57 protein-coding genes and 1 tRNA gene (2 of these 58 only partly in view) are annotated in these 56,042 nt (G+C 72.1%); 35 read left to right on the top strand and 23 right to left on the bottom strand.

Features of this window, described 5'->3' with window-relative positions:
• Together ACZ6NZ_RS15815 and ACZ6NZ_RS15810 are read left to right on the top strand one after the other, a co-directional pair.
• Positions 1–296, top strand: the end of a protein-coding gene (locus ACZ6NZ_RS15815) for an AfsR/SARP family transcriptional regulator (RefSeq protein WP_465858738.1). The gene continues 2,686 nt to the left of window position 1, outside the view; only the last 296 of its 2,982 coding nucleotides appear in the window; the start codon falls outside the window, past its left edge; it ends in the stop codon at positions 294–296.
• Positions 297–331: 35 nt separating this feature from the next.
• A complete protein-coding gene (locus tag ACZ6NZ_RS15810; RefSeq protein ID WP_465858737.1) occupies positions 332–1,741 on the top strand; it encodes a class II fumarate hydratase in 1,410 nt (469 codons plus the stop codon).
• Positions 1,742–1,761: 20 nt separating this feature from the next.
• Here ACZ6NZ_RS15810 and ACZ6NZ_RS15805 read toward each other — a convergent pair whose 3' ends face one another.
• The gene (locus tag ACZ6NZ_RS15805) at positions 1,762–2,052 is read right to left on the bottom strand and encodes a hypothetical protein (RefSeq protein WP_465858736.1); all 291 of its coding nucleotides are present in this window, start codon (positions 2,050–2,052) and stop codon (positions 1,762–1,764) included.
• Between the two features lie 31 nt (positions 2,053–2,083).
• On the opposite strand from ACZ6NZ_RS15805, the gene ACZ6NZ_RS15800 reads away from it, so the two are divergent.
• From ACZ6NZ_RS15800 to ACZ6NZ_RS15785, 4 genes are all read left to right on the top strand, one after another.
• A complete protein-coding gene (locus ACZ6NZ_RS15800) occupies positions 2,084–2,314 on the top strand; it encodes a hypothetical protein (RefSeq protein ID WP_465858735.1) in 231 nt (76 codons plus the stop codon).
• Between the two features lie 339 nt (positions 2,315–2,653).
• Positions 2,654–3,466: a helix-turn-helix domain-containing protein gene (locus ACZ6NZ_RS15795; protein WP_465858881.1), complete on the top strand. Its 813-nt coding sequence runs from the start codon at positions 2,654–2,656 to the stop codon at positions 3,464–3,466.
• Positions 3,457–3,639: a DUF397 domain-containing protein gene (locus tag ACZ6NZ_RS15790; protein WP_465858734.1), complete on the top strand. Its 183-nt coding sequence runs from the start codon at positions 3,457–3,459 to the stop codon at positions 3,637–3,639. Before ACZ6NZ_RS15795 ends, ACZ6NZ_RS15790 begins: the two co-directional genes overlap by 10 nt.
• Before the next feature lie 99 nt (positions 3,640–3,738).
• Positions 3,739–4,338 (top strand): GNAT family N-acetyltransferase, encoded by a 600-nt coding sequence (locus ACZ6NZ_RS15785; RefSeq protein WP_465858733.1) that lies wholly within the window; start codon positions 3,739–3,741, stop codon positions 4,336–4,338.
• Here ACZ6NZ_RS15785 and ACZ6NZ_RS15780 read toward each other — a convergent pair.
• Positions 4,305–4,850, bottom strand: a complete 546-nt coding sequence (locus ACZ6NZ_RS15780; protein WP_112732758.1) for a CGNR zinc finger domain-containing protein — start codon at positions 4,848–4,850, stop codon at positions 4,305–4,307. The two genes, ACZ6NZ_RS15785 and ACZ6NZ_RS15780, sit on opposite strands and share 34 nt — an antisense overlap.
• Positions 4,851–4,936: 86 nt before the next feature.
• Here ACZ6NZ_RS15780 and ACZ6NZ_RS15775 point away from each other — a divergent pair, with 86 nt between their 5' ends.
• The 3 genes from ACZ6NZ_RS15775 to ACZ6NZ_RS15765 all read left to right on the top strand — a co-directional run bounded on the left by ACZ6NZ_RS15775 (position 4,937) and on the right by ACZ6NZ_RS15765 (position 8,686).
• Complete coding sequence (locus ACZ6NZ_RS15775) at positions 4,937–5,902, top strand: EamA family transporter (protein WP_366610893.1); 966 nt, start codon at positions 4,937–4,939, stop codon at positions 5,900–5,902.
• Positions 5,903–6,082: 180 nt separating this feature from the next.
• A complete protein-coding gene (locus tag ACZ6NZ_RS15770; RefSeq protein WP_465858732.1) occupies positions 6,083–6,778 on the top strand; it encodes an HAD family hydrolase in 696 nt (231 codons plus the stop codon).
• A gap of 213 nt (positions 6,779–6,991) precedes the next feature.
• Complete coding sequence (locus ACZ6NZ_RS15765) at positions 6,992–8,686, top strand: S8 family serine peptidase (protein WP_465858731.1); 1,695 nt, start codon at positions 6,992–6,994, stop codon at positions 8,684–8,686.
• A gap of 198 nt (positions 8,687–8,884) precedes the next feature.
• Here the strand turns inward: ACZ6NZ_RS15765 and ACZ6NZ_RS15760 are convergent, their stop codons facing one another.
• Together ACZ6NZ_RS15760 and ACZ6NZ_RS15755 are read right to left on the bottom strand one after the other, a co-directional pair.
• Positions 8,885–9,355 carry an endonuclease domain-containing protein gene (locus tag ACZ6NZ_RS15760; protein ID WP_465858730.1) on the bottom strand — a complete coding sequence of 157 codons (471 nt, stop codon included), beginning with the start codon at positions 9,353–9,355 and terminating at the stop codon, positions 8,885–8,887.
• Between the two features lie 1,170 nt (positions 9,356–10,525).
• Positions 10,526–11,185, bottom strand: a complete 660-nt coding sequence (locus ACZ6NZ_RS15755; RefSeq protein ID WP_366610988.1) for an IclR family transcriptional regulator — start codon at positions 11,183–11,185, stop codon at positions 10,526–10,528.
• Positions 11,186–11,416: 231 nt separating this feature from the next.
• On the opposite strand from ACZ6NZ_RS15755, the gene cysS reads away from it, so the two are divergent.
• Together cysS and rlmB are read left to right on the top strand one after the other, a co-directional pair.
• Positions 11,417–12,832 (top strand): cysteine--tRNA ligase, encoded by a 1,416-nt coding sequence (cysS, locus tag ACZ6NZ_RS15750; RefSeq protein ID WP_366610886.1) that lies wholly within the window; start codon positions 11,417–11,419, stop codon positions 12,830–12,832.
• The gene (gene rlmB / locus ACZ6NZ_RS15745; RefSeq protein ID WP_465858729.1) at positions 12,832–13,965 is read left to right on the top strand and encodes a 23S rRNA (guanosine(2251)-2'-O)-methyltransferase RlmB; all 1,134 of its coding nucleotides are present in this window, start codon (positions 12,832–12,834) and stop codon (positions 13,963–13,965) included. The genes cysS and rlmB overlap by 1 nt, the downstream gene beginning before the upstream one ends.
• A 143-nt stretch (positions 13,966–14,108) precedes the next feature.
• Here the strand turns inward: rlmB and ACZ6NZ_RS15740 are convergent, their stop codons facing one another.
• Positions 14,109–15,200, bottom strand: a complete 1,092-nt coding sequence (locus ACZ6NZ_RS15740; RefSeq protein ID WP_366610883.1) for an ABC transporter ATP-binding protein — start codon at positions 15,198–15,200, stop codon at positions 14,109–14,111.
• Positions 15,201–15,537: 337 nt separating this feature from the next.
• On the opposite strand from ACZ6NZ_RS15740, the gene ACZ6NZ_RS15735 reads away from it, so the two are divergent.
• From ACZ6NZ_RS15735 to ACZ6NZ_RS15715, 5 genes are all read left to right on the top strand, one after another.
• Positions 15,538–15,614, top strand: a tRNA-Thr gene (locus tag ACZ6NZ_RS15735).
• A 371-nt stretch (positions 15,615–15,985) separates the two neighbouring features.
• On the top strand, positions 15,986–16,468 hold the full coding sequence (locus ACZ6NZ_RS15730) for a hypothetical protein (protein ID WP_465858728.1): 483 nt from the start codon (positions 15,986–15,988) through the stop codon (positions 16,466–16,468).
• Between the two features lie 113 nt (positions 16,469–16,581).
• Positions 16,582–16,983, top strand: a complete 402-nt coding sequence (locus tag ACZ6NZ_RS15725; protein ID WP_366610882.1) for an AraC family transcriptional regulator — start codon at positions 16,582–16,584, stop codon at positions 16,981–16,983.
• Between the two features lie 35 nt (positions 16,984–17,018).
• On the top strand, positions 17,019–17,438 hold the full coding sequence (locus ACZ6NZ_RS15720) for a VOC family protein (protein ID WP_088952055.1): 420 nt from the start codon (positions 17,019–17,021) through the stop codon (positions 17,436–17,438).
• 86 nt (positions 17,439–17,524) lie between these two features.
• A complete protein-coding gene (locus ACZ6NZ_RS15715) occupies positions 17,525–18,169 on the top strand; it encodes a histidine phosphatase family protein (protein WP_465858727.1) in 645 nt (214 codons plus the stop codon).
• Here the strand turns inward: ACZ6NZ_RS15715 and ACZ6NZ_RS15710 are convergent.
• Positions 18,157–18,711: a hypothetical protein gene (locus tag ACZ6NZ_RS15710; RefSeq protein WP_465858726.1), complete on the bottom strand. Its 555-nt coding sequence runs from the start codon at positions 18,709–18,711 to the stop codon at positions 18,157–18,159. The two genes, ACZ6NZ_RS15715 and ACZ6NZ_RS15710, sit on opposite strands and share 13 nt — an antisense overlap.
• Positions 18,712–18,855: 144 nt before the next feature.
• Here ACZ6NZ_RS15710 and ACZ6NZ_RS15705 point away from each other — a divergent pair, with 144 nt between their 5' ends.
• The 3 genes from ACZ6NZ_RS15705 (at position 18,856) to ACZ6NZ_RS15695 (ending at position 22,007) form a co-directional block, all read left to right on the top strand.
• Positions 18,856–19,629: an enoyl-CoA hydratase/isomerase family protein gene (locus tag ACZ6NZ_RS15705; RefSeq protein ID WP_465858880.1), complete on the top strand. Its 774-nt coding sequence runs from the start codon at positions 18,856–18,858 to the stop codon at positions 19,627–19,629.
• Between the two features lie 128 nt (positions 19,630–19,757).
• The gene (locus ACZ6NZ_RS15700) at positions 19,758–20,273 is read left to right on the top strand and encodes a hypothetical protein (protein WP_465858725.1); all 516 of its coding nucleotides are present in this window, start codon (positions 19,758–19,760) and stop codon (positions 20,271–20,273) included.
• A gap of 78 nt (positions 20,274–20,351) precedes the next feature.
• A complete protein-coding gene (locus tag ACZ6NZ_RS15695) occupies positions 20,352–22,007 on the top strand; it encodes a serine/threonine-protein kinase (RefSeq protein ID WP_465858724.1) in 1,656 nt (551 codons plus the stop codon).
• A 70-nt stretch (positions 22,008–22,077) separates the two neighbouring features.
• On the opposite strand, the gene ACZ6NZ_RS15690 is transcribed toward ACZ6NZ_RS15695, so the two are convergent.
• The 4 genes from ACZ6NZ_RS15690 to ACZ6NZ_RS15675 form a co-directional block, all read right to left on the bottom strand.
• Complete coding sequence (locus ACZ6NZ_RS15690) at positions 22,078–22,521, bottom strand: HNH endonuclease (protein WP_091403053.1); 444 nt, start codon at positions 22,519–22,521, stop codon at positions 22,078–22,080.
• Positions 22,522–22,734: 213 nt separating this feature from the next.
• Complete coding sequence (locus ACZ6NZ_RS15685) at positions 22,735–23,943, bottom strand: hypothetical protein (RefSeq protein ID WP_465858723.1); 1,209 nt, start codon at positions 23,941–23,943, stop codon at positions 22,735–22,737.
• 67 nt (positions 23,944–24,010) lie between these two features.
• Positions 24,011–25,564, bottom strand: a complete 1,554-nt coding sequence (locus tag ACZ6NZ_RS15680; protein WP_465858722.1) for an FAD-dependent oxidoreductase — start codon at positions 25,562–25,564, stop codon at positions 24,011–24,013.
• A gap of 24 nt (positions 25,565–25,588) precedes the next feature.
• Positions 25,589–26,077 carry an MSMEG_6728 family protein gene (locus ACZ6NZ_RS15675; RefSeq protein WP_465858721.1) on the bottom strand — a complete coding sequence of 163 codons (489 nt, stop codon included), beginning with the start codon at positions 26,075–26,077 and terminating at the stop codon, positions 25,589–25,591.
• 95 nt (positions 26,078–26,172) lie between these two features.
• On the opposite strand from ACZ6NZ_RS15675, the gene ACZ6NZ_RS15670 reads away from it, so the two are divergent.
• The 6 genes from ACZ6NZ_RS15670 to ACZ6NZ_RS15645 all read left to right on the top strand — a co-directional run bounded on the left by ACZ6NZ_RS15670 (position 26,173) and on the right by ACZ6NZ_RS15645 (position 33,760).
• The gene (locus tag ACZ6NZ_RS15670; protein WP_465858720.1) at positions 26,173–28,143 is read left to right on the top strand and encodes a potassium channel family protein; all 1,971 of its coding nucleotides are present in this window, start codon (positions 26,173–26,175) and stop codon (positions 28,141–28,143) included.
• Between the two features lie 110 nt (positions 28,144–28,253).
• Positions 28,254–28,544 (top strand): type II toxin-antitoxin system TacA family antitoxin, encoded by a 291-nt coding sequence (locus ACZ6NZ_RS15665; RefSeq protein ID WP_465858719.1) that lies wholly within the window; start codon positions 28,254–28,256, stop codon positions 28,542–28,544.
• Positions 28,541–29,062, top strand: a complete 522-nt coding sequence (locus tag ACZ6NZ_RS15660) for an N-acetyltransferase (protein WP_465858718.1) — start codon at positions 28,541–28,543, stop codon at positions 29,060–29,062. Before ACZ6NZ_RS15665 ends, ACZ6NZ_RS15660 begins: the two co-directional genes overlap by 4 nt.
• Before the next feature lie 43 nt (positions 29,063–29,105).
• Entirely contained in the window at positions 29,106–31,958 is a 2,853-nt protein-coding gene (locus ACZ6NZ_RS15655) for an AfsR/SARP family transcriptional regulator (protein WP_465858717.1), read from the top strand.
• A 30-nt stretch (positions 31,959–31,988) separates the two neighbouring features.
• Entirely contained in the window at positions 31,989–32,978 is a 990-nt protein-coding gene (locus ACZ6NZ_RS15650; protein WP_465858716.1) for an ATP-binding cassette domain-containing protein, read from the top strand.
• Complete coding sequence (locus tag ACZ6NZ_RS15645; RefSeq protein WP_366610859.1) at positions 32,975–33,760, top strand: ABC transporter permease; 786 nt, start codon at positions 32,975–32,977, stop codon at positions 33,758–33,760. Before ACZ6NZ_RS15650 ends, ACZ6NZ_RS15645 begins: the two co-directional genes overlap by 4 nt.
• Before the next feature lie 19 nt (positions 33,761–33,779).
• On the opposite strand, the gene ACZ6NZ_RS15640 is transcribed toward ACZ6NZ_RS15645, so the two are convergent.
• Both ACZ6NZ_RS15640 and ACZ6NZ_RS15635 read right to left on the bottom strand, forming a co-directional pair.
• A complete protein-coding gene (locus tag ACZ6NZ_RS15640; RefSeq protein ID WP_465858715.1) occupies positions 33,780–35,015 on the bottom strand; it encodes an APC family permease in 1,236 nt (411 codons plus the stop codon).
• A 10-nt stretch (positions 35,016–35,025) separates the two neighbouring features.
• Complete coding sequence (locus tag ACZ6NZ_RS15635; protein ID WP_465858879.1) at positions 35,026–35,763, bottom strand: phosphatase PAP2 family protein; 738 nt, start codon at positions 35,761–35,763, stop codon at positions 35,026–35,028.
• Between the two features lie 101 nt (positions 35,764–35,864).
• Here ACZ6NZ_RS15635 and ACZ6NZ_RS15630 point away from each other — a divergent pair, with 101 nt between their 5' ends.
• A complete protein-coding gene (locus tag ACZ6NZ_RS15630) occupies positions 35,865–37,106 on the top strand; it encodes a DUF4032 domain-containing protein (RefSeq protein WP_465858714.1) in 1,242 nt (413 codons plus the stop codon).
• Between the two features lie 612 nt (positions 37,107–37,718).
• On the opposite strand, the gene nagA is transcribed toward ACZ6NZ_RS15630, so the two are convergent.
• From nagA to ACZ6NZ_RS15615, 3 genes are read right to left on the bottom strand one after another with little or no spacing between them, the layout of a single operon-like run.
• Complete coding sequence (gene nagA, locus ACZ6NZ_RS15625; protein ID WP_465858713.1) at positions 37,719–38,828, bottom strand: N-acetylglucosamine-6-phosphate deacetylase; 1,110 nt, start codon at positions 38,826–38,828, stop codon at positions 37,719–37,721.
• Positions 38,825–39,808 carry an ROK family protein gene (locus ACZ6NZ_RS15620; protein WP_465858712.1) on the bottom strand — a complete coding sequence of 328 codons (984 nt, stop codon included), beginning with the start codon at positions 39,806–39,808 and terminating at the stop codon, positions 38,825–38,827. Before ACZ6NZ_RS15620 ends, nagA begins: the two co-directional genes overlap by 4 nt.
• A complete protein-coding gene (locus tag ACZ6NZ_RS15615) occupies positions 39,805–40,734 on the bottom strand; it encodes an SIS domain-containing protein (RefSeq protein WP_465858711.1) in 930 nt (309 codons plus the stop codon). The genes ACZ6NZ_RS15620 and ACZ6NZ_RS15615 overlap by 4 nt, the downstream gene beginning before the upstream one ends.
• Positions 40,735–40,934: 200 nt before the next feature.
• Here ACZ6NZ_RS15615 and ACZ6NZ_RS15610 point away from each other — a divergent pair, with 200 nt between their 5' ends.
• The 9 genes from ACZ6NZ_RS15610 to ACZ6NZ_RS15570 all read left to right on the top strand — a co-directional run bounded on the left by ACZ6NZ_RS15610 (position 40,935) and on the right by ACZ6NZ_RS15570 (position 47,848).
• Positions 40,935–41,720 (top strand): DeoR/GlpR family DNA-binding transcription regulator, encoded by a 786-nt coding sequence (locus ACZ6NZ_RS15610; RefSeq protein ID WP_112605171.1) that lies wholly within the window; start codon positions 40,935–40,937, stop codon positions 41,718–41,720.
• 120 nt (positions 41,721–41,840) lie between these two features.
• A complete protein-coding gene (locus tag ACZ6NZ_RS15605; protein WP_465858710.1) occupies positions 41,841–42,851 on the top strand; it encodes an ABC transporter ATP-binding protein in 1,011 nt (336 codons plus the stop codon).
• Positions 42,848–43,864, top strand: a complete 1,017-nt coding sequence (locus ACZ6NZ_RS15600) for an ABC transporter permease subunit (protein ID WP_465858709.1) — start codon at positions 42,848–42,850, stop codon at positions 43,862–43,864. The genes ACZ6NZ_RS15605 and ACZ6NZ_RS15600 overlap by 4 nt, the downstream gene beginning before the upstream one ends.
• Positions 43,865–43,974: 110 nt before the next feature.
• Positions 43,975–44,409 carry a DUF3263 domain-containing protein gene (locus tag ACZ6NZ_RS15595; protein ID WP_465858708.1) on the top strand — a complete coding sequence of 145 codons (435 nt, stop codon included), beginning with the start codon at positions 43,975–43,977 and terminating at the stop codon, positions 44,407–44,409.
• A gap of 277 nt (positions 44,410–44,686) precedes the next feature.
• A complete protein-coding gene (locus tag ACZ6NZ_RS15590; protein WP_465858707.1) occupies positions 44,687–45,325 on the top strand; it encodes a hypothetical protein in 639 nt (212 codons plus the stop codon).
• A complete protein-coding gene (locus ACZ6NZ_RS15585) occupies positions 45,322–45,717 on the top strand; it encodes a phage holin family protein (protein WP_465858706.1) in 396 nt (131 codons plus the stop codon). Before ACZ6NZ_RS15590 ends, ACZ6NZ_RS15585 begins: the two co-directional genes overlap by 4 nt.
• A gap of 22 nt (positions 45,718–45,739) precedes the next feature.
• Positions 45,740–46,339, top strand: coding sequence for a DUF3618 domain-containing protein (locus ACZ6NZ_RS15580; RefSeq protein WP_465858705.1), 600 nt, complete (start codon positions 45,740–45,742; stop codon positions 46,337–46,339).
• On the top strand, positions 46,308–47,189 hold the full coding sequence (locus ACZ6NZ_RS15575) for a hypothetical protein (protein WP_465858704.1): 882 nt from the start codon (positions 46,308–46,310) through the stop codon (positions 47,187–47,189). Before ACZ6NZ_RS15580 ends, ACZ6NZ_RS15575 begins: the two co-directional genes overlap by 32 nt.
• A 149-nt stretch (positions 47,190–47,338) precedes the next feature.
• Positions 47,339–47,848, top strand: coding sequence for a GNAT family N-acetyltransferase (locus ACZ6NZ_RS15570; protein WP_465858703.1), 510 nt, complete (start codon positions 47,339–47,341; stop codon positions 47,846–47,848).
• A 51-nt stretch (positions 47,849–47,899) separates the two neighbouring features.
• On the opposite strand, the gene ACZ6NZ_RS15565 is transcribed toward ACZ6NZ_RS15570, so the two are convergent.
• The 8 genes from ACZ6NZ_RS15565 to ACZ6NZ_RS15530 form a co-directional block, all read right to left on the bottom strand.
• Entirely contained in the window at positions 47,900–48,835 is a 936-nt protein-coding gene (locus tag ACZ6NZ_RS15565; protein WP_465858702.1) for an NHL repeat-containing protein, read from the bottom strand.
• 93 nt (positions 48,836–48,928) lie between these two features.
• Positions 48,929–51,142, bottom strand: coding sequence for an AAA family ATPase (locus ACZ6NZ_RS15560; RefSeq protein ID WP_465858701.1), 2,214 nt, complete (start codon positions 51,140–51,142; stop codon positions 48,929–48,931).
• 36 nt (positions 51,143–51,178) lie between these two features.
• Positions 51,179–51,691: a hypothetical protein gene (locus ACZ6NZ_RS15555; RefSeq protein ID WP_366610838.1), complete on the bottom strand. Its 513-nt coding sequence runs from the start codon at positions 51,689–51,691 to the stop codon at positions 51,179–51,181.
• 37 nt (positions 51,692–51,728) lie between these two features.
• Entirely contained in the window at positions 51,729–52,484 is a 756-nt protein-coding gene (locus tag ACZ6NZ_RS15550) for a GTP-binding protein (protein WP_357257297.1), read from the bottom strand.
• Entirely contained in the window at positions 52,462–52,944 is a 483-nt protein-coding gene (locus ACZ6NZ_RS15545; protein WP_465858700.1) for a DUF742 domain-containing protein, read from the bottom strand. The genes ACZ6NZ_RS15550 and ACZ6NZ_RS15545 overlap by 23 nt, the downstream gene beginning before the upstream one ends.
• Positions 52,941–53,414, bottom strand: coding sequence for a roadblock/LC7 domain-containing protein (locus tag ACZ6NZ_RS15540; protein ID WP_091402960.1), 474 nt, complete (start codon positions 53,412–53,414; stop codon positions 52,941–52,943). Before ACZ6NZ_RS15540 ends, ACZ6NZ_RS15545 begins: the two co-directional genes overlap by 4 nt.
• Positions 53,411–56,026 carry a sensor histidine kinase gene (locus tag ACZ6NZ_RS15535; RefSeq protein ID WP_465858699.1) on the bottom strand — a complete coding sequence of 872 codons (2,616 nt, stop codon included), beginning with the start codon at positions 56,024–56,026 and terminating at the stop codon, positions 53,411–53,413. The genes ACZ6NZ_RS15540 and ACZ6NZ_RS15535 overlap by 4 nt, the downstream gene beginning before the upstream one ends.
• On the bottom strand, positions 56,013–56,042 hold the 3' portion of the coding sequence (locus tag ACZ6NZ_RS15530; protein ID WP_465858698.1) for a hypothetical protein. It continues 1,149 nt past the right edge of the window; only the last 30 of its 1,179 coding nucleotides appear in the window; the start codon falls outside the window, past its right edge; the stop codon is at positions 56,013–56,015. Before ACZ6NZ_RS15530 ends, ACZ6NZ_RS15535 begins: the two co-directional genes overlap by 14 nt.

The raw sequence follows: 56,042 nt of genomic DNA, 5'->3' as shown, positions 1-56,042 counted from the left end.
TGGACGCCGGCGACCGGATCGGTCAGTGTGCCTCCCGGAATCTGCTGGCCCGGGCGATGCTGGAGCAGGGCGACGCCGTCAGCGCGCTCGACCTGCACCGCCGGGTGCTCGCCGACGCCAGTCGGCTCGGCAGCCGCTACGAGAAGGCCCGGGCGTTGGAGGGCATCGCCCGCTGCGTACGGGCCACCGATCCGACGGCGGCCCGCGCGCACCTGGAGCAGGCGCTGACGCTGTTCCGGCAGGTCGAGTCGCCGGACCGGCACGAGGTGGAACGGCTGCTGGCCGAGTTGGGCTGACGGATCATCTGCGAGTCGGCCACGGGCGCGGCAGGATGGTGAGCGTGACGACTCCAGAGGCGACCGGTTACCGCATCGAACGCGACTCGATGGGCGAGGTGGAGGTGCCCGCCGAGGCGCTGTGGCGGGCGCAGACCCAGCGCGCGGTGCAGAACTTCCCCATCTCCGGCCGGGGCCTCGAACCGGCCCAGATCAAGGCCCTCGCCCAGATCAAGGGCGCGGCGGCCGAGGTCAACGGCGAGCTGGGCGTGATCGACGCCAACGTGGCCGCCGCGATCACCGCCGCCGCCGCGCACGTGGCCGACGGTGGTTACGACGACCAGTTCCCGGTGGACGTGTTCCAGACCGGCTCGGGGACCTCGTCGAACATGAACACCAACGAGGTGATCGCCACCCTGGCCACCCGGGAGCTGGGCGCACCGGTGCACCCCAACGACCACGTCAACGCCTCCCAGTCGAGCAACGACGTCTTCCCGTCCTCGATCCACCTGGCGGCCACCCAGTTCATCGTCGAGGATCTGCTGCCGTCGCTGGCCCACCTCGCGTCGGCGTTGGAGGCGAAGGCCGCCGAGTTCGAGACGGTGGTCAAGGCCGGGCGTACCCACCTGATGGACGCCACCCCGGTCACCCTCGGCCAGGAGTTCGGTGGGTACGCCGCCCAGGTCCGCTACGGAATCGAACGGCTGGAGGGCGCGCTGCCCCGGCTGGCCGAGCTGCCGTTGGGCGGCACCGCCGTCGGGACCGGCATCAACACCCCGCTCGGCTTCGCCGCCGCCGTGATCGACAAGCTGCGAGAGTCGACCGGGTTGCCGCTGAGCGAGGCGCGTAACCACTTCGAGGCGCAGGGCGCGCGGGACGCGCTCGTGGAAACCTCGGGGCAGCTGCGGACCGTCGCGATCGGCCTCTACAAGATCGCCAACGACATCCGGTGGATGGGCTCCGGTCCCCGCGCCGGTCTGCGCGAGCTGCGCATCCCGGACCTCCAGCCCGGCTCGTCGATCATGCCGGGCAAGGTCAACCCGGTGGTCGCCGAGGCGATGCGGCAGGTCTGCGCCCAGGTGGTCGGCAACGACGCAACAGTCGGGTTCGCCGGCTCGCAGGGCGACTTCGAGCTGAACGTGATGCTCCCGGTGATGGGCCGCAACCTGCTGGAGTCGATCCGGCTGCTCTCCGCGGTGAGCCGGCTCTTCGCCGACCGACTGGTGGTCGGCCTGGTCGCGGACGCCGAGGTCTGCCTGGCGTACGCCGAGGGCTCACCGTCGATCGTCACCCCACTCAACCGCTACCTGGGGTACGACGAGGCCGCGTCGATCGCCAAGGAGGCGCTCGCCAAGCAGGCGTCGATCCGCGAGGTGGTCATCTCCCGCGGTCACGTCGACTCCGGCAAGCTCACCGAGGCGCAACTGGACGAGACGTTGGACCTGCTCCGGATGACCCACCCCTGACCCGTCCTGGCCTGCCCTGCTCAGGGTAGGTGTCGCGGTCTCGCCCACCCGAGGAAGCGGGTGAAGAGCGCCGCAGGGTCGGGGCCGTCGTGCGGGTTGAGTAGGTACAGGTCGTGAGCCGCCTCGTGCAGCACCGTGCACAGGTAGATGCTCAGCCCGATCCGGTCGTGCGCGTACTCCTGCCGCAGAGCAAGTCGGGCCATGGGGCAGGGCCAGGGCGCGGCGCAGACCCGGCAGAGCCAGAGTGGGCGCAGCGGCAGGTGCGGCCGGCAGGAGCGTGTGGTGAGCCCGCCCAGGGTGCTCCGGGGCATGGTGGGGTCCTCCTTTGGAGCTGAATCGTTCGTGGCATCACCCCCCGCTCGCGCCGGCCGCGTCGCGTTGACCGCGCTAGCGGTGCTGCGCTGCGTTGACCGCGCCGGCGGTGCTGCGCCGACCGCGCCGATGGTGCTGCGCTGCGCTGACCGCGCCGATGGTGCTGCGCTGCGCCGACCGCGCCGATGGTGCTGCGCTGCGGCGACCGCGCTGGCGGGGCTGCGCTGCGGCGACCGCGCCGATGGTGCTGAGCTGCGCTGACCGCTCTGCGCTGCGTTGCTCGTGTCAAGATCGCGCTCGATCCTGGATGTAGTGGCCTTCTCGCGCCAGGAGACCACTGTTTCCAGGATCGAGCGCGATCTTGGTGGATCGGTCGGCTTCGGTGGGGTTGGGACCGCCCGGCACGGGGGAGCGGGCGGTCCCGTGCGGCGCCGGCAGATCCCGGGGGACGGGGAGCGGTGCCGCACTTCACAGTCTGGTGATCAGGCGACTACGGTCGGAAGGGTTTGGCCGCGTCGTCATAGTCGCCCTGTTTTGGGTGGCACCGCCGCTGGCGGCCGGCTGGAAAAGGTCGTCGGCGGGGTGGAGGGCGGGCACGGCATGGCCGATGGACAGCTGACGGCGGCGGCGTTCCTGATCGCGGAGCTGCGGCGGGCGCGGGTCCGGCGCGGCTGGAGCCAGGAGGAGTTGGCCAAGGCGGTCAACTACTCGGCGTCGATGGTCAGCGCTGTCGAGCTGGGCCAGCAGGTGCCCACCGCCAAGTACCTGGAACTCGTCGACCGAGCCCTCGACACCGGCGGCCTCTTCGGCCGGATGTCCACCGAACTGGTCAGCCTGGACCGAGCACAACCCTGGCTGCGCGGCTGGCAGGCAATCTTCGAGCAGGCTCGCACACTCCGGTGGTACGAACCCCGCTATGTGCCCGGACTGTTCCAGACCGAGGACTACGCGCGTGCTGTCTTCGAGGCAGGTGGCCTGCTCGCTCCGGAGGAGGTCGACAGGCGACTGACCGCCCGGATGGAGCGTCAGGACGTGCTGTACAGCGAGCGCGCGCCGCAGATAGTGGCGGTGCTGGACGAGGCCGTCCTGCGACGACGGGTGGGTGGGCGGAAAGTGATGCGCGACCAGATGCTGCATCTTTCGGGCATCGCCACCGGGCACCCCCGGGTTCGGTTGCACGTGGTGCCGCGATCCGCCGAGGAGTATCCGGGGCTCGGTGGGCAGTTCGCGCTCGCCGCATTGCCGGACGGGACAGAGGTGGCCTACCTGGACTGCCAGGTCCGCGGCCAGGAGCTGGACCAGCCGAAGGATCTGTTGCGGTTGCAGCGGGTCTGGGAGGCTACCTTGGGTGAAGCCCTGCCTCCGCAGGCGTCGATCGAGTTGATGAACGAGGTGGCCGAGTCGTGGAGTTGACCGGGGCTCGATGGCGCAAGAGCAGCCGCAGCAACCAGGACGCCAACTGTGTCGAGGTGGCTACGAATCTTGGGGAGGTGGTCGGGGTGCGAGACAGCAAGGACTCGGACGGGCCCGTGCTCGTTGTCGACGCGTACTCCTGGCGGCTCTTGGTGGGCGCGCTGCGGCGCTGACGCGACCGCCTGGCCCGCGACGACGGTCGGGTTCTCCGCGCAACTGGCCCTGGGAAAAGGGCTCGACGGGGGTCCCGGGCGGGACGGATGATCCGGGCTGTGGGTGACGATGGCGTGGGTGTGCCGGCGGGGACCGAGCGGCTGCGGTTGCGGCGGCTGAGCATCGCCGACGTGGACGCGCTGGTCGAGTTGGACAGCGATCCCGAGGTGATGCGTTTCCTCACCGGTGGCGTCGCGACCTCGCCAGCCACCGTGCGGGACGAGCAGGTGCCGAGAATGCTGGCCCAGTACGACAGACATCCCGGGCTGGGCCGGTGGGCAGCGCACGATCGGGCGTCCGGCGAGTTCCTGGGTTGGTTCGCGTTGGATCCGTCGGCGGACGGCGCCGAGGCCGAGTTGGGCTATCGGCTGCGCCGCCCGACGTGGGGGCGGGGGCTGGCCACCGAGGGGGCGCGGGCGCTGGTCCGGTACGCCTTCGACACCGTCGGGGTGCGCCGGGTCTGGGCCGAGACGATGACGGTGAACGAGCGTTCCCGGCGGGTGATGGTGAAGGCCGGGTTGCACTACGTGCGGACCTTCCACCTCCAGTGGGATCACCCGATCCCGGGCACCGAGCAGGGCGAGGTGGAGTACGAGGTGCGGGCCGAGGAGTGGGCGACCATCGGTCAGGAGCGGCCGGCGGCCCGGCGGGCGCGGTAGGCGGTCACCGCGGCGCGGTTGCCGCAGCCGGCCTCGCAGAACCGCCGGGAGCGGTTGCGGGACAGGTCGACGACGACGTTGTCGCAGTCCGGGTATTCGCAGATCCGCAATCGGCTCAGCTCGCCGGTACGGACCAGGTCGGCCATCGCCATGGCGGCCTCGACCGCGATCCGGGTGGCCAGCGGCGCGTCGCGGGGAACGGCGTGCAGGTGGTACGGCTCGTCGTCGTGTTCGATGAGCTGGGGCAGCGCCTTGTGTTCCAGCAGCAGGCCGTTGACCACAGCGACGATCTCGGGTGGTTCGGCGTGCCAGATGCGGCGTAGTTGGGGCCGCAACTCCCGTACGGCGCGCAGCTCGGCCTCGGTGTGCTCGTGCCGGCCACTGTAGGAGTGGCGGACGAAGAACGCGTCCAGCGCCGCGATGTCGGGCAGCAACTCACCGTCGCGACCTGCGGTGTTGACCAGCGCCGCCGCGGCGATCAGCGAACATTCGGTGTCATGAGCGAATAGCAACTTGACTCCTGTCACGGCTTGCGCCTAGCGTCATCAGCACAAGGATAGTTTGCTCATGACACGGTGCCCATTGCGAGGAGCGCGACATGCACTCTCGACCCGCTGCCGGCGTCGGACTGGCCCTGCTCTCCGCAGTCACCTTCGCCACCTCCGGCACCTTCGCGCGATCACTCATCGATGCCGGCTGGTCAGCCGAGTCCGCTGTGATCGCCCGCGTCGGCGTGGCCGCCCTGGTGCTGGCAATTCCCGCCCTGCTGGCGCTGCGGAGCAAATGGGACGTGCTGCGGAGCAACGCCGGCGCCATCGGGCTGTTCGGGCTTCTCGGGGTGGCGCTGGCCCAGGTGTGCTTCTTCAACGCCGTGCGCTACCTGCCGGTCGGTGTCGCGCTGCTGCTGGAATACCTGGGCATCATCCTCGTCGTGGTCTGGATGTGGCTGCGGCACGGGCAGCCGCCCCGCCGGCTCACCATCGCCGGGTCGGTGGCCGCGCTGGCCGGGCTGGCGTTCGTGCTCGACCTCGCCGGCACCTCCGACTTCCACCCGGTGGGCGTGCTCTGGGGGCTGGGCGCGGCATTCGGCCTGGCCGGATACTTCGTGCTCGCCGGCCGGGTCGACCCCCGGCTGCCCTCGGTCGCGATGGCCAGCGGTGGCATGGCCGTCGGTGCCGCCGTGCTGTTGCTCGTCGGACTGACCGGCCTGCTGCCGCTGCACGCCACCTTCGGTGAGGTCACCTTCGCCGGTCAGCCCACCAGTTGGCTGGTGCCCATCGCCGGGCTGTCGCTGGTGGCCGCCGTCATCGCGTACCTCGCCGGCATCGCCGGCACCCGGATTCTCGGGCCCCGCCTGTCGTCGTTCGTCGGGCTGACCGAGGTGCTCTTCGCGGTGCTGATCGCCTGGCTGTTCCTGAACGAGCTGCCCACCGGCTGGCAGCTCTTCGGCGGTGCGCTGATCGTCGCCGGCGTCGCCCTGGTACGCCTCGACGAACTGCGGGGGTCACCCTCGACGCCCACGCCGGTCACACCCGAGCCCGAGCTGGCGCTTGACGGTCGGTGAGGGTTCGCGGTCGATGTGCGCCCGATGGCCGGTGCTTTGCCGCTGGGCGGCGCGTGCCGCGGGTGGAGTGCTCCCGGCTCTCGGCGCTTGCGACGGTCGGGTGGTCTCGGCGCGTGGTGGTTCCGCTGCCGGTGGCTTCCTCTGACGCTGGCCCTTGTCGGCGGTGAGAGAGTGGGTGCCGTGCTGACCACTGTGGTGTTCGACGCTGACGAGACGCTTCTGGACCTGCGTCCGGCGGTCACGGGCGGGCTGGTGGCGGTCCTCGACGAGATGCGGCGACGGACATCGGCGGCGGCCGGGGTGACGCTCGCCGAACTGGAGTCGGACTGGGGTGCGGTCTTCGGCGAGCTGAAGGCCGCCCCGGTGGCGGAGATCCGGCGCGCCGCACTGGCTCGGTCGCTGGCCCGCGCCGCGCTGGTCCACCACCTGGACGAGATCACTGACCTCTTCTTCGCCCAGCGCTTCGCCCTCACCCGACCGTTTCCGGACGTACCACCGGCGCTGACCACGCTGCGCGGCCGGTACGCGCTGGGCTTCGCCACCAATGGCAACAGCCGGGCCGAACGATGTGGACTCAGCGGCGAGTTCGCCTTCGAGCTGTACGCGCACGAGAACGGCCTGCCCAAGAAACCGGCCCCGGAGTTCTACGCCGCTGTGGTCGCGGCGGCCGGGGTGCCAGCCGGCCAGATCGTGTACGTCGGCGACTCGTGGGAGCACGACGTGGTGGCGCCTCGGCGGGCCGGCCTGCGATCGGTGTGGCTGAACCGGCTCGGCCTGCCTCGCCCGCGCGGCTGCTCACCCGACGCCGAAGTTTTCGGCATGGCCGAGCTGCCGGCCGCGCTCGCGAAGATGGGTGTCGACGCGGTAGGCGTGTAGCTCGCCGCCGCCCGCGTGTGTGCCCGTGCGGCCTGTGTCTGTGCGGCCTGCGTCCGTGCGGCCTGTGCCCGTGCGGCGTGTGTCTGGCCTCTCCGGCGGCCGGGTGTGGCCCGAACTGGCGGGATTCACGGCCATAACGGGCGTTCAGCTGGCGCGATGCGAATCGGTGTTGTGTGATGGCTGGCACGTCCCTCAACGAGAGGATCCGATGTGGTGAGCAAGCGCTTCACCGCCCGTACGGTCGCGACTGCGGCTGTGCTGGCACTTACGGCTACGGGGTTGGGTGTGCCGGCCAACGCCGCGCCGAGCGACTCCCGGACCTTCACCGTCGTCGCCGAGGATGGCGTCGCCACCGACACGGCCGTCGCCGCGATCCGGGCGGCTGGCGGCACTGTGGTGTCCCGGTCCGACGAGGTCGGCATGTTCCAGGTCAGCAGCGACCGGGCCGACTTCGCGGCCAGGGCGACCGCCGCGCCGACGCTGATCGGTGCTGCCGAGCAGAAGGCCATCGGCCGCAAGCCGAAGCTGGACCGGGTCGAGCAGGAGCACCTGTTGGCCGCTGCCGGTGCTCGTGCCGGTGCTGCCGGTGCCGCCAAGAAGGGCGCCAAGCTCGATCCGCTCGATGACAAGCTCTGGGGCCTGGAGATGATCCGGGCCGACAAGGCCCGCAAGATCGAGCCGGGCGACCGGCGGGTGACCGTCGGCGTACTCGACACCGGCGTCGACGCCAGCAACCCGGACATCGCGCCGAACTTCAACTGGTCGCTGTCGCGCAACTTCGCGCCCGACCTCATCGATGTGGACGGCCCCTGCGAGGTGCCGAGCTGCCTCGACCCGGTCGGCACCGACGACGGCGGGCACGGCACCCACGTGGCCGGCACCATCGGCGCCGCGGCCAACGGCTTCGGACTCTCCGGCGTCGCCCCGAACGTCTCGCTGGTCGAGCTCAAGGGTGGCCAGGACTCCGGCTACTTCTTCCTCGACCCGGTCGTCAACGCTCTGGTCTACGCCGGCCGCTCCGGGATCGACGTGGTCAACATGTCGTTCTATGTCGACCCGTGGCTCTACAACTGCACCGCCAACCCGGCCGACTCCCCCGAGGACCAGGCCGAGCAGCGGGCGATCATCAAGGCGATGAAGCGGGCGCTGGTCTTCGCGCACAACAAGGGCGTGACCCTCGTCGGTGCGCTCGGCAACAACAACGAGGACCTGGGTGCGCCGCGCACCGATGTCACGAGCCCCGACTACGGCGCCGACCCGTACCCCCGACCGATCGACAACGAGAGCTGCTGGGACCTTCCCACCGAGGGTCCGCACGTGATCGGCGTGTCGTCGGTCGGCCCGTCCGGGAAGAAGTCGGACTTTTCCAACTACGGCACCGAGCAGATCTCGGTGGCCGCGCCGGGAGGTTGGTTCCGGGACGGCTTCGGCACCGACACCTTCCGTACCGACGCCAACATGATTCTCTCCTCGTACCCGAAGCACGTGCTCCAGGAGGAAGAGTCGGTCGACGCCGACGGCAACGTCGTTCCCGGCTTCGAGAATTCGGTCTTCAAGCAGTGCAAGGCCAACGGTGAGTGCGGCTACTACACGTACCTCCAGGGCACCTCGATGGCGTCCCCGCACGCCGCCGGTGTCGCCGCGCTGATCGTCAGCCGGTACGGCAAGGCGCAGGGTCGGAATGGCTTCGGAATGTCGCCGGACCAGGTTGAGCAGCACCTCTACCGCACGGCCGCCGAGCACGCGTGCCCGGAGCCGCGCCTCCAGCAGTACCGCAACGAGGGCCGGGACGAGACCTACGACGCGTACTGCGCCGGTGGGATCAACTTCAACGGCTTCTACGGCTACGGGATCGTTGACGCCTACGCGGCGGTGAAGACTCCGCTCAAGCCGAACGCCCGCCCGTAACGCACATCGCACTGCGGTGGCCCAACCGCCACCGTCTGCCGGGGCCCGTCGACCTGTCGTCGACCGGGCCCCGGGTCTTCAAGGCCCGTCGTCAGCGACCTTCGCCCGGCGCCGATCATGATCGACTCGGTTCCCTGCAAGGTGCGGTGTTGGTGCCTTGAGGATGGCGCGGTTTCCAGGAACCCGAGGTGATCCCGGTCATCTGGGCGATCCCTGTCGCCAGCCTCGGCTGACCAGTGCGTCGCGTACCTCTCGAAGCACCGTCGGAAACTCGCCGTGCAGCCGTTGGCTGGTCACGTGCAGAACCAGCCAACCTGCGCCGACCAGTTGATTCAGCCGACGGCGGTCGCGGTGCAGTTGCTGCGCGCTGGAGTGCCACTTTCCGTCGTACTCCACCGCCACCCGATATTGCGGCCAGGCCAGATCGGGATGCAGAACGAGCCCGGCAGGCAGGCGCACCGGATGTTGAACTACCGGTCGCGGCAACCCGCCCAACACCAATTGGACGCGCAGCTGGGATTCCGGCGGAGACTCGGCTGCACCGTCGGCCAGATCGAACACCCAGCGCGCTCGTCGGCCACCGGGGCGGTCAGCGTTGCGGGCAGCCATGGCGCTGAGTGTGTCGCGGTCGGCGAGCCCCTGACCGAGCAGTGAGTCGACGATGGCCACTGCCCGGATCGGGTCGAGCCAGACAGCCGTCTCCCAGGCCGCCCGTCCGGGATCGGACCGGGGGATCGGGAGGTTCTGCCCCCTGGGCAAGGGCTGGCTGGCCCACCCATCGCCCCGGCCGGCCACCACCAAGCCCTCTGCTCCGGCGGACACGGCGGCCGGGCGAGGCAGCTGCCGTGCTGGGCGTGGTGACCTGCCGCCGACAGGTGGGCGGCCCACTCCCGTAGGTCGCGCTGCATCACGTGGACTTCCCGCGCTCGGCGGTCGTCCTGCGACCGGCATTCGTTCTGCGACCGGCACTCGTTCTGCGTCGGGCCGGTTCCCTGGGGTCGACGGGCAGCTCGCTTCTGGCGGTCCTCCTGCGTCTGGTGGTCGTCCTGTGCCCGCCGGTCGTCGCGTGGTCGACGCCGTCGGCTCACCGGTCTCGTTCGCCGTCAGTGGGGTGATGCCGTTGACGTGCACGCGGAGGCCGCGCTGTGAGCCGACCCGCAACGACCGGGGCACGAGGACGTGAACGTCGTCGGTGAAGCTCGCGGCGTGTTCGACGCCATGCAGGTAGGCGGCCGACGGGCCGCCGACCACCACGCCGGGCGGAAGCCGGAGAAGGGCGGCGTGACACGCGAGGGCGTGATCCCGATCCAATCGCGCATCGGCGTAGATGTCGTGGCGCAACCGCACCCAGGCGGAGTTGCGCAGCTGATGTTCGGTGAGCAGGCCGTCCCGGACAGCGTCGGAACCGCGGAAGACCTGCCAGGCCAGGGCATCGGGGCGATGCGGACGTGGGGGCATGCCGAGCAGCCTGCCGGCCACCGACGGGCCGCCGGTACCCCTGTGGACAACCGGGCCCGCGGTTGCTGCAGGCCCTGTGGACAACGACGAATCCGCCTGCCGATCGTGCTATGGCACCGGCCTGGGCGGCCGACCAATGAGGCATTCGGGCCGCCCACGGGCGTTGATCCACTCGCGTTCCTGAAAGTCGGGCGGTCACTGGCTCGGGGACACCGCGACTTCCGTGTGCCCGAGTTGATCAAGACGAGACGGGGTGGGCGACGGTGCGGCGGGCGCCCGGCGGAGCGGTGAGGGCGCGCGGCGGAGCGGTGAGGGCGCGCGGCGGTGAGGGCGTGCGGCGGGGCGCGGGGCTGCGGCGGTGAGGGCGTGCGGCGGTCAGGGTCAGCTGAGGGCGATGGCGATCGCGCGGGCGGCGGCGAGCACCTCGGGGCCGATCGAGTCGACGTCCAGCGGGGCGAGGGCGACCACGCCGACGCTGGCCTCCAGGCCGGGTACGCCGAGCACCGGCGCGGCCACGCCGTACGCGCCGGCCTGTAACTCTCCGCTGCTACTCAACGGCTCGGCCACCCCGGCGCGACCGGCGAGGATCGCCCGGCCGGCCGCCCCCCGCTCCAGTGGATGTCGTGCCCCGGCCCGGTACGCGACGTGGAACGACGTCCAGCTCGGCTCGACCACGGCCAGGGCGACGCCCTCGCCACCCTCGACGACGGTCAGGTGTGCGGTGGCGCCGGCCTGTTCGGCGAGGCGGCGTAGCGCGGGCAGGGCACCCTCGGCGAGCAGCGGCTGGGCCCGTCGGGCCAGATGCAGCAACCCGGCACCGAGGCGCAGCCGACCGTCCCCGTCGCGACGCAGCATGCCGTGCCCGGTCAGCGCAGTGACCAGTCGGTAGACGGCGGCCCGGCCGATGCCGAGCCGATTCGCGGCCTCGGTGACGGTCAGACCGCCGGAGACGTCGGCGACCAGGTGCAGCAGCCGCAACCCCCGGTCCAGCGTCTGCGACGTCTCCCCGCCCCGCCCCGCAACCGCGTCGGCCGGCCCCACGCCAGCCTCGGCCCGCCCGTGGGCCGCGTTGGACCGCCCTCCAGCTGTGCCGGTCGATGCGACGGTCGCGTCGGTCTGCCCGGAAGCCCGTTCGCGGGCCGGGTCGGCGGGGGCGGTGGGGTTGGCTGGCGGGTCGCCGGAGCCACCGGAGCGTGCGGTCGCATCCACGCCTGGCAGCGTACGACCCGGCACCGGCGGACCCGGACAGGCACGGACAGCTACCCTTGTACGGTGACGCTACGCCTGTATGACACCGCCACCCGATCGGTGCGGGACTTCGTCCCGCGGGAAGCCGGCAAGGTGGGGGTCTACCTGTGTGGTCTCACCCTCCAGGCTCCGCCGCACATCGGTCACCTTCGCTCCGGCGTCAACTATGACGTCCTGCGCCGATGGCTGTCGGCCGCCGGCTACGAGGTCACCTTCATTCGCAATCTGACCGACATCGACGACAAGATCCTGGTCAAGGCCGGCGAGCAGGGTCGTCCGTTCTGGTCGATCGCGTACGCCAACGAGCTGCTGCTGGCCGAGTCGTACCGGTCGTTGAACGTGCTGGCGCCCACCTACGAGCCGCGCGCCACCGGGCACATCCCCGAGATGCACGAGCTGATCACGAAGTTGATCGCCGACGGGCACGCGTACCCGGCGAGTGACGGCTCCGGGGACGTCTACTTCGACGTGGCGTCCTGGCCGGCGTACGGGTCGCTGTCGGGTCAGTCTCCGGACGCCATGCAGTCCGCCGGGGACGCCCCGGATCGGGGCAAGCGGGATCCCCGCGACTTCGCGCTGTGGAAGGGCGCCAAACCGGACGAGCCGGCGGACGCCTACTGGCCTTCGCCGTGGGGTCTGGGTCGTCCGGGCTGGCACATCGAGTGCTCGGCGATGTGCTGGCGCTATCTCGGCCCGGAGTTCGACATCCACGGCGGTGGCCTGGATCTGACGTTCCCGCACCACGAGAACGAGATCGCCCAGTCCCAGGCGGCCGGGTTGCCGTTCGCCCGCTACTGGGTTCATCACGGGCTGCTGAGCATCGGCGGGGCCAAGATGGGCAAGTCCGCCGGTAACGCGCTGGGCCTGGCGTACGTGGACTCGCTCGGGGTGCGGCCGGTGGAGCTGCGCTACTACTACGCCGCCGCACACTACCGCTCGGTGATCGACTACTCGGAGGATTCGCTGCGCGACGCGGCCACCGCGTACCGGCGGATCGAGGGTTTCGTGCTGCGGGCCGCCGAGCGGGTCGGTGCCGGGCAGATCGGTGAGCTGCCCGCCGGCTTCGTCGCGGCGATGGACGACGACCTCAACACGTCCGCCGCGCTGGCCGTGCTGCAACAGCACATTCGGGACGGCAACACCGCGCTGGGCGTCGGCGACGATGTGACCGTCCGCACCACGCTGGCCGTGGTGCGGGCAATGCTGGATATCCTCGGGATCGACCCCCTCGACCCGGCCTGGACCGGTGGCGGCCGATCGGACGATCTTCGCGCCGTGGTGGACTCCCTGATCGCGCTGGCCCTGGAGCAGCGCGCGCAGGCGCGGGGCCGCAAGGACTGGGCTGCCGCGGACGCCGTGCGTGACCAGCTCAAGCTGGCCGGCGTGGCGGTCGAGGACACCCCCCAGGGCCCCCGTTGGACTATTGGAGAGCAGGACTGATGGCCGGCAACTCGCAGCGCCGTGGCCGGCGACTGACGTCGAAGGCAGGCGCCCCCAAGGGCACCGGCGGCAAGAACAAGGACTCGTTGGCCGGGCGGGGTCGCACGTTGCCCGCGGACGAGCGGCCGTGGCACAAGGGCTACTCGGGCACCGAGAAGCTGCCCCAGCGCACCGCCTGGAAGCAGGACAAGGAGCGCCGCGTGGCGGCCGAGGAGGGGCGCGCCCCCAAGATCGGTCAGCCGGGCACCAAGGACACCACCTGGGGCAAGGGCGGCGGTCGGGGCGTGCCGGTCGGTCGTGGCGCTGCCACCGGCGGACGGGGCGGCAAGCCCACCGGCAGGTCCGGCCCTCGGGTTTCGCCGGGGCGTAAGTCCAACCCGTCCAAGGACGCCCCGGAGCTGTTGGTCGGGCGTAACCCGGTGCTGGAGGCGCTGCGCGCCCAGGTGCCGGCGACGGCGCTCTACACGGCCCAGGGCATCGACGTGGACGAGCGGACCAAGGAGATCATCCGGACCGCCGCCGACCGGGGCATCGCCAACCTGGAGATCAGCCGCGCCGAGTTGGACCGGATGACCGGTGGGGTGCTGCACCAGGGCGTCGGCCTGCAGGTGCCGCCCTTCGCGTACCAGCCGTTCGAGGACATGGTCGCCGCTGCCCTGGAGCAGCAGGCCCCGCTGCTGGTCGCGCTGGACGGCGTCACCGACCCGCGCAACCTGGGCGCCGTGATCCGTTCGGCTGCCGCGTTCGGCGCGCAGGGTGTCTTCGTACCCGAGCGTCGTGCCGCCGGGATCACCGCGACCGCCTGGCGGACCAGCGCCGGCGCGGCCGCGCGGGTGCCGGTCGCGCAGGTGACCAACCTGACCCGGTCGCTGAAGGCGTGCCGGGACGCCGGCTTCATGGTCGTCGGCCTGGACGCCGACGGCGACACCGACCTCTACAACCTGGAGGCCGCGGTCGGTCCGCTGGTGGTGGTGGTCGGCTCCGAGGGGCGCGGTCTGTCCCGCCTGGTCGGGGAGACCTGCGACCTGACCGTCAGCATCCCGATGATCTCCGAGGTCGAGTCGCTCAACGCCAGCGTGGCCGCGGCGGTCGCCCTGGCCGAGGTCGCCCGCCGACGCTCCGTCGAGCTGTAGCGCACATCGAACGAAGGCCTCCTCCCGCCGAGCGCGGGAGGGGGCCTTCGTCGTTGGGCGCCACGGCAAACTGAAGAACCGATTGAGGTACGACGAAGGGGCGGCCCGCCGAAGCGGACCGCCCCTGTCGGTACGGCGTTACGTCAGATCCGGCCACCGGTGGTGGCGTGGAAGACGTGGCTGCGACCGGCGACCGGCTTGACGAACACGGTGTCACCCATGTTCGGCATGTTGCGCCGGTCGGTGCGGACGACGAAGCGCTCCGAGTTGCCACCCAGCGCGGCGTGACCGTAGACGTTGGCGTCCGAGCCGAGGTCCTCGACCAGCTCGACCACGACCGGCATACCACCCTCGGTCGGGCTGACCAGCTCGCAGTCCTCCGGACGGAAGCCCACGGTGACCTTGCCGTCGCCGCCCTCGGCGCGGGCCGCCTCGACCTGCTCCCGCGTCAGCGGGATGTACATCTCGGCGAACTCGGCGCCCTTCTCGTTCAGCGGAACGGTCTTGATGTTCATGGCGGGCGAGCCCATGAAGCCGGCGACGAACACGTTGGCCGGGGTGTCATAGAGCGCCCGCGGGGTGTCCACCTGCTGGAGAACACCGTCGAGCAGCACCGCGACCCGGTGACCCATGGTCATGGCCTCGACCTGGTCGTGCGTGACGTAGACGGTGGTGACGCCCAGCTTGGCCTGCAGGGACGCGATCTGGGTACGGGTCTGCACGCGGAGCTTGGCGTCGAGGTTCGACAGCGGCTCGTCCATGAGGAAGACCTGCGGCTCGCGGACGATCGCCCGGCCCATCGCGACACGCTGACGCTGACCACCGGAGAGCGCCTTCGGCTTACGGCTGAGGTACTCCTCCAGCTGGAGCAGCCCGGCCGCCTCCTTGACCCGCCGGTCGATCTCCGACTTGGAGGTCTTGCGCAGCTTGAGGGCGAACGCCATGTTCTCGTACACCGTCATGTGCGGGTAGAGGGCGTAGTTCTGGAAGACCATCGCGATGTCGCGGGCCTTCGGGGGGAGGTGAGTGACGTCACGCTGGTCGATGTAGATCGAACCGGCGTCCACGTCCTCCAGGCCGGCGAGCATCCGCAGGCTGGTGGACTTACCGCAACCGGAGGGGCCGACCAGGACGAGGAACTCCCCGTCGCCGATTTCGAGGTCCAGCTCGTTGACGGCGGGACGCTCTTGGCCCGGGTAGACCCGGGACGCCTTGGAATAGGTGACCGTAGCCATGGTGAAGCGCTTCCTTTCACCGGCAGGAACGTGCCGGACGATCCGAGTGAAGGAGCAACCGGCACGTGTCCGTGCCGGTCATCGGACGGCGCTCGGCCGCGGGGGCGCCCGGTCGTCATCCGTGTGTGAACCGTAAACGCGTTTCCCCGTGCTGCCAAGGCGGGGGGTCGTCCAGCCCACCAGTCGGGCTACGCATTCCGGTCACTCGGGCACGGTCAGCCATCAATCGACGCGGTGGCAAACGAGTCTGCGTCGGGTTGTTGACGATTCCCGTGCTCGGGAGGCCTCGCGATCGGGATTACCGGAGATCAGTCGCTATGCTGACCTCGACGCGCGCGCCCCTGTAGCTCAGCTGGCCAGAGCACTCGCCTTGTAAGCGAGATGTCGCCGGTTCGATCCCGGCCGGGGGCTCCAATTACATCAGACCTTTCCGATCGGCGCTGCTGTGCCTCTGCCGGTTGCCCTGAGGGGCAGCCGGATCTCGACCGAGCCACGCGCACCGACAGACCGGTTCAGGCCGTCGCCACGGCCACGGTGCCCTGGTCCTCGAACCAGTCGACCCACAGCGGGTACCCCCGGCGGGGAGGACTCCGGCCAGCGTCCCTGGCAGATCGGCGTCACGCCCTGTTCGGTCAGACAGCGCAGCGCGTCGTTCGCCTCAGTTGTGGGCAGCCGCGAATTGTCGGGGTCGGAGACAATCGACGCCAGTGCTGCAGACCCTGGTCGTCCACGTACGGGCGCATTGAGGACGCTGCCGCGATTCGAGCATTGGCGGAGGGGCGGCAATGAGATACGTCAGCCTGGAACGAACCAGAGACGGCATCTTTCTGGACCCCGAGGCGTACCTCGAGCAGTTGCCGTCGCTCGCCGACTCGTTGCCTGACGGAGCTCGTCAGTTCGCCACGGAACCCGGCCACTACGACTTCCTTGGGCAGCGCTGCGTCAAGAGTCTGAAGCCGGCGCGACTGACGTCCGGTGAGACCGGCGGCAGTCGATGGCTTGAGCTGTACCTCCGGCACAACTGTTGGAAGCACGAGGAAGACCTGACCATCCACTACCGTGGCGTGCGGAGTCTGACGATCGTGCCCGCTGACGGTGAGCTGGACGTGGTCCAACTCCAGGACGTGATGGTGGACGAGGTGCTGCCGCACGAGCAGGGGTGCCGGCACGAGATCGCCTGTCTCGCCGGCAGGATGATCGTGACAAGTCAGGACCTCACCGCGACCTGGCAGTACGCGGACTGTCCGGAGCGTGAGGCCAACCGGTAGGTCGACGCCACCGGTGGACCGGCGGGGGACAACGCGGGGCCGCTGCCCGACCGGACGACGCGGTGCCCGACGGTAATCTGGGGCCGGAGCAGCGCGGAGCGGGGTAGAGGCAGATGAGTCGGGCGGTGGAGGAGTCGAACCGGGCGATGTTGCGCGCCCGGGACGCGATGGACCGGGCGTACGCCGAGCCTCTGGACATCCCCGCGTTGGCCCGGATCGCGCACGTCTCGCAGGCGCATTTCATCCGTACCTTCCGGGCCACCTTCGGTGAGACGCCGCACCGCTATCTGCAACGCCGCCGGGTGGAGCGGGCGATGTCGTTGCTGCTGGAGACCGACCGGGACGTCACGGACATTTGTTACGCCGTCGGCTTCAGCAGCCTGGGCACGTTCAGCCGGACGTTCCGGCAGATCGTCGGGGAGTCGCCCTCGGATTTCCGGCGCCAGCGCGTCGCGCCGGCCAACGTGCCGTCGTGCTTCACCAAAGCCTGGACCCGTCCAAGCAGTTTTGGATAAGCAGCAGGTCAGGGGCTACCTCTAGCGTCATGGGCATGACGATGAACGCGATCAGCCGCTCCCAGATCTACGTCCTCGACCAGGACGCCGCGCTTGACTTCTACGTCAACAAGCTCGGCATGGAGGTCAACACCGACCAGGACCTCGGCTTCATGCGGTGGCTCACTGTCAACCTGCCCGGCGACCCGGAGCGCGAGATCCTGTTGGAGAAGCCCGGCCCGCCCGCGCTGGACCCGGCCACCGCCGAGCAGGTCCGGGAGCTGCTCACCAAGGGTGCCCTCGGCGGGTACCTCTTCATGACCACCGACGACGCCCGCAAGACGCACGAGGATCTGGTGGCGAAGGGCGTCGAGATCACCGACGAGCCGACCGAGCGCCCGTACGGGATCGACTTCGGCATCCGGGACCCGTTCGGCAACCGGATCCGCATCGGTCAGATGTTCCCCCGGGCGTAGCGGGCGGGCGATCAGCCGGGCCGCCGCGTCAGCACCGGGAGGTACGGGGTCGAACTTGTACCTCCCGGTGTGTTGAGGTGGCGATCATGGTGACCCGACTGCTGTACCTCACCCGGCACGCCGAGCAGGATCTCCCCGAGCCGAGCGGGCCGGACGCCGGCGAACCGGATACCGGCCTGTCGGAGCGCGGCCGGCGGCAGGCCACCCTGCTGGGCGAACGCCTGGGGGCCCGGCGGTTCGCCGCCGTCCACCACGGGCCGCTGCGCCGGGCCGCACAGACCGCTGAGCTGGTCGCCAGGTCGCTGCCCGACGTTCCGGTGTACGAGACGGAGCTGGCCGGCGACCACCTCCCACACGACACGGACCCGGCTGGCCTGCCGCCCGCGTACGCCGAGTTCCTGAAGCAGTTCTCGGCGGCCGAGCGGGCCGACGGGCCGCGAGTGACGGCGGACGCGGTGCGACGGTTCGCCAGCCCGGTCGCCGAGGGCCCCGCCGGCGGCGAACCGGTCCGCGAGCTGGTCGTGACGCACAGTTTCCTGATCGCCTGGCTGGTGCGGCACGCCCTCGACGCGCCGGAGTGGCGCTGGCTGGGCTTGAACGCGCACAACGCCGGGCTGACCGTCATCCGCTACAGCGCGGCCGGCCCGCCGAATCTGATCGCCCTCAACGACGTGGCCCACCTACCGCCGGAGCTGCGGGGCACCGGCCTGCCCCCGGACTATCTGACGTAGGTCCCGGTGGTCCGCAGGAGCAGCTTGACCACCGCCTGGGTGGCCGGCGGCGGGGTCCCGTCCTCCGGGCAGGTGGTGTAGCCGGTGTCGTTGCCGGCCACGGTGAGGCGGTAGTGCATCACGTCCGAGCATGCGGGCGCGGTGGTCGGCCGTCGCGCCTCGCTGGCGAGCCGCGGGTCCACGGCCAGCCCCGCCAGGATGCCCTGATCGGCGGGGTCGAGCCGGCCGATGCGCCGGCCCCCGGCCCGGTCCGTCACGGTCCACTGGCCGTCCGGCTCGACGACGATGGCGTCCCCGCGACCGGCGAAGCCACCGGAGATCCGCAACGTCACTCGGGGGGCCACCGCGCTGGCCCCGGCGCTGACCGTGGGAGCCGCGGTCGGCAACGAGGTGCCCGTGGCCGGGGTGGCCGGACCGGAAGCGGTGGTGGCCGACGGCTGGGTCGGGGTGGCGGTGGTGGGGGCTCGGTCGACGCTGGTGCAACCGGTCAGGAGCGCGGTCAGGAGCGCGGCGGTGACGGCGATCGTCGATGCGGGTCTCATCCCCGTCGGACGCGTCACCCCAACCGTCGGTTCCCCGTTCGTGCCTGCGCCGGGACTGGCCGGTCGCCTTCGCTATGGTCGCCGCACCGGCGCGCGGTGCCGGCGACCAGATCGGCGGCGTCGCTCACGGTGACGCGGGAAGGGGTGGACGTGTCGGACGCGGAGTTGACAGTCGAGGTGACCGGGCCGGTCGCCACCGTCGTCATCAGCAACCCGGCCCGGCGCAACGCGATGACCGCGGCCATGTGGCGTCAGCTCCCCGAAGTGCTCGACCGGCTGGAGCCCGACCCCGACGTACGGGCGTTGGTGCTCACCGGTGCCGGCGACGCCTTCTGCGCGGGCGCGGACCTCGGTGACCTGGCCGAGTTGCTGGACGCCGGTGACGCCAGCATCGCGGTGGCGGCCGAGGAACGGCTGGCCCGCTTCGGCAGGCCGACGATCGCGGCCATCCGGGGTGCCTGCGTCGGCGGCGGGGCCCAACTCGCCGTCGCCTGCGATCTGCGGATCGCCGCCGCCGACGCCCGTTTCGGCGTACCGCCGGCCCGGCTCGGGTTGGTCTATCCGGCACCGACCACGCGCCGGCTGGCCCGGCTGGTCGGCCCGTCCGCCGCCAAACATCTGCTGTTCACCGCAGAGCTGATCGACGCCGAGCGCGCCCTGCGGATCGGCCTGGTCGACGAGGTGCTGCCGGTCGACCAGCTCGCCGCCCGGGTGGACGAACTGACGGCGACGATCGCCCAGCGGTCCCCGCTGAGCATCGCCGCCGCGAAGGAGATCATCGACGATCGCGCCGAGCCCGCGCGGATCGCCTGGTGGCACCGGAAGGTGACGACGACCGGCGAGGCCCGCGAGGGGGTCGCGGCGGTGACCGAGCGGCGTACGCCCCGCTTCGCCTGGCGGCCACCGACCGACGCCTGAGTCGGCAGGTTCAGCCGCCTCCGTCGATGGGTAGATGTCCTCGACGCGGTGATCGGGGGGCCACTATGGACGCGACAGCGACGAATCCGGACCGGAACGGCCGGCTACTTCGCCTGATACTTGGTTTCGTGCTGCTGTCCGCCGTGGTCGGCGCGCTCGCGGTCGGTGTCGCGAAGGGCGGCCAGAACACCGGCATCTTCGACGGCGATCCGCCGGGCTGGGCCAGAAGCCTGGGGCTCGTGTTGGTGATTCTCGGAATCATCGTCGAGGTCGCCGCGATCGTCTGGGCCGTACGGACCGGCCGCCACCGGGCTGCGCGGCGGTCGCCACTGTTGGCGCTGAGTTGGTCGCATCGGCGACGGCTGGCGCGCCAGGTCCGACGCGGCACACCCGAGGCGGACGAAGACCCGGCCCTTCTCGTGGAGACCGCCCGTGAGTTCGCCGGCCAGCGCTGGTCTGTCCTGCTCGTCGCCGGGTTGGCGATGACGAGCGTCGGTCAGGCATTCCTGGCGTTCGCGCCGTTCTTCGCGGTGATCGGTGGGCTGCTGCTGGTGATCTGGGCGATGCTGATCGTGTCGGTCTTCCGCAACGCCCGCCGTGGCGAGGCGTTCCTGCGCGCCCACCCGGATCTGCGCGGACGGTAGCCGCATCCCGCTCCCACCCATCGCAACACCTCGATCCCGGGTAACCGAAACTCAGGGCGGTGCGGCAGGCTGTCCGTCGTGCAGCGTGATCAGTTGCTTGCGGGCCGCTACCGGCTCCTCGAGCGCCTCGGCAGTGGCGGCATGTCGGCGGTTCATCGGGCGTACGACGAGGTGCTCGAACGGGACGTGGCGGTGAAGGTGCTGGTCGTCTCGGACACCGACGCCCGGCAACGGATCCGAGGCGAGGCGAAGGCCGCGGCCCGGCTGTCGCACCCGCACGTCACCAGCGTCTACGACTACGGTGAGTCGGCGGTGGACGGTGCCGAGGTCCCGTTCGTGGTGATGGAGTTGCTCGGCGGTCACACCCTGGAGCGCCGGCTGGTGGTCGGGCCGTTGCCTCCGCGCGCGGGTCTGCGGGTGTGTGCCGAGGTGGCTTCGGCGCTCGCCGCGGCGCACGAGCAGGGGTTGGTGCACCGCGACATCAAGCCGGCCAACGTGATGCTCACGCCGACCGGCGCGAAGGTGCTCGACTTCGGCATCGCGGCAGCCGTCGGAGCGCCGGAGATCGACTTCGAGGGGCGGCTGATGGGTACGCCGGCGTACCTGGCGCCGGAGCGGTTGCAGGCTGGCGAGGTGCGGCCGGCCAGCGACGTGTACGCCCTCGGCCTACTGCTTCACCGGGTGCTCACCGGCCGGTTGCCGTGGCCCGCCGAGGCGCAGACCCGGATGGTCCGCGCGCACACGCCCGTCGAACCGGACCCGCTGCCCGCGATCGACGGCGTGCCGCCCGAGGTGCACCGGCTCTACCGCTGGTGCCTGGCCGCCCACCCCGGCGATCGGCCTCCGGCCGCCGACGCGGCCCGCATTCTGCTCGCCGCCGCCAGCGGTGCCGCCCCCGAGGCGGCTGCCGTCGCCGCCCACCCGGCAGCCGCCGTCGCCGAGCAGGCGGCCGACGTCGCCGAGCAGACCGGCACCGAGCAGACCGGCACCGAGCAGACCGGCACCGGGCAGACCGGCACCGGGCAGACCGGCACCGGGCAGACCGGCACCGAGCAGACCAGCACCCCCGAGCAGGCCGGCACCGGGCAGGCCGGCACCGGGTCGACCAGCGCCAGGCCGGCGGGTGCCGGAACGACGGGCGATTCGGCGGGGCGGATGAGGCGCGGGAGGTGGCGTCGGGGGCGGGCCATTCTGACGGTCGGCGGAGCTGTGATCGCCGCCGTGGCGCTCGCCGGGTCGCTCGGTGACTTCAGTAATCGACAGGGACAGGTCGCCGCGCCGACCGGCAGCGGCCCCGGCACCACCACGGTGGGGATGCCCCGCGCCGAGGACCCGACCGAAGCGGCCCATGCCGAACCGTCCGTCGTGCCGCCGACCAGGAAAAGCTCGCCCGCTACCCGAACCAGCCCTCCGGTCGGTCCGGGCGTGCCAGCGGTCCCGGGCCCGACGGCAACCACCGCGGGACCGCCTCCGACCCCGCCCGCGCCGACCCCGACACCTGGCGTCGGCGTACCGGTCGACGCGCGCGGCGGAACGGTCACCGCCCGTTGCGTGGGGAAGTCGGTCGAGGTGCTCACCGTGGTGGTCGCACCCGGTTTCCGGGCCGAGGGGTACGACCCGGGGCCGGCCAAGCAGATCGTGGTCGAGTTGGTCTCGCCGGAGCACCGCAGCGAGATCCGGGTTCAGTGCCCCAGCGGCCAGTTGAAGCCGAAGGTCAAGGAACGCTCCGCCTGATCGGGGGCCGGCGGGTGCCGCGCCCGGGTCGTACCCGGGACGCGGCCCCCCGTTCCCGCCGGCCGGTCCGTCACCGCCCGGCCAGCGCCGCCCAGCCCGGGTTCACCGGCTCCCGGCGCAGCGGCATGCCCGCCTCGGCCGGCGTCCGGTCCCCCTTGCGCTGGTTGCAGGCGTAGCAGGCGGCGGTGGTGTTCCGCCAGGTGTTCCGGCCGCCGCGCGAGCGGGGCAGGATGTGGTCGATGGTGGAGGCCGGGCCGCCGCAGTACGCGCAGCACCTGTCGTCGCGGCGCAGCACACCGGCCCGGGACCAGGCCGGCCCGGAGTTGAACCTCCACCGGGTGACGACGAAGCGGACCAGCCGCACCACCCGGGGCATCGGGAAGACCCCGATCACCCGGTCCGGCTCGGCCTCGTGGATCTCGGCCACCCGACGGCAGAGCATGCGGACGGCGTGTTGGACGGTGACCCGGTGCAGCGGGCCGAGGTCGGCGTTGATGACGAGGACGGCATCCACCGGGACTCCTTTCCAGTTGGTGGCGGACAGCAAGAAGCCGCCCGGTCCGGCTGTGGGGACGGGGCGGCTCGGCGCGTCAGGACACGCGTCAGTCGGGCCGGCCCGCCCAGGGACCTTCCGCTCGGCAACCGTCGCCGGGCAGCGTCGACAGCACGATGCTGACGTGCCACATCGTCATGAGCTGCTCCCGCGGTGGTGGTTGACCTTGCGCGCTCACGGTAGGTCGACCCGGGAGACACGGGCAACGTATTTCGATCGGGCGGCCCCGTCAGGACGCCGCTGGCGGCGGGTGCGGGGAACTGTTCTGGCGGAGACCTGGGCTGTGGTCAGCGGTCGGTTCAGCCGCAGCGCCATCCGTGCGGTGAGTTCACTGTCCAGCAGCGGCCGGTTGACCTCAGCGGCGACGGACAGCGCGGGCCCGGAGACCGACCGCCAGATCGCGGCCAACCCGGCGCCGAGACCCACCAGCGCGACCGTGGCCCGGGTGGTCGGTGAGCCGGCGGCCGCTGCGGCACTCACCCCGACGACCGCGAAGAGCACGAGCAGCAGGGGTACGAGCACCGGCCAGAAGATGCCGCGGGCCGCCTGCGCCACCAGTCGCCGGTCTCGGATGATCAGGTTCCGGGCGATCACCGCGTAGTCCTCCTCGTCGAGCAGGTCGCGCGGGTGCAGGCCGCCGGTGAGCACGTCGCGCCAGAGGTCGCCCTGGCCGCGCAGCGCCCGGCTCAGGGTGGCGGGCGTCGGCTCGGTCGGGTCCCCGTGACCGGCGCGGTCGACGGCGCTCGCCCAGGCGGCCAGCGAGCGGCGCACCACAGCGGCCGAGTACGGCGGCAGCACCGTGGCCAACTCGTCCAGCCACCGGCTGATCTGGACCTGCCGGCCGCCGAACTGCCGTAGCAACTGCGTGACGTCGCCGGCTCGGACGGTGTCGGCCACTGACCGGCCCAGGCGGTAGGCCAGCCCGACCCGGTGGTTGGCGGCCATCGCCCAGCGCAGCACCTCCACGTTGAGGTCGTCGAGGGCGAGCAGCAGCGGCACCGGGTCGGCGGGGTCGGGCTGGCCCGGGTCGGGGAGCAGGGCCCGGGCCGCCGACGTGTCGGGCGCCGGCCCGGTGTGCCGGGTGAGGTCGGCGATCTGGGCCAGGGCGACGTCCACCCCGTCGAGGTACATCCGCATCCGACGGTGGGCGGACATCTCGGTGAGGTTGGAGAGTTTGGCCGGCGGTACGGCGGGGCGGGTCTCGGCGAAGGCGCTGGGCTCCGCGTGCTGGCCGTGGTGGTAGGCGTCCGCCATCCACCAGCCCAGCCGGAGCGCGGTGACGATGCAGGCGCGCTCGTCGCGGATCAGCGGGTACGCGTCGTCGCGGCCGATCTCGTCCGTCGACGAGCCGTTCTCCGCGTCGGCGCGGTGCAGTGGTGACATCTCCCGCTGCCCTCCCGCCCGGCCGATCGACGGTTGATCTTTCGAGCGTACGGCAGCGTACCGTGGCTTATGTCTCGTTTTGTCGATTTGACCCGGTGCGGCCGGCCAGCAGGCCACGCGGTCGGATCGAGCGCACCGGCTCGGCCGCGCCCCCCTCGGCGCGCAGGATGTGGTTCGCGGCGATGATCCCGGTCGCGGCCGAGCGTTCCATCAACGCGCTCGGGAAGTCCGTGGCGATGCCGTCGCCGGCCAGGTAGAGGCCGGTCGCGTCGGTGCGTACCCCCGGTCGCCAGGCGTGGCTGCCCGGCGTGAAGGCCGGCGCCTGCGCCTCCACCCGGGCCCGCAGCTCGCGGACCCGCAGGTCGCCGGCCTCCGGCCAGAGCGCGACCAGCTCGCGGCGCATCCGCTCGGCCAGCTCCTCGGCCGGCACGCCGGGCTCGCAGGCGTACGCGTGCAGCTCGACGACCGAGCCGCCGGTTTGCTGCGCCCAGCGCCGCGACTCGTTCTCCAGCCGGTGGTAGAGCGTCACCGAGTCCAGAGTGGGCTGGCGGGACACGCCGCTGAACACCGCCCGCTCGGCGGCCACGTCCCCGTCACACCAGTACCGCGCCACCGCGTACGGCGGGCCGGGGGTGCCGAAGGCCGGCATCCGTGCCGCCAGCTCGGGTGCCTGCTCGGCCAGGTCCGGGGAGGCCGCCACCAGCGCGGCGAGCGCCGGCGGGTCGACGGCGAGCACGACGTGACCCGCCGGATGGCTGCTTCCGTCGGTGGTCGTCACCCGCCACCCCGCGGCGTCGCGGTGCACGCCGGTGGCGGCGCAGCCGGTCAGCACCCGGCCACCGTGCTTCTCCACGTGCCGGGTCAGCGGCTCCCAGATCGCCGTGGCGTAGTCCTCGTCGGGGCAGTCGAAGGCCAGCCCCTCCGGGTTGCCGAGCAGATAGAAGTGGAACTGGGCGACCATCTCGGCGGCCGACATCTCCGCCTCGTGGTTGAAGAACGAGTGCGAGAAGACCTCGAACAGCATCGCCCGCGCCCGGTCCGGCAGTCGCAGCGACGCCAGCAACTCGTCGGCCGTGGTGTCGTCCAGGTCCGCGTAGGTGCGCACCGGGTCGTAGCTGAGCAGCGGCAGCGCCGCGTCGCGGTCCATCACCCGCAGGTCGGCCAGGCGCAGGCTGGGGCTGCGCAGCAGCAGCGCCAGCAGGTTCGCCGGTGGCGCGGGCGGCAACCTGCCGAACTCCTCGGTCGGCCACTGCTCGCTGAGGATCGGATAGCCCGGAATCGGCTTGAGAAAACCCAGGTCACTGTCGATCCGGCGGAGGATGGACCGCCAGTTGTAGTACTGCCGGAAGAACGCGTGGAAGCCGTGCTCGTTCTGCTGGCTGCCGTCGGCGAGCGTCTCCGGCCAGGCACCCAGTCGACCGCCGAGCGTCGGTGCCGCCTCCAGCACCGTGACCGCCACACCCCGCTCGGCCAACACCACCGCCGCCGACATCCCGGCGATGCCGCCACCCACCACCAGCGCCGTGGTCGGTCGCGGCACCCGGTCGGCGCCACCACCGCCCGGGTCCACCTGGTGCTGCCGTACGCCGATCAGCCGACCCACCACTTGCGACAGCGCCATGGGCCCAGTCTGCCCCACCTCGGCTCAGTCGGCTGGTAGGCAGCGGCGGGGGCGGTCGGAGGCCGGCCAGACGTACTCCAGGTCCTCCGGCACGTCGTCGCCGAACAGCGGGCGGTAGTGCGCCGGGTCCTTGCGCAGCAGCGACGAGCGGTGACTGAGGTGCAGGTCGTCGCGGCCCAGCCACGGTGGCAGCTCACCCGCTCGGGCCAGCTCGTCCTGGGTGCGTACGACGCCGGACCCGCAGGCGTCGGCGAGGTCGACGGTCATCGTGGTGGCGCAGGTGTCGGCCCGCCCCGGCTCGGTCCAGACCGCGCACATGTCCAGCCCGTAGCGGACGAGCGCCTCCTCGTACCCGGCCCACATCTTCACGGCCGGGTGGTTACGCCAGCCGTACCCGGGTCGGGTGAGCCCGCGCAGCACCTGGATGGCCTCCACCCGCTGCTTGCCGAGCCGCTTCTGGTCCAGCGTGCGGGCGCTGGCCAGGAAGCCCGGGTACGGGAGGAACGTCTGCATGCCGCTGCTCTACCCGTCGCCGGGGCGGACATACCTGGTCGCGGGATGATCCGGACGGGGTCGCCCACCGTGGCCGTGCTGATTACGATCCGGGCATGGCGGAGCCGTGGCGGGACCGGGCGCGACGGGCGGTCGAGTGGAATTGGCGACTGCGGTCCGTCGGTGATCCGCGCCCGCACTACGTGATCTGTGGCAAGGACGCGCTCGCCTACTACGTGGCCCGGGCATTGCTCGAATCCGAGCTGCCGGTCGGTGGGGCCCGGGTGACAGTCGTGGTGCCGGAGCGCTACCGCAGCAACGGGCCGGACGTGGCCGGGCTGCGCGGGGTCCGGGTGGTCCGCTCGGACCGGCTGGACGTGGCCACCTTCGAGACCGCCGGTCTGGCCGGCGCGACCGGGCTGGCCCTGTTGCACCAGGACGACGTGGGCAACCTGCACGCCGCGCTCTGCGCCCAGGCTGTCGACCAGCGGGTCCGCCAGGTGCTGCGGATGTTCAACGGCACCCTCGCCGACGGCGTACGCAAGCTGCTCAAGGCCCCGGTCGAGGTGCTCTCCGACGCCGAGATGGCCGCGCCGGCCTTCGTGGCCGCGGCACTCAACGAGGTCGACCCGAGCTCCTTCCAACACCGGGACAAGACGCTGCGGGTGGCGCGTCGGGCCGACGTCCGACCGCAGGACGTGGTCTGCGCGTTGGCGCACCTGAGCGAGGCGCAGGGGGTGGAGCTGCTGCCGGCCGAGCAGGCCGGCGCCGACCTGGTGCTGGCCGAGGCGACCGGTCAACCACCGGGCACCGAGGTGGCCGCCCGCCGGTTGGTCCGGGCGCGTCGACGGCGTCGTCCGGTCGCGGTGGTGGTGGGGGCGGTACGGGGCTTCGCCACCCGCAAGATCGGCATCGCGGTGATGGTGGTGCTCGCGCTGATCGCCGTGCTGGGTGCGCTGATCTCCCGGGCCGAGGACGTCTCTCCGCTGGAGGCGCTCTACCTGACGCTGGTCACCACGCTCAGCGGCGCCGACCCGGACACCACGAAGACGGCGGACGCCCAGATCATGCAGGTGGTGCTCAACCTGGCCGGGTTGGCGCTGATCCCTCTGATCACCGCCGTCGTGGTGGACGGCATCGTCAACGCCCGGCTGGCCCTGCACACCGGCCGCCTGCAACCCGCGCGGGCCGGGCACGTGGTGGTGATCGGCCTGGGCAACGTCGGCACCCGGGTGATGGCGCAGCTCCGTGAGTACGACGTCGAGGTGGTGGCGATCGACAAGGATCCGGAGCCGCGCGGCGCCGCCCTGGCCCGCCAACTGGAGGTGCCGCTGATCGTCGGCGACGCCGCGTTGCCGGAGACACTCGTCGCCGCCTCGGTGGCCGACTGCCAGGCGCTGGTGGTGGCGTCCACCGACGACGTGGCCAACCTGGAGGCGGCGCTCGCTGCCCGCGACCTCCGTGCCGACCTGCGCGTGGTGCTGCGGCTCTTCGACGGTGACTTCGCCGAACGGGTGGAGGAGACCTTCGCGCTCGGGGTGTCCCGCTCGGTCTCCTACCTGGCCGCTCCGGCCTTCATCGGGGCGCTCACCGAACGCGCCGTGATCAGCACCATCCCGGTCGACCGGCACGCGCTCCCGGTCGCCGAGGTGCCGGTCGCCGCCGGCTCCGAGTTGGACGGTCGACCGCTGGACGTGGTCAACCGGGACGGGCAGGTCCGGTTGATCGCCCGTACCCCGGCGGGCGGTGCCAGGACCATCTGGTGGAAGGACCTCGACCCCCGCCAGGTGATCTTCGCCGGCGACCGGCTGACCGTCGTCGCCCGGCGGCGCGGGCTGGACTGGCTGACCCGGCAGTGCGCGCCGCCCGCCCACCCGGTCCAGGTGCCCCGGCCGGGCGGGGTGGTGCACGGCGGGCTGCCCACCCCGGCGGCGGCGTCCCCCTCGGTGCCGGGCCAGACGGGCTCGGGGGCCGGCGCGGCGCATCCCGCTTCTCCCGGCGGAGATGCGCCCTCGGCGACCAACGGCAGTCAAGCTGACGAACATGAGCCGACCCGCCGGCATGACGGGACCGCCGAGGTGGGCTGAGCTGCTGAGGTGATCCTCGCCGTCGGCGAGGTGCCGCCGCCAGGGAGAGCGGTCTCCGCAGCTGCGCGGTTGTAGTTGTAAGTGGCGTACGTTGTGCGTACGCTTGGGGAGTGAGTGCGAAGGCAGAGCGGCTGCACCTGCGGGTGGATGAGCAGCAGAAGGCGTTGCTGGAGGCGGCCAGTCAAGCAGCCGGAGACAGCGTGTCGACGTTCGTCTTGAAGGCAGCGACCGAAGCAGCGGCGGATGTGCTCGCCGACCGGCGGGCCTTTCTGCTGGATGAGGACGCCTGGCGGGTTTTCGACGAGGCGTTGCAGGGGCCGGCGCAGGACGTTGGCGGGCTGCGGGAACTGTTGACCGGTCCGACGGCGCTCGACCCGCCGACTGATGGTGCGCCACGGTGAGTTCCCGCTTCTCCGCGGTCGAGCCGCTGTCGGCCGAGTGCGCGGTGACCGGGTTCGACTGCGGCTCCCGCGCGCAGTCGGTGTGGCTGACCGAGCATGCCCTACAAGCCCACCGGGCGGGTTTGTCCCGGGTGTATGTGGTGCGGAACAACGAGCACCCCGATCAGCGAGTGGCCGGCTACTACGCCCTGGCTGCCGGCAGCGTCGCCCCCGCCGATGCCTCGCCCCGCCTACAGCAGGGGGCGGGCCGCTACCACCAACCGGTCGTGATCCTCACTCGGCTCGGGGTCGACCGCAGCGCCCAGCGCGTCGGGCTGGGCCGAGCACTGGTGGTCGACGCACTACGGCGGATAGCCTCCGCCTCGGAAGTCATCGGCGTACGCGCGGTGCTCATTCACTGCGAAACGGAAGCCGCCCGCGACTTCTACCAGGGTCTGGCGAAGTTCGAGGCCAGCCCTACCGACCCCATGCACCTGTTGCTGTTGATGAAGGACCTTCGCCGCGCGCTCAGCGGCTGATCGGTCAGCCGGAACCGGTCGGCACTGAGCGACAATCGATCACATGCGTTTCCGCATCCTGGGGCCGACCCAGGTGGTGCTGGCCGACGGGCGAGAGATTCCCGTGGGCGGTCCGCGGCTGCGCGCATTGCTGGCGCTGCTCCTGCTCGACGCGGGTCGGGTCGTCTCCGCCGAGCGCCTGATCGACGGCCTGTACGGGGAACACCCGCCCCGAGGCGCGGCCAACGCGCTCCAGTCCCAGGTGTCGAGGCTGCGCCAGGCCCTGTCCGCCGAGCACGACCCGGTCGAGTTCCATCCGGCCGGTTACCGCCTGGCGGTGGACCCCGACGACGTCGACGCGTACCGCTTCGAGCGGCTCGCCGGGGACGGACGACGCGCGTTGGTCAACGGCGACTGGCCCCGGGCGGCGGCGGTGTTGCGCGAGGCGCTGGAGCTGTGGCGTGGGCCCGCCCTCGCCGATGCCGTCGGCGCAGCCGGCACGCCCGCCCAGGCGGCCCGGCTGGACGAGCTGCGGTTGGCCGCCATCGAGGATCGGGTCGAGGCCGACCTGGCGTTGGGCGCACAGAGCGCCCTGATCGCGGAGTTGCGGGAGGTGGTCGTCGCGCATCCCCTGCGCGAGCGCGCGCGGGGCCAGCTCATGCGTGCCCTGGCGGCACTGGGCCGGCCGGCGGAGGCGCTGGCCGAGTTCGAGGACGCCCGACACACGCTGGCCGCGCAGCTCGGCGTCGACCCGTCGGCGGAGCTGGCCGCCGTTCACCTGGCGGTGCTGCGTGGTGCGGAACGGGGGCCTGCCGAACCGGTGCTGCCGAGTCAACTCACCACCTTCGTCGGGCGCGAGGATGAGCTGAAGCGCGTCGGTGAGCTGCTCGGAGAGCGGCGGCTCGTCACCCTCACCGGCCCCGGCGGCGCGGGCAAGACGCGCCTGGCGATCGAGGCCGCCGGCCGTGTCGACGGGGAGGTCCGTTTCGTCGAGCTGGCCGGCCTGGCCGATGGCTCGGACGTTCCGCAGGCGGTGCTGAGCGCGCTCGGCCTGCGCGACGCGGGCCTGCGCGCCCCGGCCGAGCCGGGCTGGCAGACCACCGACCGGCTGGTCGAGGCGCTGGCCGAGCGGCGACTGCTGCTGGTGCTCGACAACTGCGAGCACGTTCTCGTCGACGCGGCCCGGCTGGCGGCCCGGTTGCTGAGCGCGTGCCCGGCGTTGCGCGTCCTGGCCACCAGTCGGGAGCCGCTGGGGTTGCCCGGTGAGGCGCTGTGCCCGCTGTCCGGGCTCAGCCTGCCACCGCTCGGCGCGTCCGCGCCGGACGTTGACGACTACGCGGCGGTTGGCCTCTTCGCCCAACGGGCCGCCGACGTCTCGCCCGACTTCACCGTCACGCCGGCCAACGTCGAGATGGTGCTGCGGATCTGCCGCAGCCTGGACGGCCTGCCGCTGGCGATCGAGTTGGCCGCCGCGCGGCTGCGGGCGTTGCCGGTCACCGAGGTGGCCGCCCGCCTCGACGACCGGTTCCGGCTGTTGTCGACGGGCAACCGGGCCGCGTCGCCGCGACACCGCACCCTGCGGGCCGTGGTCGGGTGGAGTTGGGATCTGCTCGACGACGCCGAACGGAAAGTGGCCCGACGGCTGACCGTCTTCGCCGGTGGGGCCACGCTGGAGGCGGCCGAGCGGGTCTGTGGCCTGCCCACCGCCGAGTTCGTCGACGCGCTGACCGGCCTGGTCGACAAGTCCTTCGTGGAGCTGACGGGTGGCCGGTACCGGATGCTCGAGACGGTGCGGGCCTTCTGCGCCGAGCGTCTCGCCGAGGCCGGCGAGGCCGACCAGCTGCGCCGCGCGCACACCGCGTACTTCCTGGAGTTCGCCTGGACCGCCAGCGACCACCTCCGGTGCGCGGAGCAACTGCACTGGCTGCGACTGCTGGATGCCGAGCGGGACAACCTGCACGCGGCGTTGCGCCGGGCCACCGCGGCCGGTGACGCGTCCGACGCGGCCGGGATGGTCGCTGCCCTGTCGTTCTACTGGTGGCTGCGCGGCATGCGGGGAGAAGGGGCGCGGCTGGCAGCCGACGTCCTCGACCTGCTCGGCACCGAAGCGCCGCCGGGGCTGAGCGAAGAGTTCGCCCTCTGCGTCTACAACGCCTCGCTCGCGGGCGTCGGCCACCTGCCGATCGTCGGGACGCAGTCGTCGGTGATCCGCAGCCTGGACCGGGCGCCCCGACAACCGTTCCTGCTGTACCTGTCGGGGATCTCGACCGGGCCGCCGTCCGGCGGCGCCGAGGATGTCGACGAGCTGATGGGGGAGTTGCGGCGGCTGGTCGGCTCGGACCCGTGGATCAACGCCCTCGGCGCGATGGGCAGCGGCGCGGCCCTGATGTGGAGCGACCAGTGGGACCGGGCCAGGATCGCGCTGACCACGGCGCTCGACGGCTTCCGCAGCACCGGGGACCGGTGGGGCACCATGATCACGCTCGGTGCGCTCGGCGAACTGGCCGCCTGGCAGGGCGATGCGGGAACTGCTGGCGCTCACATGGACGAGGCCATGGGGTTGGTCGAGGCACTCGGGTCGGCCGTCGACCAGGCCGACATGCTGCGTACCCGAGGTGAGATCAGGCTGCGCGCCGGTGACCTCGCGGCGGCGCACGACGACTTCGCCGGTTCGCTGCTCCTCGCGCAGCGCAGCGGCGCGCCCGAGTTCGTGGCCAGCGCCCGGCTCGGCCTCGCCCAGGTGGCCCGGGTACGAGGGGACCTGGCCGCCGCGCGGCGGTTCGGCGAGGAGGCGTTGGCCGGCGGGCTCACCGGCTGGTACGTCGGCGAGGCCGCCCGCGCGGAGATCGTTCGCGTCCTGGAGGAGATCACCGAGGCGGAGAAGGCCGGTGCGCCGCCGTCAGCGGGCGGTGCGTGACCGGTCAGCGTCGGGCCGCACCGTGGGTGCATGACGACATTCGAGGTGGTCGCCGAGGGTCTGGGCAAGCGGTACGGCCCAACCAGGGCGCTCGACGAGTTCGACCTGACCGTGCCGAGCGGCACGGTCCACGGACTGCTGGGACCGAACGGCGCGGGCAAGACGACTGCCGTACGGATCCTCACCACGCTGCTGCGCCTCGACACGGGAACGGCGACGGTGGCCGGGTACGACGTGCTGCGCCAGCCGGACGAGGTGCGCGCCCGGATCGGGCTGACCGGGCAGTACGCCGCGGTCGACGAGATCCTCAGTGGCCGGCAGAACCTGGAGCTGTTCGGCCGGCTGTTCCGGCTCGGCCGACGGGAGGCCCGCCGACGCGCCGATGAGCTGCTGGAACGGTTCGGGCTGGACGAAGCGGCGAGCCGATCCGCCGGCGACTACTCGGGTGGGATGCGTCGCCGCCTGGACCTCGCGGCCAGTCTGATCCGTACGCCGCGGGTGCTGTTCCTGGACGAACCGACGACCGGCCTGGACCCGCGCAGCCGCAACCAGGTCTGGGATCTGGTCCGCGGTCTGGTGGCGGACGGGACCACGGTGCTGCTCACCACGCAGTATTTGGAGGAGGCCGATCAGCTCGCCGACCAGATCTCGGTGATCGACGCCGGTCGGGTGGTGGCCGAGGGCTCACCGGACCAGCTGAAGGCGATGACCGGCGGCGACCGGATCGAGGTGGTGGTCCGCGACGCGGCCGAGCTGAGCCAGGCGGCCCGCCTCGTCGCGCGAATCTGCGGCGCGGAGCCCGAACTCGACCCGGAGGTGCGACGGCTCAGCGTGCCGGTGGTCGATCGCGTCGCCGGCCTGGTCGACGTGGTGCGCGCACTGGACGACGCCGGGACCGCGGTCGAGGACATCGGCCTGCGGCGCGCGACGTTGGACGAGGCATTCCTGCACCTGACCGGGCGTCGGCCGGATGAGTCCCGCGAGCCGGTCCGGGCCGGACGAGAGGTGGAGATGGCATGACCGCGGCGATCGTCGACGGTTGGACGATGACCAGGCGGAACATGACCCACGTGGTTCGCGCGCCGGAGGAACTGATCCTCTACTTCTCGCTGCCGATCATGTTCGTGCTGGTCTTCGGGTACGTGTTCGGCAGCGGCATGCAGGTGCCGGGTGGCGGCGACTACCGCGAGTTCCTGCTGCCCGGGGTCTTCGTGATGACGATGCTCTACGGGCTGGGGGCCACGGCGACCGGCGTGGCGCTGGACCTCAGCCGAGGTGTGGTCGACCGGTTCCGGTCGATGCCGATGGCACGGTCCGCCCTGATGACCGGTCGCAGCGCCGCCGACCTGCTGCGCGCCCTGCTGGAGATGTCCACCCTCCTGGTGTGCGGCCTGCTCGTCGGATGGCAGTGGCGAGAGGGTGTGGGCAGGGCGTTTCTGGCCGTCGGACTCCTCCTGCTGCTGCGAGTCGCCATCACCTGGATGGGGATCTACCTGGCGCTTCTGGTCCGCAACCCGGACACCGTCGGCGTCATCGTCTTTCCGGCGGCGTTTCCGCTGACCGCGATCTCCAACGTCTTCGTGTCGCCCGAACTGATGCCCCCGGTCATCGGGACGATCTCGGAGTGGAACCCGTTGTCGGCCACCGTCGCGGCGATCCGCGAACTGTTCGGCAACCCGGGCCTGGGTGGTGACTCCTGGCCGGCGGAGCACGCGATGCTGTTGGCGGTGCTGTGGCCGGTGCTGCTGATCGCGACGTTCGCCCCGCTGGCCGTACGCCGCTACCAGCGGTTGAGCCGCTGACTCCGGCCGTCCGGCAGGGTCATCGGCGGGCCCGCAGGGCGTGGAAGGCGGCACCGACGGCGAGCACACCGAAGCCGGCGATCACGCTGCTCAGCGGCAGGTTGACCGCGAGCAGCAGGCACCCGACCAGCCCGAGAACGGCGAGCACCCGGACCGGCAACCGCCGGTCCGGGTCCCGCCCCAGGGTGAGCGCCGCCGCATTGGTGATCGCGTAGTAGACCAGCACCGTGCAGCTGGAGAAGCCGATCGCGTCGCGTACGTCGCCGACCAGCACCACCACGATCACCACGGCGGCCACCGCCAGTTCAGCGCGGTGCGGCACCTGGCGCACCGGGTGCACGGCGGCCAGCGCACCGGGCAGGTCACGGCGGCGGGCCATGGCGAGGGTGGTCCGACCCACCCCGGCCACCAGGGACAGCAGCACCCCGACGACCGCGATGGTGGCGCCGGCGCGGACCAACCACGCCAGGCCGGGCAGCCCGGCGGCGGTCACCACGTCGACCAGGGGCGCGGCGGATCCGGCCAGCCGGTCGGCGCCGAGCACGCCGAGGGTGACCGTCGCCAGCACCAGGTAGATCACGAGCACCACCCCGAGCGCCAGCGGCACCGCGCGCGGAATGGTCCGCTGCGGGTCGCGGACCTCCTCGCCCAGCGTGGCGATCCGGGCGTACCCGGCGAAGGCGAAGAACAGCAACCCGGCGGCGGTGAGCACGCCCCGCGCCGAGCCGCCGGGCTCGCCGAGCCGGTCCAGATGCACCGGCCCACCGACCAGGCCGACGACGGTGACCACTGCCAACACCGCCAGCACCAGGGCGACCAACGCCCTGGTCACGGTGGCGGTTTTGCCGATGCCGCGCAGGTTCACGGCGGTCACCGCGAGCACCGCGCCGACGGCGACCAGTCGGGCCTGGCCCGGCCAGAGGTACGCCCCGACGGTCAACGCCATCGCCGCGCAGCTCGCCGTCTTGCCGACCACGAAGCCCCAACCGGCCAGGAAGCCGGCGAACGGCCCGAGGCGCTCCCGGCCGTAGACGTAGGTGCCACCGGACTCCGGGTACCGGGCCGCCAACCGCGCCGAACTGGTCGCGTTGCAGAAGGCCACGAAGCCGGCGAGCGCCAGCGCGGGCAGCAGGCCGGCGCCGCCGGACGCCGCCACCGCCGGGCCGAAGACCACGAAGACGCCCGCGCCCAGCATCGAGCCCAACCCGATGACAACCGCATCGGGTACGCCCAGCCGCCGCGCCAGTTGATCCACGAATCAGAACCTAGGGGTACGAGGTGAACGGCCGGTCCCACGCGCGTAACCGGCCGGGGAGCGGCAGATCGTCCCAGGGCACCCGGTGCAGCAGCCGGTCCAGGAGAAGGCCCAGCAGCAGCCCGGCGACCGAGTCGGTCAACCAGTGCCAGCCGAGGTAGGTGGTGGTGGTGAGGACGACCAGCGGCGGTACGACGCGGATCACGGTGACGAGCCGGCTCGGGAGTTGCCGGCCGAAACTGCGGGCCAGTGGGGCGAGCAGCAGCGCGATGACCCCGTACCAGACGATCGCGTTGGCGACGTGCCCCGACGGGTAGGACTGGGCGAACCGCACCGGCAGGTCGTCGTGGAACAGCGGCAGAGTCTGCTCGGGTGTCAGGAACGGCTCCTTGACGCTGGCGCTCGGTGCCGCCCGCGCGGTCCAGACCTTCAGCGGACCGATCGTGAAGGTGGTGATCACGAATCCGACCACCGGCAGCAGGATCGGCCGCACCGACCGCAGCCGGACGGCCAGCAGCACGCCCAGCCCGACGCCGATCAGGGTCAGCGGGGTGCCCTGGCCGAGGAAGTTCAGCACCCGGGCGACCCAGTACGCGGCCGCCGGCCGGTGCCCGTCGGCCCAGTCGGCGACCGCCCGGTCCAATCCGAAGAGCTGGTGGGCGGCGAGCGCCACCGTCAATCCGACCAGACCGACCAGCAGGAGCGCGTCGAACCACCAGCTGGCCGGGCGAACGGACCGTAGCCGCAGGTCACGTCGTACCACTGTGGGTTTGAGCACGCGACCACGCTACCGGCCCGGCGCGAGGCCGGGGTGTGCGGCGCTGTGGGCCCAACCACGATCAGAGGCGGATGCGGGGGGCGACCAGTCATGCTTGTGCCGTGCGGATCACGTCTGCCCTCGTGGACCCGGCGCTGCTCGACCTGCCCTGGTCGACACCGCTGGAGGAGTGGCCTGCCCAGCACCTGGTGGCGCTGCCGCAGGGCATCTCCCGGCACATCGTCCGTTTCGTCCGGTTGGGCGACTACGTGTACGCCTTCAAGGAGACCCGCGAGCGGATCGCCGAGCGGGAGTACGACCTGCTCCGGGCCCTGGAGCGGATCGACTTCCCCTCCGTCGAGGCGGTCGCGGTCGTCGCTGACCGGCAGACCGAGGACGGGGAGCCGCTCGAATCGGTGCTGATCACCCGGCACCTGCAGTTCTCGCTGCCGTACCGGGCGCTCTTCTCGCACACCCTCCGCCCGGAGACGATGAGCCGGCTGCTCGACGCGCTCGCCGCCCTGATCGTGCGGATGCACCTGACCGGCTTCTTCTGGGGCGACTGCTCGCTGTCGAACACGCTGTTCCGGCGGGACGCGGGTGCCTTCGCCGCCTACCTGGTGGACGCGGAGACAGGTGCCCTGCACAACTCGCTCTCCAACGGTCAGCGCGGTGAGGACCTGGAGATCGCCCGGGTGAACATCTTCGGTGAGGCGCTGGATCTGCAGGCCGCCGGCCTGCTGCACGAATCCATCGACCCGGAGGTGGTGTGCGAGGAGGTCGTGCAGCGCTACGAGCGGCTCTGGCACGAGATCACCTACGAGCAGGCGATCGAGCGCGAGGCCCGGCGCGACATCGAGGGCCGGATCCGCCGCCTCAACGAACTGGGCTTCGACGTCGCCGAGGTGGCCATGTCGTCCATCGACGGTGGGCGTTTCCTGGTTCGACCGAAGGTCGTCGACGCCGGCTACCACACCAGGCGGCTGCTCCGGCTGACCGGGCTGGACGCCGAGGAGAACCAGGCCCGCAAGCTGCTCAACGACCTGGATGCCTACCGCGCCGAGAGCGACCTGATCGACGAGCAGCAGGCGGCCCACCGCTGGCTCACCGAGGTCTTCGAGCCGGTGGTCCGGGCCGTTCCCGCGCACCTGCGCCGCAAGCTGGAGCCGCAGGAACTGTTCGCCCAGATCATCGAGCACAAGTGGCTGCTCTCCGAGCAGGCCGGCCGGGACGTCGGGATGCGCCACGCGGTCCAGTCGTACCTGGCCGATGTGCTGGTGCACCGCCCCGACGAGCAGGCCGTCCTCGGAGTGGACGTCCCCAGCCTCAGCTAGGGCCCAGCCCGGTTGTTCGTGGCCCGGTTGTTCGTGGCCCGGTTGTTCGTGGCCCGGTTGTTCGAGGCCCGGTTGTTCGTGGCCTGCGGATTTGAGGTCTGGCTCTTCGAGGCCGGGGTCTGGCCCGCATCCGGTTGCTCGCCGGCTCAGCGGCCCGGACGTATCCAAGCCGTTGCCTTTGGAGCTGATGTCGTAAACGATTCACCCTCGCTCGGCTGGGCTGAACCGATGGGCTGGGTTGGGCTGCTGGGTTGAGCTTGGTCGTGGGTTGGGCCTGGCTCGTGAGTAGGGCCTGGCTGCTGCGTTGGCCAGAGGGTGGGCCGGGTTCGCAGGTTGGGTTGGGCTGGACTGGGGCTGATGTCGTAGACGATTCAGCTCCAAAGGCTCTCTAGGTGCACTGTCGGGCTAGCCCTGGGCGGGCAGCGTGCGGCCATGTGCCGACACCGAGCGTGTGGAGTCGTGCCCCACCCCGCCTACCTGCCGACGGCGCTCCCCGCCCCACCCCGCTGTCCGCCCGCGAGCCCGTCTGCCTGCCCTTCCCAGGGGCGCCCGGCAGCCGCGTCAGCCGCGCAACAGCCGCAACAGCCGCGCGTCAGCCCCGCGACAGCCGCGTCACTCCACCCAGGAGCCTGCGCGCAGCACCCGCACCACGTTGAGGTCGTCGTCGAGCACCACCAGGTCGGCGCGGAGGCCCACCTGGAGGGACCCGACCCGATCGCCCAGGCCGATGGCCCGCGCCGGGGTGGTGGCCACCATCCGTGCGGCGTCGGCGATCGGGATTCCGGCGTTCACGGCGTGCCGCAGTGCCGCGTCCATGGTCAGCGTGCTGCCGGCGATCGCGCCGTCGCGGGCGAGTCGGGCCACCCCGTCGGCGACGGTGACGGCCTGGCCGCCCAGCTCGTACTCGCCGTCGGGCATGCCGGCGGCGGCCATCGCGTCGGTGATCAGCGCGGCGCGGTCCGGGCCGGCGGTCGCGGTGGCGAAGGTCAGCATTCCGTCGTGCAGGTGAATCCCGTCGGCGACCAGCTCGCAGATCACGGTGGGCGCGTCGAGCAGGGCCACCACCGGCCCCGGCTCACGGTGGTGCACCGGCCGCATGCCGTTGAACAGGTGGGTGCCGACGCTGGCGCCGGCGGCGACCGCGGCGCGGGTCTGCTCGTACGTGGCGTCGGTGTGGCCCACCGCCGCCACCACCCGCTGCGCGGTGAGCAGCTTGATCGCCTCCAGCGCGCCGTCGCGCTCCGGGGCGAGGGTGACCATCCGGATCGCGCCCCGGCCCAGCTGGATCAGCTCGGTCAGCTCGTCGGTCGACGGGTCGCGCAGGTACTCCGGGTTCTGCGCGCCACAGCGGGTGGCCGACAGGTAGGGCCCCTCGAAGTGGATTCCTGCCAGCACGCCGTCCTCGACCAATGGGGCGAACGCCTCGGTGGCCGTACGCATCAGCGCAAATGGTGAACTGACCAGGCTGGCCAGCAGCGTGGTGGTGCCATGGGCGAGGTGGAAGTCGGCGGCCGCGCGGGCCTCGTCGGCGTCCCCGGTGGTGAAGGTGTGCCCCCCGCCGCCGTGCGTGTGCATGTCGACGAAGCCGGGCACGATCCAGTGCCCGTCGCGCACCGACGGATACTCGGCCACGGCTGTGATCCGATCACCGTCCCACTCGACGCAGCCCTGTCGGACGACTCCGGTCGGGGTCACCACTCGGCCGTTCACCCGTACGGTCATCGCTTCTCCTGACGGTCACGGACACCCATGGCGTCCAGGGCGAGCAGGGCGGCACCGAGGCAACCGGCCTCGTCGCCGAGGGCTGCCGCGACCAGTTGCGGCTCCCGGTGGAAGGTCATCCGTTCGTGCAGCGCCGCCCGCAACGGAGTCAACAGCCGGTCCCCGGCCTGGGCCAGGCCGCCGCCGAGCACGATCGTCGCCACGTCGAACAGCGCCTGCCCGCTGGCGAGGCCGTCGGCGAGCGCCTCGATCGCCTCCTGCCAGACCTGGCCGGCGAGCGGTTCGCCGGCCGCTGCCCGCTGGGCCACCTCGGCCGCCGTTACCGGCGGTTCAGCCACCTCGGCCGCGGTCACCGGCGCGTCGGCGGTGTCGCCGGCGAGTTCGGCGTAGCGGCGGCCGATCGCGGCGGCTGACGCGACCGCCTCCAGGCAGCCGGGGCGGCCGCAGCCGCAGCGCGGACCGTCGGGCCGGACCAGGATGTGGCCGATCTCCCCGGCGGCGCCGTGGGCTCCCACCGCTGCCGTGCCGTCGACGACGTGCGCGGCGGCGATGCCGGTGCCGATCGCCACGAACAGCACGTGCCCGGTGCCGCGTCCCGCACCGAGCCGGGCCTCGGCGAGACCACCGACACGCACGTCGTGGCCGAGCGCCGTCGGCAGGCCGAGCCGCCGCACGGCCAGGTCCCGCAGGGGTACGTCCCGGAAGCCCACGTTCGCCGACCAGACCGCGACGCCGCGTGCCTCGTCCACCACTCCGGGCACGGCGATGCCCACCGCGATCGGGGTGAGCCCGTCTGCGCGGGCCTTGTCGGCCAGCCCGCCGGCCACGTCCAGGATGGTGCCGACCACGGCGGCCGGGCCGCGTGCGGCGTCGGTGGCGTGCCGTTCGGTGCGCACCACGACGCCGTCCGGTCGGACCAGGGCGCACTTCATGCCGGTGCCGCCGACGTCCAGCGCAACGACCACGCGGTCGTCGCTCACGCCAACACCACGGACCGGGTCAGGTGGCGGGGCGCGTCCGGGTCGAGGCCCCGGCTGGTGGCCAGCGCGACCGCGAAGCGCTGGGCCAGGATCAGGTCGGCCATCGGGTCGACCGGGGTACGGCCTGCGGACCAGCTGCCCAGCACCGTGCGCCAGCCGTGTGTGCGGCTGTGCACGAAGGCCGCGCCGGTGGCCGCCACATCCTCGGGCAACCCCTCGGGCAGCTCGCCGAACGCCCAGACCAGCCGGCCCGGCGCGGCGACCGAGATGGGACCGTGCCGGTAGTCCATCGCCGGGTACGCCTCGGCCCAGAAGGTGGCCGCCTCGCGGCACTTCAGCGCCGCCTCCTGGGCCAGACCGACCGTCCACCCCCGACCGAGGAAGGTGACCTGCTCGATGGTGGCCGGGTCGATCGGCAACGGGGATCGCACCGCCACCTCGGCGTCGGCGGCGAGCGCTGTCACCGGGTCGCCGAGTTGAGCCCGGAGCAGGGCCAGCGCCGTGGTCGCGAAGCGGGTCTGCACCACCGACCGTTCGTCGGCGAAGGGCAGGGCCACGGTGGCGGTGGCCAGCTCGACCGCCGGGGACGCGGGGTCGCCGACGATCACAGTGGTGGGTGTTTGTCCGCGCAGCGCGGCGAGCAGCTCCAGCACCTCGGTGGTGGTGCCGGAACGGGTGATCGCGATCAGCCGGTCGTAGCGGCGGCCGGCGGGGAACTCGGACGCCTGGAACGCGTCGGTCTCACCCTGGCCGGCCTGCTCACGGCGGGCCGCGTACGCCATCGCCATGAACCACGACGTGCCGCAACCGACGACGGCGACCCGCTCCCCGGGGCGCGGCAGGTCCCCGCGTACGACCTCGGCCAGCCTGGCCGCGTCCCGCCAGCAGTCGGGCTGGCTCGCGATCTCCGCGTCCACGTACGCCATGGGAAACTCCTCGCAGGGCCGATCAATGCGCATTACGGCTCGTTAGACCCGCATTTCGCGCGTTATTCTGCGCGAACGCGGGTGACCATGGCAACCGGCCGGCCGATCGCGCAGGTCAGTCTTTTGCGCCAGCCTAGTTTCGCGCACTAGTGTGCACGCAATCAATCACCGTCCGTGCAGTTGCTGGGAGGGCCCCCGCAGTGGACCGGTACGCCAGGTGGAACGCCCTGCTCGAAATGCTGACCGACAACGGCCGGGTCAGCGTCGAGGCGGCAGCCGAGCGGCTGGACGTCTCCCAGGCCACCATCCGGCGTGACTTCGACCAGCTCGCGCAGCAACAAATGATCACCCGGACCCGGGGTGGCGCGGTCGCCAACGGCGTGTCGTACGACCTGCCGCTTCGCTACAAGACGGCCAAGCACTCGGCCGAGAAGCAGCGGATCGGGGCCGCCGCCGCCGCGCTCGTCACGCCGGGCACCGTGGTCGGCCTGAACGGTGGCACCACCAGCACCGAGGTGGCGAGGGCGCTCGCCGTGCGACCGGATCTGAACACCAGCGCCGAGGGTGCTCAGCTCACCGTGGTGACGAACGCGCTGAACATCGCCAACGAGCTGCTGGTCCGGTCCCGGATGAAGGTCGTGGTGGCCGGCGGTGTGGTGCGGCCGAAGTCGTTCGAGCTGGTCGGCCCGCTGGGCGGGGCGCTGCTGCGCGAGGTCACTCTGGACGTCGCCCTGCTCGGCGTGGACGCCATCGACCCGCAGCTCGGTGCCGCTGCCCACCATGAGGGGGAGGCGGCGATGAACAACCTGATGGTGGCCCGCGCCAAGCGCGTGGTGATCATCGCGGACTCGTCCAAGCTGGGCGGTCACGCCTTCGCCCGGATCTGCCCGGTCGAGCGGGTGGAGACGCTGGTGACCGACTCCGGTGCCGCGCCGGAGGTGGTGGAGGCGTTCCGCGCTGCCGGCGTCCAGGTCATCTGCGCCTGAGGGGTCACGCTCCGTCGATGAAACGGCCTATTCGGCGCGTCGATGCATACCGGGTATTGCGCACTTCTGCATACCGCGTATGGTGTCGGCTGTCACGCCCACCATCGGGGGAGGTGCAGCTTGCCAGCTGTCCTGGAGATCGAAGGTCTACGTAAGACGTACAAGAGTCGTCGACGCGGCACCCGCAACGCGCTCGACGGCTTCGACATGCGGGTCGACGCGGGGCAGGTGCACGGCTTCCTGGGTCCCAACGGGTCAGGCAAGACCACTACGCTGCGTACCCTGCTCGGCCTGATCCGACCCGACGGCGGCCGGATGGCGCTGCTCGGGCACGAGGTTCCCGATTCGCTGCCCACCGTCGCCGGCCAGGTCGGCGCGATCGTGGAAAGCCCTCAGTTCTTCCCGCACTTCACGGCCCGGGACACGCTGTCCCTGCTCGCCGGTGCGGGCGACGTGCCGGCCGTCCGCGTCGACGAGGTCCTGGAACTCGTCGGGCTGCGCGATCGGGCCGGCGAGCGGGTCAAGACGTACTCGTTGGGCATGAAGCAGCGGCTCGCCGTGGCCTCGGCCCTGCTCAAGAACCCGAAGCTGCTCATCCTGGACGAGCCGGCCAACGGCCTCGACCCGGGCGGCATCCGGGAGATGCGCACGCTGATGCGCACCCTCGCCGAGTCCGGAATGACCGTGGTGCTGTCCAGCCACATCCTCGGTGAGATCCAGCTGATCTGCGACTCGGTCACCATCATCTCGCTGGGCCGGCGGGTCGCGTTCGGTCCCGTCGACGAGGTGCTCGCGCAGCACTCGTCCGGTGCGGTCCGGATCCGGCTGGAGGCGGTCAGCGACCTGCCGGTGGCCACCGAGGCGCTGACCCAGGCGGGAATCCGGGTCACCGGTCACCCGGACCACCTGATGCTGACCGGCGTCGACAAGCCGGCTTCGGTGACGCGGCTGCTCGCCGAGAAGAACCTCTACGTCAGCGAGTTGTCGCCGATCGCCGTCGATCTGGAGAGCGTCTTCCTCGAACTGACCGCCACCGCGCCGGTACCCGGTCAGCATCGGCAGGTCGACGAGTCTACGAAGGTTGGCGGGGCGGGTCAGCCCGGTCCCGCCGGGGGAGGGTGGGGCGCGTGAGCCTCTTTCGTACGGAGCTGCGCCGGCTCACCAAGCGGCGCTTCACCCGCTACTCGACGCTGCTCGGCCTGCTGGTGCTGGTCGCGGTGGTGGTCGGGGTGTTCTTCACCAACCAGAAGATCGACGCCACTCAGCTCGCTCGGGCCGAGCGCCAGGCCGACCAGCAGTACCAGGAACAGGTGCGCTGGAGCGAGCAGGAGCGCGCGGAGTGCGAGAAGGCCAAAACGGCCGGTACGGCGAGCGACCGGCCGTTCCCGGACGACTGCTCGGTGATCACTCCCCCACCCCGGGACCAGATCCAGGCCGACTGGTTCCTGCCCTCGACGTTCGACTTCGCCAAGACGTTCGACGAGACGCTGATCCCGTTCGCGGCGATCCTCGCCCTGGTCGGGTTCGTCATCGGCGCGTCCTTCGTCGGGGCCGAGTGGAGCACCGGCGGCATGATGAACCTGCTGCTCTGGCGGCCGAAGCGGCTCACCGTACTGCTCACCAAGCTGGCCGCGCTGCTCACCGGCATCCTGGCGGTGACGCTCCCGGCCGCGGTGCTGTGGTTCGCCGGGTTCTGGGCGGTCGCCACGTTCCGGGGCAGCACCGAGAAGATGACTTCCGGGGTCTGGCAGTCGTTCCTGCTGACCAGCCTGCGCGGAGTGGCGCTGGTCCTGGTGCTCACCACCATCGGCTTCGCCCTCGCCTCGTTGGGTCGGCACACCGCGATGGCCCTCGGTGGCGTGGTGGCGGTGATGGTCGTCGGGCAGTTCGGTCTGGGCATCCTGCTGGGAATGGCGGGCGTGCGGTTCGCCGAGGCCTGGCTGCTGCCCACGTACATCCTGGCCTGGATGACGAAGACGGTCACCCTGGAGGACTGGAGGTCCTGCAACGCGACCTACTTCGGGGAGTGCAAGCCGGCCACCATGGACATCACCTGGCAGCAGTCCTCGGTTCTGCTCTCGGTCTCGGTGCTGGTGATCCTCGGGGCGGCGCTCTGGACGATGCGTCGCCGCGACATCACCTGACCGGACCGAAGTGACGCGGCGCGGCCGGCCCGGCCGTCGGGGTTCCCGGCGGTACGGACCGGCCGCGCCGCCTGCTGCGTCCCTGGTCGTCGCTGACTAGGCTGAACGACATGTCCGCCGACACCTCCCCGGCCGCCCCCGAGCCGTCCACCGACGCTCGTCCGGGTGAGCCTGCGGGTGCTGCCGGGCCGACCGTCCCGAACCCCCGACCGGCGCCGTCCATCGAGACCGCCGCCGCGCCTCCCGCCGCCGACGCGCCTCCCGCCGCCGACGCGCCTCCCGCCGCCGACGCGGCGCAGCCGGCTGACCCGGCGGCGGGGCTGACCGAGCGGGAGCGGGCCATCCTCGCCTTCGAGCAGCAGTGGTGGCGGCACGCCGGCGCCAAGGAGCAGGCCGTCCGGGACACCTTCGGAATCTCGTCGACCCGGTACTACCAGCTGCTCAACGGCCTGCTGGACAATCCGGCAGCCCTCGCTGCCGACCCGGTGCTGATCAGCCGACTCCGCCGCCTGCGCTCCTCCCGAGCCCGCAACCGCCGCCGCTAACCCCCCACCCCACCCCACCCCACCCCATCCCACCCTCCGTCCCGTCCCGTCCCACCCCACCCACCCCGCCCCACCCCGCCCTCCGCCCCGGCGATCTTGCACTTTCTGTTGCCGATTTGCGTTCTTCGGGGCCTTTGTCGGGGCAGAAAGTGCAAGATCGCGGAGGTGGTCGGCGGGCCGGGCGGGCCTGTTGCGGTCGCATGGCGGGTGGCCCGGCGGGTACGCGGGAGGCGTTCCGGGGTCGCACGCGACCTCGGGCCCAGGAAGGGAGCGGGGTATGACGGCAACGAACCAGAGCGGCACCGGACAGCAGGCCCGCCAGGAAGCGTCGCGCGTCGGCCAGCAGGCCGCCCAGGCTGGGGGGCAGGTCGCCCATACTGCGGCTGAGCAGGGCGGGCAGGTGGCCGCAGAGGCGCGGCGACAGGCCCAGCAGTTGACAGGTGAGGCCACCGGGCAACTTCGTGATCAGGCGCAGACGCAGCAGCGGCGGGCCGCCGCAGGCCTGCGCGACCTGGGTCAGAACCTCAGTTCGATGGCCGAACGGGACGGCGATTCCGGGTTGGCCGGTCAGGTGGTACGCAAGGCGGCCGACACCGCCCAACAGGCCGCCGGTTGGCTCGACGCGCGCGAACCCGGCGAGGTGCTCGACGAGGTTCGCAGGTACGCGCGGCAGCATCCGACGACGTTCCTCGCGGGCGCGGCGGTGGCCGGGCTGCTGGTTGGGCGGCTCACCCGTGGCCTGACCGCGCCGGCCTCGGGCAACGGTCGGTCTGCGGGCGCGTCCGGTGCTCCGTCATCCGCACCGGGTGCCCCGGCAGACGCCGGTCAGCAGCCGTACGTGGGTACGGCGCGGGCGCAGAACGTCTCGCCTCCCGGTGCGCAGGCGCGGGACCTGCCGGGCGGGGTGGCACCGTGAGCGCCCCGGAGAAGGAGCGGACCCAGGCCTCGGTCGGCGAGCTGATCGGCGACGTGACCCGGGACATGTCCACCCTGGTCCGCAAGGAGGTCGAACTGGCCAAGGCCGAGCTTCGCGAGGAAGCCAGCCAGGTGGGCAAGGCGGGCGGCATGTTCGGTGCCGCCGGGCTGGCCGGATTTCTGGCTGTGCTCTTCGTGTCGTACGCCCTCTGGTGGGGGCTGTCCAACACGATGGACCAGGGGTGGGCGGCGCTGATCATCGCGGTCCTCTGGGCGGCCGTGGCCGGTGGCCTCTTCATCAACGCCCGGACCCAGTTGAAGCGGGCTCGTACGGTTCTGCCCCGGACGAAGCAGACTGCCCGGGAGTTGCCGGACGCCCTGCGAGGTCGGTGAACGAGTCGGGAGGGAACAGGTCATGTCCAGTGATCCGGATCGGATCCGGCGGGAGATCGAAACCACCCGCAACGAATTGAGCAGTGACGTCGACGCGCTGACCGACAGGGTCAACCCGCGTCGGATCGCCGGTGACCGCGTCGGGCAGGCCCGAGGGGCTTTCACCCGAGCGAAGGAGAAGATGATGGGCAGCTCGAACCACCTGGGCCAGGAGGCTGGCCAACGGATGTCGCACGCGGCTGGTTCGGTACGCGACGAGACCCGTTCACTCGGGCAGCACTCCCGCGAGCAGGCTCAGGGCAACCCGATGGCCGCCGGCCTGGTCGCCTTCGGAGTCGGTCTGCTGGCCGCCTCCCTGATTCCGCCGAGCGGACGGGAGCGGCAACTCGCCGGGCGCGCGCGGAACATGGTGAGTGAGCACTCCGGTGAGCTGCGCGAGCAGGCGAGCCAGGTCGGCCACCAGATGCAGGACAACCTGCGGGAGCCCGCGCAGCAGGCGGCGCAGTCGGTCCGGTCCAGTGCCCAGCAGGGCGTGTCCGCGGTACGCGACCAGGGCCGTTCGGCCGCCGGTCAGGTGCAGGGAGAGACGCATGCGGCCGTCGACGACCTTCGACAGCGTTGACCCGACCGGTGGGCCGGCGCCGGTGATGCGGGTGCGTTCCGCGTCGGCGCCGGCCCCGGGACAGCCGGTCAACGAGGACCTGGTCTTCCGGTTCGGCCCGTTGGTCGGTGTGCTGGACGGCGCGACGGTGCCGGACGGCTTCGACACCGGCTGCGTGCACGGGCCCGAGTGGTACGTCCGGCACCTGGCGGCCCGGATCGGCGTCGCCGAGGCGGTGCGCCCGGCGGCCCGGCTGACCAGCAACCTGGCGGCGGCCATCCTCGCGGTCCGCGCCGACCACGGCGGGCAGTGCGACCTCGACCACCCGGGCACCCCGTCCAGCACGGTGTGTCTCCTGCGGGACTGTGGCGACCAGGTGGACTATCTGGTGCTCTGCGACAGCCCGTTGGTCCTCGACGTCGGCGGGCAGGTCAGTGTGGTCACCGACAACAGATTGGACGCGGCGATGGCGGAGCTGCGGGAGACGGTGGCCGTCGTGCCGGGCGGTGCGGCGGACCCGGTCACCCGGTTCCGGCACGCCGTGAGCGTCCAGCGGGAGCGGATGAACCGTACCCACGGCTACTGGGTGGCGGCGGCCGACCCGGACGCGGCCTTCCACGCCGTCACCGGGACCGCGCCTCGGAGCGGTCCGGGGGCGTTGCGGCGGGCGGCGCTGCTCAGCGACGGCGCGTCCAGCGCGGTGGAGCAGTTCGCGCTGACCGACTGGGCCGGTCTGCTCGACCTGCTGACCGCCGACGGCCCGGCGGTGTTGATCGACCGGGTGCGAGTCGCCGAGCGCGACCACCCCGACCGACTGCGCCGGCACAAGCCCAGCGACGACGCCTCGGTGGTGTTCTGCGAGTTCGGGTAGGCGGTTCGGGCGGGTGACACCCGGTCGGGTGACAACAGAGCGTGATGTGGAACACCGGGGCCGCCCGACCGGCCGGTACCGCTGTCCGGACCGCCAGTGGATGGCCAATGGGGTGGACTTCGGCCGATGAGGGCGGCAGACTGCGGCACGTGGCGGGTGCGGTCCGGCTGGAGCCGGTGGACGAGAGCAACCTGGAGCCGTTGCTCTCCGTAGCGGCTGCGGAGGCGGAGCCGGGTGACGTGATGCCCCCGGTCGAGGCGCCCGCCGGCTGGTCGCTCGCCCGTCGCGAGGCGTTCCGCGAATTCCACCGGGCGAGCTTCGGTGGGTTGGACGGCCCGACCGGTTCCCAGATGTACGCCATCCTCGTCGGCGGCGAGGTGATGGGCATGGTGCGGATGACGCGCTGTGACGAGCCCGGCACCGTGGAGACCGGGATGTGGCTCGGGCGCTCGGCGCGCGGGCAGGGGATCGGCGCTGCCGCCCTGCGGGAGCTGCTGAACGCCGCCGCGCGGGCTGGCATGCGGGCGGTCGTCGCCGAGACGACCCCGGACAACATCGGCGCGGTCGCGGTCCTGCGGAAGAGCGGCGCGAAACTACGCGAGGACGACGGCAAGGTACGCGCCGAGATCTGCCTCGATTCGACACCGCCCGCCCTCTGAGCTGGCCGTGGGTCGGCGACGACCACAACAAGTCGCCGCCGACCGCCTGGGTCAGGCCGGCAGCCGAACGATGTCGTAGTCGGTGCTCGGCGTGGACTCCACGTCGAACCGGCCGTTGACCACGTACAACGCCGAGCCGAGCAGGTCGCCGGTGGCCGGCGAGCGCAGCTGCGGGCCGGTGATCTCCCGCTGGACCACTCCGGCGGTGTAGCCGGCGTTCAGCCGGACCACCGCGACGACGTTGGTCAGGTTCCGGATCACGTGGAGAGTGCGACCTTGCAGGACCAGCCCGTCGGCCCGGTCCACCGAGTAGCCGCCCAGGTCGAAAAGGCGACTGCCGCCGGTACGCGGGTCGACGCGCACGAGCTGACCGGTGAGCATCTGCGCGACCAGCAGATCACCGTCCGGCAGCGCCACGATCCCGTTGTTGAACGCGTCCGGCGTCGCGCCCGGGCCGGTGAGCGGCAGCACCCGGAACGCGTCGGAGGCCGGCAGACGACCACCCGGGTCCAGCGGCACCACGTACAGCACCGGACGGACGGAGTCGGTGAACCAGATCGCCCGCTTGGTGATCACCAGGTCGTTGACCAGGGTGTTCGGGTCGGTGGTGAACTGGTAGTGGGCCAGCCGGGCACCCCCGGTGCCCGGGTCGTACACGCTGGCCCCGCCGCCGGAGAAGTCGGCCGTCCAGAGCCGGCCCTGCCGGTCGAGTTTCATGCCCGCCTTGGCGGTTCCCGGTGTGCCGGGAATCAGCACCGAGCCGCGCCCGGTGCGTAAGTCACCCCGCCACACCGCGCCGTTCAGCACGGAGCCCACGTACACGGTGGTGCCCCGACCGATCGTCAGCCCTTCCGGGGTGAACCCGTTCGGCAGCGCGATCCGGGCCGGGAACGGCTTCGCGGGACGGGCCGCCGCCGGTGCGCCGACCGGGACCAGGGTCGCCGCCGCCACCAGGGGAGCGAGGAGGAGAGAGAGCCGTTTGCGCACGGAACACCACCTGACGTCGCAGTGGAGACATCCACTGGGGAATGTGACGTACTAGGAACGTCTCCCGCGCCGCAAAAGGTTGTGCCGGCCTGATCACTCCCGGTTGGCGGCGTAGTCGGCCAGCCACTTGACCTGGGCCGGGTCCAGCGACGGTCGTACCCGGGCCCGCGCTCTCGACACGTGCTCGGCGGTGACCGTGGCGGCGGCGAGCGACTCCCGCATCGCGGCGAGCGCCGCCTCGCGGATCAGCGCCGCGCAGTCCGCGGCGGAGAAGCCGGGCAGCTCGTCGCCGAGAGCCGGCAGGTCGACGTCCGGTGCCAGCGGCACCTGCCGGGACGCGGCCCGCAGGATCTCCGCACGGGCGGGTCCGTCCGGCGGCGGCACGTAGACCAGCCGCTCCAACCGGCCTGGCCGCAGCAGCGCCGGGTCGACCAGGTCCGGCCGGTTCGTCGCACCGACCACCACCACGTTGCGCAGCGTCTCCACCCCGTCCAACTCGGTGAGCAGGGCGGCGACCACCCGGTCCGTGGTGCCCCCGTCGGTGGCCTGGCCGCGTACCGGGGCCAGCGCGTCCACCTCGTCCAGGAAGATCAGCGTGGGGGCCGCCTCCCGGGCCCGACGGAACAGCTCGCGGACCGCGCGTTCGCTCTCACCGACCCACTTGGAGAGCAGTTCGGCCCCCTTGACCGACAGCACGTTGGCCCGCCCCGACCCGGCCAGCGCGGTGACGAGGTAGGTCTTGCCGCAGCCCGGTGGCCCGTAGAGCAGCACACCGCGCGGTGGCTGAACGCCGAGCCGGGCGAAGGTGTCCGGGTAGGTCAGCGGCCACAGCACCGACTCGGTCAGCGTCTGCTTGACCTCGTCCAGGCCGCCCACGTCGTCGAGGGTCACCGAGGCCAGATCCAGTGTGGAAGCCGCCATCGTGGTGGGCCGGACCACCTCCCGGGCGGCGGTGAAGTCGCCCATCGACACCGTCGGCGTCTCGGCGGACTTCTGCCGCAGCGCCGCGCGTACCCCGGCCTCCCGGACCAGCGCGGCCAGGTCCGCCGCGACGAACCCGGGGGTACGCGCGGCCACCTCGTCCAGCCGGACGTCGTCGGCCAGCGGCACCTGCCGGGTCAGCACGGTGAGCTGTTCGCGGCGCAACGCCTGATCCGGGAGCGGGACGCTGATCCGCAGCGACAGCAGGTCGGGCGCGCGCAGTGCGGGGTCGACCGCCTCTGGTCGGCCGGTCGTGCAGACCACCGCGACGCCGGCGCGGATGCTCTCCGCGAGCACCTGCCGGAACACCGTCGCCACCGGACCCGGATCGTCGGCTGGCGCGAGCGCCTCGACGTCGGTGACCAGCAGCACCGCCGGCCCTTCGGCCCGGGCCGCCGACGCCGCGGCGCGCAACCGCTCGGCGGCGGCCTGGCTGGCCAACGCCGCCACCTCCGGCGCCCAGAGCGGGTGAACACGGGCACCGACCCGGGCGGCCACGGCCCGGACCAGCGCCGACTTCCCGGAGCCCGCCGGACCCACGAGCAACACCCCCAACGAGATGGTGGTGCCGAGCCGGCCCAGCACCTCCCGGTGGTGGAAGCCGAGGTCCAGCAGCTCGGTCAGCTCCTCGGCCTGGGCCCGCAGCCCGGGCAGTTCGTCCACGTCGGGCGCGTCGTCCGCCGCAACGGCGTCGGCGCTCGCAACCGGCCGGGTCGACGCGGCACCGGTCGGGGGAGGCCCGCCGTGGGTCGTCGCACCGTGTTCCCAGGCGACCGCTGTGCCCATGGTGACCAGCGCGCCGGCCGCCGGCTCCACCTCGACCACGCGGAGGAGCGTGCTGGTCCAGGCGAAGCCGACGGTGTTGGCGAGGCTGCGTCGCGCCGCCTCGACCAGACTGCGGACCGAGGCGTCCGGCAGCACGTCCTGCGGCAGCAGCGACACGTCGTCCCCGGCGGTGAGCACCTTGCCCAGCAGGGCGAGGCGGAGCATCTCCGGGCTGACCGCCGCGACGACCCCCACCGGCCCGGCCAGGACGACCCGGCCCGCCGGGACCAACGGCAGCGGGCTCACCCGCACCTGACCCCCGTCACGCAGACCCAGGTTGCCCAACGTCAGGTCGTCGGCGTACAGCAGGGCGCTGCTCGCGCCCGGCCCGGCCGCCACCGCGATCCCGGCCGTCTCCCGGCGGCCGACGAGGCGGACCGGGTCGCCGGGGCGCAGTCCCAGCGCTGTCATCGCCTCCGGGTGCAGGCGCACGATGCCCCGTCGGGCGTCCAGCGCCGCCGGCCGCAGGCTCGCCGTCAAGGTCAGGTCGGGTTGCGCCACTGCCCGACCGTAGCCGCCGGCAGCCAGCCCCGCCGGTCAGCGCCGCGGATCCAGCCCGTCCAGCAGCGTCGGGTCGCTTCGGATCAGCTCGGCCAACCGGGCCGCCGGGTCCGGCGTCAACCCGTCCGGACCGGGCGCCCAGGCCGGCACCGTCCGGCCAGAGAGCGGCCAGGCCGGCGGGGGTTCGACCGGCGTCGGCGGGGGGACCGGTCCGACGGTGACGTCCGGGCCGTCCCAGGAAACCCGCATCGGGTACGTCCGACCGCCGTGCTCCACCTGCACTGTCACCGCCACCCCGGGGTAGGCCCCGACGACCTGGCGGACCGCCTCGGCCACCTCCTCGACCGGCCCCCACCCGGCCACCTCGCTCGGCGTCTCCACCCCCGCGTGCCGTGGATCGTGCCGGCCCGGCCGGGCGTTGCGGGTGTCGCCGCCGAGGCCGGGCGGCCCCGACGGTGCGGTGGTGTCGTCACGGTCGGCGGCCCGACGGCGCGACGCTTCCTCACGTCGGGCCAGCCGGGCCAGCGTCTCGTCCAGGTCGCCCCTCACAGATCACCTCTTCCCGCCACGGCCGGAGCTGGTCGGCTCAGGCCCTCCTGTCCCGGGTGGCGCGGTCCAGCGCGCGGTCCAGGACGACCAGTAGTGCGTCCCGCACCGAGAGCCGGTCGCGGGCGTCGAACTGCACCAGGGGTACATGATCACCGATGGCCAGCGCCCAACGGATCTCGCCGAGTTCCAGGGCCAGTCGCCCGTCGAAGGCGTTGACCCCGACGACGAACGGCAGCCCGGCCCGCTCGAAGAAGTCGATGGCCGGGAAGCAGTCGTCCAGCCGGGCGCTGTCCACCACCACCAGCGCGCCGAGCGCCCCCCGGGCCAGGTCGTCCCACATGAAGCCGAACCGGGTCTGCCCCGGCGTGCCGAACAGGTAGAGCTTCAGGCTGCGGTCGATCGTCACGCAGCCGAAATCCATCGCCACAGTGGTGGTGGTCTTCGTGGACCGGGCGCCCGGGTCGTCCACTCCGATCCCGGCGGTGGTCATCTCGGCCTCGGTGGTCAGGGGCGCGATCTCGGAGATGGCACCCACCGTGGTGGTCTTGCCCACCCCGAACCCACCGGCCACCAGGATCTTGACCGGGATCGGCGGTGCGGCCGGCTTACCTGTCGAGGGGCCGGACCCCGCACCGGACGGGGGCCGGTACGGCGGCGGTGCGGTCGGCGGTGGGCCGGCCCGCCCGACTATCGGCCCGGTGCCCGGGGACATGCCGTAACGGGCGGCGGCGCTGTTCGCGGCGACCCCGCCGAGCGGGGCGACCGGCCATTCAGGAGATCGCACGGAGTCCATCAATCACTCGCAGGATGAGATCGGGGTCGACAGCGTCGTCGGTGTTCGTCACATGCACGTCCAGGTGCCCGGCGGCGCGCAGATCGCCGACGAGGACCCGCACCACGCCGAAGTGCAGTCGGGCGCGGGCCGAGATCTCGGCCACCGAGATCGGCTCGGCGCAGAGCGCGATGATGGTCTGAAGTTCCGGTGCCAGCAGCGCGCCCGGTGGGCCGGCCCACCAGCCGCTGTCCATGCGGGCGGTCACCTGGGTCTCCAACCCGATCGCCGGGTCGACACCCGCGACCCGCCCGGAGGTGAGCACGAACGGACGGGGACCGCTCGGTTGGTCCCCGTCCGGCTCCGGCTCGGGCAGCGCCGGTGTCGCCGCCGCGCCCACCCCGGTCGGGGGTGACGTGCGCAGGTACGGCCGGATCCGAACTCTCGGATCCGGATCCTCACCGGCGACGTCGGGGGTCACTGCTGAACGGCGTTCTTCAACTCGACGATCAGTCGCGGGGTCAGGGCGCCACCGGCCCGCCCGGCGAAGAGCGTCATCTCGTACGCGACGGTGCCCAGGTTCGCCGAACGGTCGGCGACCACCCCGAGCACGGAACCACTGCTGATCGCGCTGATCAGCAGGTAGCCGTCGGCCATGTCGACGATCACCCGGTTCAGGCCGCCGAGGGCGTACCAACTGGCGGCCCCACCGGCGAGGCTGGTCATTCCGGACACCACGGCGGCCAACCGCTCCGCGTTGGACCGATCCTTGATCGCCGACATGGCCATCAGCAGGCCGTCCGAGGAGACCGCGATCGCCTCCAGGACTCCGGCGGTGCTGGAGGTGAAGGAGTCCAGCAACCAGTTGAACGTACGGGCCTCCGGGCTGAGGTCCCCATTGGCGCTGGGCTGGCTCTGGTCGACGTTGTCGTGCAGGAAGGGGCTGGTCACCGTGATGATCCTTCTTCGTTCCGGTGGTCGGGGCTGACTTCGCGGAGAGCGCGGGCGACGCCCGCCTCGAACTCGCTGATGAGGTCGCGGACCTCGGCCGGGTCACCGAGGTCGGTGCTGGGCGGCTGGCAGACCGGAATGGCGGTGAGGTTCGCTCCCGGCACCCGTCGGCTCAACCGGGGCCGCTCCGGCGAGGCATCGGTCGAGCCACCACCACGCGGCACCGTGGGGCCGGCGCCTCCCGGGGTGCTGGGCAGGTCGACGGTCGGGCCCAAGTCCACCACGGCCGCCCCGGCGCCGGCCGACGGGTCGCCGACCGTCCGCGCCGAGCCGCGGTCGAGGCCCGGCGCCCCGTGCAGCTCGGCGCGGCGTACGCCGGCTTGAAAGGCCTCGACCAGGGCGCGGGCAGCGGCGGGGTCCGCGCCGGTGGCGTCCACCGGCCGGGTCGCCGGGGCGGTGGCGTGCAGCGTGGCCCCGGGTACCCGCTGCCGCACCCGTGGCCCGCCCGGCTTGCTCACCGGCTCCGGTTCCGGGGTTTCCGGAGCGGCCTGCTCCGGCTCGCCCCGACCGAACGCGTTCCAGGACGGGCCGGCGTCCAGACTGAGGGTGGCCCGGCTCAGCAGGTCCGAGTCGAAGCGGGCCGGCGCGGCGGCGACGGCCACCGCGCTGGGCCGTGCTTCGTGCTCGGGCGTCGCCGTCGTACGCCGGTCCCGATCCGGCACCGCGGCGCGGGCCACAGTGGCCCCGGCGCGGTCGGCGCGGCGCCGTACCAGCGACGTCGACGGGATCTCCAGTTGTGCGGTCACGCCTCCGCCGCCGGTGGCGGCCAGGGCGACCTGCCAGCCGTGCCGACGGGCCAACCGGCCCACCACGAAGAGGCCGAGCACCTCGGTCGGGGCCAGGTCGAGACGTTCCCGGCGGGTCAACCGGGCGTTCTCCTCGGCCAGGCGTTGCTGGCTCATGCCGATGCCGTGGTCCACCACCGTGAGACGTACGCCGAGGCCGGACGTCTCGGCGGCCACCAGCACCCGGGTGTGCGGCGGGGAGAAGACGGTGGCGTTCTCCATCAGCTCGGCCAGCGTCAGGACGAGGTCACCGACCACCGCCGGCGCGGCCGAGACGCCCGCCGGGACCTGCACCTCCACCCGGGTGTAGTCCTCGATCTCACCGAGCGCCAACCGGACCACGTCGGCCAGCGGCACCGGCGCGGTGTGCGCGTCGGCCCCGGCCGAGCCGGAGAGCACCACGAGGCTGCCGGCGTTTCGCCGCAACCGGCTGGAGATGTGGTCGAGCCGGTACAGGTGCTCCAGGCGGCCCGGGTCGGCCTCCTGCTGCTCCAGCCGGTCGATCAGCGCGATCTGCCGACCCACCAGGTTCTGGGTACGCCGTCCGACGTGGCCGAACATCTGCGCCACGTTGCGTCGGCCGGCGACCTGCCGCTCGACCAGCTGCGCCGCGGTGTTCTGCACCCGGTCGAAGGCGCGCGCCAGGTCGCCGATCTCGTCGTTGGCGCGGATGTCCACCGGCTCCAGCCGAACCGCCTGGTGTCTCTCCACCTCGTCGTCGGTGACCCGGACCAGTTCCGCCTCGGCGACCCGGGCGACCCGGTCGGCCGAGCGGGTGAGTCGGGTCAGTGGTCGGGCCACCGTCCGCGCCACGGCCACGCTGAGCAGCACCACCAGCGTCAGGATCAACGCCGCCGCGGCACCGACCAGGTACGCGGCGGTCAGCGCGCGCCGCTGCTCGGCCGTCACCTCGGCGAGCACGTCGGCGATCAACTTCTTCTCGACGAACTGGCCCAGCCGGATCATCGTGCGGACGGCCGGGAAGAGCGCCTCCATCGGTACGGGGCGGACAGCGGCGGCCGGATCCCGGGCGCTCCTGACCAGGAAGTCGGGGCTGGTACGCGCGGCCACGGCGGCGTCGTTGAGCTGGGCCACCTTGAGCTGCTCGGGCGTGATCAGGCTGCGGAAGCGCGAGTTGTCGACCATGAGCGCGGCGATGCACGCCACGTACCCGGCAGTGGTGTCCGGGGTGCCGATCGCCTTGACCAACAGGCTCAGGGTGGCGCAGGTGCCCAGGCCCTCGTCGGAGCGGAGCAGCCCGTCGAGGGCGAGCACCTGACGGCCCGGCAACGTGTCGGTGTCCACCCCGACCACCAGCCGCAGCGACTCGATGATGCCCTTGTTGACCGGGCCGAACGCGTCCATCACCTGGGTCGGCTTGGCGGCCCCGGCCAGGACGGCCGTGCGCAGCTCGACGAGGCTGGACACGCCGTCGAGGGCGCGGTCGACCTGCTCGGTCAGCGCGTCGCTCCGCGCCGCCCGCAGGTCGGCCACCCGGTCGTCCACGTCCGCGGACTTACGGACCAGCTCACTGCGTTCGACCCGGCCGAGCAGGAAGCCGACGGAGAGGATGCGTTCCTGCTGGAGGTCCTGGACCAGGCTCCCGACCCGGCTGGCGAGCCGGACCCGTTCGGCGGTGTCGCCGGCCCGCTGAGCCGCGGCGACCCGGTCGAGCATCACCGGCACGGCCAGGCCGACCATGCTGAGCAGCGGAATCACCACGAGCAGCGCGAGCTTGCCGCGGATCCGGAGCCTACCGAGCAGCATCGAACGCCCCCCACTG

It is taken from the genome of Micromonospora sp. NPDC047756 (genome assembly GCF_055587245.1).
The sequence above is the reverse complement of the archived record's forward strand: the minus strand, read 5'-3'. Positions and strand labels throughout refer to the sequence as shown.

Coding starts and splice junctions, on each gene's coding strand:
- ACZ6NZ_RS15645 (WP_366610859.1), top strand. CDS start 32,975: ATGACCGCGGCGATCGTCGACGGTTGGACGATGACCAGGCGGAACATG.
- ACZ6NZ_RS15575 (WP_465858704.1), top strand. CDS start 46,308: ATGCGGCCGTCGACGACCTTCGACAGCGTTGACCCGACCGGTGGGCCG.
- ACZ6NZ_RS15775 (WP_366610893.1), top strand. CDS start 4,937: ATGCACTCTCGACCCGCTGCCGGCGTCGGACTGGCCCTGCTCTCCGCA.
- ACZ6NZ_RS15725 (WP_366610882.1), top strand. CDS start 16,582: ATGAGTCGGGCGGTGGAGGAGTCGAACCGGGCGATGTTGCGCGCCCGG.
- ACZ6NZ_RS15595 (WP_465858708.1), top strand. CDS start 43,975: ATGTCCGCCGACACCTCCCCGGCCGCCCCCGAGCCGTCCACCGACGCT.
- ACZ6NZ_RS15535 (WP_465858699.1), bottom strand. CDS start 56,026: ATGCTGCTCGGTAGGCTCCGGATCCGCGGCAAGCTCGCGCTGCTCGTG.
- ACZ6NZ_RS15550 (WP_357257297.1), bottom strand. CDS start 52,484: ATGGACTCCGTGCGATCTCCTGAATGGCCGGTCGCCCCGCTCGGCGGG.
- ACZ6NZ_RS15590 (WP_465858707.1), top strand. CDS start 44,687: ATGACGGCAACGAACCAGAGCGGCACCGGACAGCAGGCCCGCCAGGAA.
- ACZ6NZ_RS15580 (WP_465858705.1), top strand. CDS start 45,740: ATGTCCAGTGATCCGGATCGGATCCGGCGGGAGATCGAAACCACCCGC.
- ACZ6NZ_RS15805 (WP_465858736.1), bottom strand. CDS start 2,052: ATGCCCCGGAGCACCCTGGGCGGGCTCACCACACGCTCCTGCCGGCCG.
- ACZ6NZ_RS15655 (WP_465858717.1), top strand. CDS start 29,106: ATGCGTTTCCGCATCCTGGGGCCGACCCAGGTGGTGCTGGCCGACGGG.
- ACZ6NZ_RS15670 (WP_465858720.1), top strand. CDS start 26,173: ATGGCGGAGCCGTGGCGGGACCGGGCGCGACGGGCGGTCGAGTGGAAT.
- ACZ6NZ_RS15685 (WP_465858723.1), bottom strand. CDS start 23,943: ATGTCACCACTGCACCGCGCCGACGCGGAGAACGGCTCGTCGACGGAC.
- ACZ6NZ_RS15810 (WP_465858737.1), top strand. CDS start 332: ATGGTGAGCGTGACGACTCCAGAGGCGACCGGTTACCGCATCGAACGC.
- ACZ6NZ_RS15740 (WP_366610883.1), bottom strand. CDS start 15,200: ATGGCTACGGTCACCTATTCCAAGGCGTCCCGGGTCTACCCGGGCCAA.
- ACZ6NZ_RS15715 (WP_465858727.1), top strand. CDS start 17,525: ATGGTGACCCGACTGCTGTACCTCACCCGGCACGCCGAGCAGGATCTC.
- ACZ6NZ_RS15730 (WP_465858728.1), top strand. CDS start 15,986: ATGAGATACGTCAGCCTGGAACGAACCAGAGACGGCATCTTTCTGGAC.
- ACZ6NZ_RS15650 (WP_465858716.1), top strand. CDS start 31,989: ATGACGACATTCGAGGTGGTCGCCGAGGGTCTGGGCAAGCGGTACGGC.
- ACZ6NZ_RS15675 (WP_465858721.1), bottom strand. CDS start 26,077: ATGCAGACGTTCCTCCCGTACCCGGGCTTCCTGGCCAGCGCCCGCACG.
- ACZ6NZ_RS15720 (WP_088952055.1), top strand. CDS start 17,019: ATGACGATGAACGCGATCAGCCGCTCCCAGATCTACGTCCTCGACCAG.
- ACZ6NZ_RS15630 (WP_465858714.1), top strand. CDS start 35,865: ATGCGGGGGGCGACCAGTCATGCTTGTGCCGTGCGGATCACGTCTGCC.
- ACZ6NZ_RS15680 (WP_465858722.1), bottom strand. CDS start 25,564: ATGGCGCTGTCGCAAGTGGTGGGTCGGCTGATCGGCGTACGGCAGCAC.
- ACZ6NZ_RS15795 (WP_465858881.1), top strand. CDS start 2,654: ATGGCCGATGGACAGCTGACGGCGGCGGCGTTCCTGATCGCGGAGCTG.
- ACZ6NZ_RS15615 (WP_465858711.1), bottom strand. CDS start 40,734: ATGGCGTACGTGGACGCGGAGATCGCGAGCCAGCCCGACTGCTGGCGG.
- rlmB (WP_465858729.1), top strand. CDS start 12,832: ATGGCCGGCAACTCGCAGCGCCGTGGCCGGCGACTGACGTCGAAGGCA.
- nagA (WP_465858713.1), bottom strand. CDS start 38,828: ATGACCGTACGGGTGAACGGCCGAGTGGTGACCCCGACCGGAGTCGTC.
- ACZ6NZ_RS15710 (WP_465858726.1), bottom strand. CDS start 18,711: ATGAGACCCGCATCGACGATCGCCGTCACCGCCGCGCTCCTGACCGCG.